This is a genomic window from Neotamlana sargassicola, assembly GCF_020523965.1.
GTDB lineage: Bacteria > Bacteroidota > Bacteroidia > Flavobacteriales > Flavobacteriaceae > Neotamlana > Neotamlana sargassicola.
The window spans coordinates 1,038,087-1,095,757 of record NZ_JAJAPX010000001.1 but is presented as its reverse complement, the minus strand read 5'-3'; the positions used below and the strand labels follow the sequence as shown (position 1 = coordinate 1,095,757).

40 protein-coding genes and 1 tRNA gene (1 of these 41 only partly in view) are annotated in these 57,671 nt (G+C 33.4%); 6 read left to right on the top strand and 35 right to left on the bottom strand.

Features of this window, described 5'->3' with window-relative positions:
• The 5 genes from LG651_RS04725 to LG651_RS04705 form a co-directional block, all read right to left on the bottom strand.
• On the bottom strand, positions 1 to 825 hold the 5' portion of the coding sequence (locus LG651_RS04725; RefSeq protein ID WP_226694992.1) for a lipocalin family protein. The gene continues 15 nt to the left of window position 1, outside the view; 825 of the gene's 840 nt are visible here — the first part of the coding sequence; it begins with the start codon at positions 823 to 825; the stop codon falls past the left edge of the window.
• Positions 826 to 848: 23 nt separating this feature from the next.
• Complete coding sequence (locus LG651_RS04720) at positions 849 to 1,199, bottom strand: DUF3127 domain-containing protein (protein WP_226694991.1); 351 nt, start codon at positions 1,197 to 1,199, stop codon at positions 849 to 851.
• Positions 1,199 to 1,507, bottom strand: coding sequence for a hypothetical protein (locus LG651_RS04715; RefSeq protein ID WP_226694990.1), 309 nt, complete (start codon positions 1,505 to 1,507; stop codon positions 1,199 to 1,201). Before LG651_RS04715 ends, LG651_RS04720 begins: the two co-directional genes overlap by 1 nt.
• 160 nt (positions 1,508 to 1,667) lie before the next feature.
• Positions 1,668 to 2,102 carry a JAB domain-containing protein gene (locus LG651_RS04710; RefSeq protein WP_226694989.1) on the bottom strand — a complete coding sequence of 145 codons (435 nt, stop codon included), beginning with the start codon at positions 2,100 to 2,102 and terminating at the stop codon, positions 1,668 to 1,670.
• A gap of 313 nt (positions 2,103 to 2,415) precedes the next feature.
• Positions 2,416 to 2,808 (bottom strand): hypothetical protein, encoded by a 393-nt coding sequence (locus tag LG651_RS04705; RefSeq protein ID WP_226694988.1) that lies wholly within the window; start codon positions 2,806 to 2,808, stop codon positions 2,416 to 2,418.
• 289 nt (positions 2,809 to 3,097) lie between these two features.
• Between LG651_RS04705 and LG651_RS04700 the strand changes: the two genes are divergently transcribed.
• Positions 3,098 to 3,724 carry a BglII/BstYI family type II restriction endonuclease gene (locus tag LG651_RS04700; protein WP_226694987.1) on the top strand — a complete coding sequence of 209 codons (627 nt, stop codon included), beginning with the start codon at positions 3,098 to 3,100 and terminating at the stop codon, positions 3,722 to 3,724.
• A 13-nt stretch (positions 3,725 to 3,737) separates the two neighbouring features.
• Positions 3,738 to 4,343 (top strand): hypothetical protein, encoded by a 606-nt coding sequence (locus tag LG651_RS04695; RefSeq protein ID WP_226694986.1) that lies wholly within the window; start codon positions 3,738 to 3,740, stop codon positions 4,341 to 4,343.
• On the opposite strand, the gene dcm is transcribed toward LG651_RS04695, so the two are convergent.
• The 22 genes from dcm to uvrC all read right to left on the bottom strand — a co-directional run bounded on the left by dcm (position 4,336) and on the right by uvrC (position 35,932).
• A complete protein-coding gene (dcm, locus tag LG651_RS04690) occupies positions 4,336 to 5,577 on the bottom strand; it encodes a DNA (cytosine-5-)-methyltransferase (protein WP_226694985.1) in 1,242 nt (413 codons plus the stop codon). The two genes, LG651_RS04695 and dcm, sit on opposite strands and share 8 nt — an antisense overlap.
• Positions 5,578 to 5,677: 100 nt before the next feature.
• Complete coding sequence (locus tag LG651_RS04685) at positions 5,678 to 6,712, bottom strand: DUF3871 family protein (RefSeq protein WP_226694984.1); 1,035 nt, start codon at positions 6,710 to 6,712, stop codon at positions 5,678 to 5,680.
• The gene (locus tag LG651_RS04680; RefSeq protein ID WP_226694983.1) at positions 6,684 to 7,547 is read right to left on the bottom strand and encodes an AAA family ATPase; all 864 of its coding nucleotides are present in this window, start codon (positions 7,545 to 7,547) and stop codon (positions 6,684 to 6,686) included. Before LG651_RS04680 ends, LG651_RS04685 begins: the two co-directional genes overlap by 29 nt.
• A 155-nt stretch (positions 7,548 to 7,702) precedes the next feature.
• On the bottom strand, positions 7,703 to 10,123 hold the full coding sequence (locus LG651_RS04675) for a DEAD/DEAH box helicase family protein (RefSeq protein ID WP_226694982.1): 2,421 nt from the start codon (positions 10,121 to 10,123) through the stop codon (positions 7,703 to 7,705).
• Between the two features lie 48 nt (positions 10,124 to 10,171).
• Positions 10,172 to 11,386, bottom strand: coding sequence for a site-specific integrase (locus LG651_RS04670; protein ID WP_226694981.1), 1,215 nt, complete (start codon positions 11,384 to 11,386; stop codon positions 10,172 to 10,174).
• 322 nt (positions 11,387 to 11,708) lie between these two features.
• A tRNA-Asp gene (locus tag LG651_RS04665) sits at positions 11,709 to 11,782 on the bottom strand.
• 77 nt (positions 11,783 to 11,859) lie between these two features.
• Positions 11,860 to 12,789, bottom strand: coding sequence for a DUF58 domain-containing protein (locus LG651_RS04660; RefSeq protein WP_226694980.1), 930 nt, complete (start codon positions 12,787 to 12,789; stop codon positions 11,860 to 11,862).
• 147 nt (positions 12,790 to 12,936) lie between these two features.
• Complete coding sequence (locus LG651_RS04655) at positions 12,937 to 13,479, bottom strand: ClpP family protease (protein WP_226694979.1); 543 nt, start codon at positions 13,477 to 13,479, stop codon at positions 12,937 to 12,939.
• 81 nt (positions 13,480 to 13,560) lie between these two features.
• The gene (gene trxA / locus LG651_RS04650; protein ID WP_044625275.1) at positions 13,561 to 13,878 is read right to left on the bottom strand and encodes a thioredoxin; all 318 of its coding nucleotides are present in this window, start codon (positions 13,876 to 13,878) and stop codon (positions 13,561 to 13,563) included.
• Between the two features lie 280 nt (positions 13,879 to 14,158).
• Positions 14,159 to 18,544, bottom strand: coding sequence for a DNA polymerase III subunit alpha (dnaE, locus tag LG651_RS04645; protein WP_226694978.1), 4,386 nt, complete (start codon positions 18,542 to 18,544; stop codon positions 14,159 to 14,161).
• Between the two features lie 184 nt (positions 18,545 to 18,728).
• Entirely contained in the window at positions 18,729 to 19,511 is a 783-nt protein-coding gene (locus LG651_RS04640) for an endonuclease I family protein (RefSeq protein WP_226694977.1), read from the bottom strand.
• Positions 19,512 to 19,584: 73 nt separating this feature from the next.
• Positions 19,585 to 21,258 carry a hypothetical protein gene (locus LG651_RS04635; RefSeq protein ID WP_226694976.1) on the bottom strand — a complete coding sequence of 558 codons (1,674 nt, stop codon included), beginning with the start codon at positions 21,256 to 21,258 and terminating at the stop codon, positions 19,585 to 19,587.
• A 12-nt stretch (positions 21,259 to 21,270) separates the two neighbouring features.
• Complete coding sequence (locus LG651_RS04630; protein WP_226694975.1) at positions 21,271 to 23,817, bottom strand: TonB-dependent receptor; 2,547 nt, start codon at positions 23,815 to 23,817, stop codon at positions 21,271 to 21,273.
• Between the two features lie 178 nt (positions 23,818 to 23,995).
• Positions 23,996 to 25,615 (bottom strand): glucose-6-phosphate isomerase, encoded by a 1,620-nt coding sequence (pgi, locus tag LG651_RS04625; RefSeq protein WP_226694974.1) that lies wholly within the window; start codon positions 25,613 to 25,615, stop codon positions 23,996 to 23,998.
• A gap of 6 nt (positions 25,616 to 25,621) precedes the next feature.
• Positions 25,622 to 26,914 (bottom strand): peptidoglycan DD-metalloendopeptidase family protein, encoded by a 1,293-nt coding sequence (locus LG651_RS04620; RefSeq protein ID WP_226694973.1) that lies wholly within the window; start codon positions 26,912 to 26,914, stop codon positions 25,622 to 25,624.
• Entirely contained in the window at positions 26,896 to 27,813 is a 918-nt protein-coding gene (locus LG651_RS04615; protein WP_226694972.1) for a tryptophan 2,3-dioxygenase family protein, read from the bottom strand. Before LG651_RS04615 ends, LG651_RS04620 begins: the two co-directional genes overlap by 19 nt.
• A gap of 9 nt (positions 27,814 to 27,822) precedes the next feature.
• Positions 27,823 to 28,599, bottom strand: a complete 777-nt coding sequence (locus LG651_RS04610) for a DUF3108 domain-containing protein (protein WP_226694971.1) — start codon at positions 28,597 to 28,599, stop codon at positions 27,823 to 27,825.
• A 210-nt stretch (positions 28,600 to 28,809) separates the two neighbouring features.
• Entirely contained in the window at positions 28,810 to 29,973 is a 1,164-nt protein-coding gene (gene hppD / locus LG651_RS04605; RefSeq protein WP_226694970.1) for a 4-hydroxyphenylpyruvate dioxygenase, read from the bottom strand.
• A 153-nt stretch (positions 29,974 to 30,126) separates the two neighbouring features.
• Positions 30,127 to 30,369 (bottom strand): four helix bundle protein, encoded by a 243-nt coding sequence (locus LG651_RS04600; RefSeq protein WP_317197708.1) that lies wholly within the window; start codon positions 30,367 to 30,369, stop codon positions 30,127 to 30,129.
• A 45-nt stretch (positions 30,370 to 30,414) separates the two neighbouring features.
• A complete protein-coding gene (locus LG651_RS04595; protein ID WP_226694969.1) occupies positions 30,415 to 31,572 on the bottom strand; it encodes a homogentisate 1,2-dioxygenase in 1,158 nt (385 codons plus the stop codon).
• A gap of 220 nt (positions 31,573 to 31,792) precedes the next feature.
• Positions 31,793 to 34,030 (bottom strand): patatin-like phospholipase family protein, encoded by a 2,238-nt coding sequence (locus tag LG651_RS04590; protein WP_262905084.1) that lies wholly within the window; start codon positions 34,028 to 34,030, stop codon positions 31,793 to 31,795.
• Positions 34,031 to 34,129: 99 nt separating this feature from the next.
• Entirely contained in the window at positions 34,130 to 35,932 is a 1,803-nt protein-coding gene (gene uvrC, locus LG651_RS04585; protein ID WP_226694968.1) for an excinuclease ABC subunit UvrC, read from the bottom strand.
• 120 nt (positions 35,933 to 36,052) lie between these two features.
• Between uvrC and LG651_RS04580 the strand changes: the two genes are divergently transcribed.
• Genes LG651_RS04580 through LG651_RS04565 form a run of 4 tightly spaced genes read left to right on the top strand, consistent with a single transcriptional unit; the run spans position 36,053 to position 38,886 of the window.
• Positions 36,053 to 36,496, top strand: coding sequence for an ATP-dependent zinc protease family protein (locus LG651_RS04580; RefSeq protein WP_226694967.1), 444 nt, complete (start codon positions 36,053 to 36,055; stop codon positions 36,494 to 36,496).
• A complete protein-coding gene (gene rimK, locus LG651_RS04575) occupies positions 36,474 to 37,349 on the top strand; it encodes a 30S ribosomal protein S6--L-glutamate ligase (protein WP_044630888.1) in 876 nt (291 codons plus the stop codon). Before LG651_RS04580 ends, rimK begins: the two co-directional genes overlap by 23 nt.
• Complete coding sequence (locus LG651_RS04570; RefSeq protein WP_226694966.1) at positions 37,350 to 38,321, top strand: succinylglutamate desuccinylase/aspartoacylase family protein; 972 nt, start codon at positions 37,350 to 37,352, stop codon at positions 38,319 to 38,321.
• Position 38,322: 1 nt separating this feature from the next.
• Positions 38,323 to 38,886 (top strand): 5-formyltetrahydrofolate cyclo-ligase, encoded by a 564-nt coding sequence (locus tag LG651_RS04565; protein ID WP_226694965.1) that lies wholly within the window; start codon positions 38,323 to 38,325, stop codon positions 38,884 to 38,886.
• On the opposite strand, the gene LG651_RS04560 is transcribed toward LG651_RS04565, so the two are convergent.
• From LG651_RS04560 to LG651_RS04525, 8 genes are all read right to left on the bottom strand, one after another.
• On the bottom strand, positions 38,883 to 40,766 hold the full coding sequence (locus LG651_RS04560) for a hypothetical protein (protein ID WP_226694964.1): 1,884 nt from the start codon (positions 40,764 to 40,766) through the stop codon (positions 38,883 to 38,885). The two genes, LG651_RS04565 and LG651_RS04560, sit on opposite strands and share 4 nt — an antisense overlap.
• A 64-nt stretch (positions 40,767 to 40,830) precedes the next feature.
• Positions 40,831 to 41,448 (bottom strand): lipoprotein signal peptidase, encoded by a 618-nt coding sequence (locus LG651_RS04555; RefSeq protein WP_226694963.1) that lies wholly within the window; start codon positions 41,446 to 41,448, stop codon positions 40,831 to 40,833.
• 93 nt (positions 41,449 to 41,541) lie between these two features.
• Positions 41,542 to 41,925 (bottom strand): TraR/DksA family transcriptional regulator, encoded by a 384-nt coding sequence (locus LG651_RS04550; RefSeq protein WP_226694962.1) that lies wholly within the window; start codon positions 41,923 to 41,925, stop codon positions 41,542 to 41,544.
• Between the two features lie 4 nt (positions 41,926 to 41,929).
• Entirely contained in the window at positions 41,930 to 45,334 is a 3,405-nt protein-coding gene (gene ileS / locus LG651_RS04545) for an isoleucine--tRNA ligase (RefSeq protein WP_226694961.1), read from the bottom strand.
• Between the two features lie 116 nt (positions 45,335 to 45,450).
• Positions 45,451 to 46,323: a hypothetical protein gene (locus LG651_RS04540; protein WP_226694960.1), complete on the bottom strand. Its 873-nt coding sequence runs from the start codon at positions 46,321 to 46,323 to the stop codon at positions 45,451 to 45,453.
• A 269-nt stretch (positions 46,324 to 46,592) separates the two neighbouring features.
• Positions 46,593 to 47,468 carry a hypothetical protein gene (locus LG651_RS04535; RefSeq protein WP_226694959.1) on the bottom strand — a complete coding sequence of 292 codons (876 nt, stop codon included), beginning with the start codon at positions 47,466 to 47,468 and terminating at the stop codon, positions 46,593 to 46,595.
• A gap of 301 nt (positions 47,469 to 47,769) precedes the next feature.
• Complete coding sequence (locus LG651_RS04530) at positions 47,770 to 52,656, bottom strand: LamG-like jellyroll fold domain-containing protein (protein WP_226694958.1); 4,887 nt, start codon at positions 52,654 to 52,656, stop codon at positions 47,770 to 47,772.
• A gap of 151 nt (positions 52,657 to 52,807) precedes the next feature.
• A complete protein-coding gene (locus tag LG651_RS04525) occupies positions 52,808 to 57,412 on the bottom strand; it encodes a LamG-like jellyroll fold domain-containing protein (protein WP_226694957.1) in 4,605 nt (1,534 codons plus the stop codon).
• Between the last annotated feature and the right edge of the window lie 259 nt (positions 57,413 to 57,671).

The window sequence follows — 57,671 nt, the reverse complement described above, 5'->3', positions numbered from 1 at the left end:
TTTATCTTCTATTGTAAAAGTATCATTTTTTACATTATAAATAAAAGTGACCTCATATCTTGAATCGTTACAATAATACAATTCACCTAAATTTTCAATTCTAATCACTTCCCCTTGGCTATTTTCTATAGTCACCATAATATCATAAATAATGATGCCTTTATCTAAAACTTCAGGATTAAAATCTACAAGTTCAAACTTAATCTTAATCTCATCACCATCCAACATAGCTGATTCATGCACCTGGTAATCTGGAGTAGAAGAATAATTATATGTATTCACTTCTTCGCCATCCAATAAAAAGGTAAGTTTTGTATTTATATTGTCGCTTTCTGATGAAAGTTCGTAACATGGTGATCCATATCCTGAAGTTAGCACATTTCCTGTGTCAAATAATAATTTTAAACTAGAATCTTCTTCCACTTCTTCAATCTCTCCATCTCTAAAATAGTCTCCTTCATAAGCTAACTCTCCTGAAACTCCTGTTTCTTGAAATTCAACAATATTATTATTTATGAATACTACTTTCTGAACAAAAGTTAAACTCACTCCATCTGGAAATGTCATTGTCATAATATCTCCATCAAAACTGTAAGTTCCATCCTCGTCTTCAAAAGCATCTACATAAGGATTCCAATTCGTATAGGTTACAACTCCATTTGTACTAAATGTAAATGAGTTATTCCCTTCTGGATAAATATTTGGATCATCAAAATACCACTTACCTATTAATTTGGCATGTGTTTCGTTTTCTATAGTATTATCTTCAGTAGAGCATGATACTAATGATAAAATAGCTATTAATACTAAATAAATTTTCTTCATAATTATATTTTTGTTTGATTTGGTTAAAATGGTAAATCAGTGTCATCATCCTCGATAAAACTGACAGGTTCAAAGTAACTAGACTCATCCTCTAAGGCATTTTGAAGCTCTATACTCCAACCCTGAAATGAATTAAAGTAAATTGCCTTACCTTGAGAATTAATCCACTCTCGACCTCTTAAATTGATTTTAATTTTTACAGCTTGACCTACTGCGTAAGCTTTTAATAATTCACATTTATCTTGTGTAAACTCTATTAAAATTTGCTGAGGATACTTTTCCTCTGTAGTAATAACAACTTCTCGTTTCTTAAACCCATTATTACCTATAATTTGTAATTGTTTTAAAACTTTAATTTTTCCAATTATTTCCATTAGTTAAAATTTATTGAACTAATTATTTTATCAAGGTTTATTAAAAGTTTGGGATTATTATTAAATCTATACATTTCTGCAACTTCACTGAGCTTATCATATAAATGGATAAACTTTACTTCATTTTTTAATGAAATATGTTCTGTTATAGGCATACCTGGAAATTCTGAAGTAAGAATATTTATCATTTTTAAATAATTCTGATACCTTTTTTCCTCTTTTAACAACCACCAATCAATTTTACCTCTTGTATATAAACCATTATTCGATAAAGCTTTAAATTCAATTAATATATTTTTAAATTCCACGTTAATTAAAAAATTAGGCTATTAATACTAATCTGTAGCTTTTCATTTAAAAGTTAATCACTAAATTTTAATGGACTACACATTAATACAAGTAAACACAACTAAAAAAAATCCTAATTTTTCCATACTCTTATATAATAGATTGGAAAAAATAGGATTTTTATAAGCATCCATCATCAGCAAAACTCACATAGTCGTTTTTTACCAAAACAATATGGTCTAACAAGTCTATATCTAAATACTTCCCTGCTGTTTTTAACTTTTGTGTTAAAACTTTATCTGCTTCACTAAGCTTTAAATTCCCACTAGGGTGATTATGTGCTATAATAATACTTGAAGCATTACACCTGAGTGCTACACTAAAAACCAATTTTGCATCAACTACAGTTGAAGACACGCCTCCTTTTGATAATGGATAGACCCCTAATATTTGATTAGACCGGTTTAGCATCAATATTTTGAACTCTTCTTGTAATTCTATAGTATCATCACTCCAACACGCTCTAAGCACGTTAAATGAGTCTTGACTATTCTTAATTTTAAGCTTCTCACTTTTAGAATTTGAGTAAGAAACATGTATTTCTGAAATATTCATACATTTTTTTATTTTCCTAGGAAAATTTTTAGTCCAACTATTGAATTTCTAAAAAATTTTTTATAACTTTGTCAAAGAAAGTTTCTTTCAGACGCTGTCTTAGAAATCTTTAACAAACTTATTATAATAGAGAGAGGGATAATGTAAAGTTTCTTTCTTTTGGTACTTTTCTTTCTTTAGCACAATTCAAACTGGTTTCCCGTTAATAATCTATTTAATTCATCCAGGTACCAGTAATATTATTCACTTACCTGGAAATAATAAAAAGCCTAACCTATAGACATTGATAGATTAGACTCCTTAATTATATAGTTTACATAGCAGGCTCTAGAATACCATTCTTAGAGAAGACATCCGAATTAGCTATAACATTTAATTCTTCTCCAGGTCTTTCTTTAACCTCTGGAATCTCTTCGGTTACATAAACCCAAGTATGCGATAAAACTATTTCTTCGCCTGTTTCCTTAATAACATAATTAAAAGGCTCACAGTCCTCTTTAATAATTTTACCAGGCATTTCTGTTCCTATTAAGGCTGAACATGTCTGTTCATCAAATGTTGAAGGAATAAAAGCTCTCTTTGCAGTTGCATAGAATTTTCCTGTGGTCTTGCTTATAACCATTTCTATGCCTCCTTGCAGCTCCAGAACAAAGAATGATGTACCATCCTCTTTCTGTCTTTCTTTGTAATTAATAATTCTAACCATTTATTTATTTTTGAGTTGAAATACACCACTGAACAATTTATCACGTACCTGGAAAGAAATAAAAATCAGCTATCACCTTGACTATTATATTCCTGTGCGTAAATTTTAAATTATATACATTGTGGAGGGGGAGTTTCTCTTCCCAAAAATGGGTGGGGGTCTCCGAGTAAGGAGGTTTACACTCTCATTTAGCTAATCCCGAAAAAAATTGAAAAAAAAATTAGTTAAAAAGATTTTCACAATTAATTTATTTACATTTATTTCTTAATAGTCAAAATACTACATGTAGATGAATTTTATTACACATTCTTTTAGACATGCTGAAATTATATTAAACGAACCAGAATTCATAAATCAATTTGAAGAGTTAAAAACAATTATAGACGCCATCTCAGATGATGACATTATAAACAGACATCAAAGTTATGGGGCCCGTAGTTTAGATAAAACACCCAAAAGTATATCTAGAGCAATAAATGAGCTTTTGAAGGAAAGTTTTAGAGCTCATGGTTGGTTTAATGAATCATATATATTTCAAGATAACGAATACAGAGGTGATACTTGGAGGTTAGATTTTGCCAAGCAAGATTTATCTATAGAGGTTGCTTTTAATCATTCATCTGTTATCGCATGGAATCTTCTAAAACCTGTTTTGGCAAGTGAATTAAACCATGTTAATAAAGCTATACAAACCAAGATAGGGATTGTAATAACCGCCACCCAAGAGATGAAAGTCAGAGGAGGGTTTGATGGCGCAATTGGCACCTTTGAAAAGTTTTTAGACTATTTACCCCCGTTACAAAACTTCTTAACTGTTCCTGTGTTGATTATTGGTTTAACGCCTCCTGAGACCTTTAAAATAGAGCACAACCAAATAGCCCTGAGAAAGAAAATAGGACAAGTTGTAATGTATTAATACAATAATTTTAATGAGCAATTTCCATAGTGATTTACTTAAAGAACAGTTATTAGCAAAATATCTTGATGGAATTTATAAAAAAATTAACCTAAACCTTTCAAGAGTAAGTGATTTAAAATCTCAACATCAAGGCATTGACCTAATTTATAAAGATAATTACCTAATAGATGAAAAAGCACAACTAAATTATATAAATTCTAATCTACCTACATTTGCATTTGAATTGTCATATCTAAAAGGAGGAATAGAAAAAAAAGGATGGTTATTTGATAAATCAAAAGTTACCACCCATTACTTTTTAATTACAGGCATAAAAGCTAGAAATGAGAAAGATTTGTCCAAAGGGTTTACGGGATGTAAAATCACAAGTGTTGATAGAAAAAAATTAATTGAGCATCTTGAAATAATAGGCTTAACTCAAAATAATATAGCTAATTATGTAACTAACATTCGTAATAACCCTAAATCAGGCAAAACAACTATAAGAGAACTGAACCCTAATAATGAAGGATATATTTATTATACCTCATCTTTAGCTGAAAAACCAATCAACTTAGTTTTTAAATTAGATTATTTGATAAAAAATAATATTGCTAAAAGAATATATCCTATTTGACTTCATCATACAAAACCTCTCCTATTCTATGTATAACCCCCACAACCAATGCATTGCCCATAAAAAACGCTCTCTTAGTATCAGATATTTTCTCCAACAGGGTATGATTATCTGGGAACATATTTAGCCTCTCTAATTCTATAGGTGTAAGCCTCCTGTAGCCTTTGTTAGTTTTAATTACATGTTTAAACCTTGATGGAGACTTACCTCCTTCACCTGTAATAATAGTGCGTGATGAATTATTGAGGTTATCAGGAAAAATCATTGCTCCTTCGCTATAATTATATTTAAATCCATCCTTAGTTTCTCTAATTTCCTTTTTCGCACCTTTTAAGTAACTCCATTTAGGCAAGTCTTCTTCCGAAATATAAAACTCCTTTGGCACATCAGTCTCCTCAATCAAAACATCTTTTAATGTTGTGAACGCCCCTCCATAAACAGCCTTTGTTTTCATTGATAGTATTGAGTCTCCATTGTAAACACCGTTTATTTCAAAAGGAGATGTTTTTCCTTTTTTATTAAAGTTTATAGAAATATTTTCAACAGAATCTAATAGAGAAAACTCTATTTTGTTTTTTTCATATGAAACAGGAAAACTTTTAGCTAAAACCCCATCTTTCAACACCCAATCTTCTAAATCCGATTTTAGTAATTTTTTTGCTAATTCTGATGTCTTATGATAAGCCAAAATAAACACTCTTCTTCTTCTTTGTGGCATTCCATAATCCGCTGCATTTATTACTTTCCATTCCACAACATATCCAAGGGTAGATAAACTTTTTAACATTATAGCAAAATCTCTTCCTCTTTGGCTTGAGGGAGATTTTAATAATCTATCTACGTTTTCAAGAAATAGATACTTTGGCTTATTCTTTTTTTCGTTAAGTATACGATAAATTTCCCACCATAAAACTCCTTTCTTACCTTTTAGTCCTTTACTATTTTTCAAAGTAGTCGCTACAGAATAATCTTGACACGGGAAACCACCTACGAGTAAATCATGATCTGGTATATCATTCACATTTACTTTTGAAATATCAATATTAGAATGATTTTCACTACCAAACCTTTTTTCATAAACTAATGATGCATGCTGAGTCTTTGTGGAAGGCTCCCATTGGTTACTCCAAATTATCTCAAATTTATTATTTTCATCGTTAATTTTTTCCAGACCTAATCTAAAACCACCCACTCCTGCAAAAAGCTCAATTACTTTGATTTTTTTTTCTTTCATATCTCAAATTTCGGTTACAAAAATAGATTATTTACTTTACAAAATAGAATTATTTAATAGGAAGACCTACATTCCAAATAATGTAGATCTTACCTAAATTTCAACTCAAAAACCAAGAATAGTTAGAATCACCATTCAGGGTATTTTTAAGTCCATTTGTAAATTCAAAGACGTTTACATTTCTTGATAGAAAAGAATCAATATAAGAGCTCTTATTAGCTCCTGTAAAGAGATTATAAACATTCCAAAGATTTATATTTCCATCATCATTTCTACAAAAGCTATCATCTAAATAATAATCCTTAGCTACAGTAGAAATTTGACCATCATTTAATAATAATTCTGGAATTAGAGATTTATCCTGTTTTGGTAAATAATTATATAACCTTGCTCTACCTATAAGTTGAGCAAACTGCTTTTCTGTTAAACTTTGTTCTGACAATTCCTGCATTTCTAACAAATGATTTTCAGCGTTGTAATTCTGAATCAAATCCAAAATTTTCGTGTTTAACTCTGAATAGTTTCCAACTCGCATTTCTTCTTGAAAACCATCAGTGGATATACATAAATTACAACACACCATGTTTTGAAACCCTATAAAAAACTTAAATTTCTCATACGTTTTTCTATTGTATAGATTCTCTTGATTATAGGCTCTTACTCCTCCAATAGTTAGAGCAACTTTATTTCCATTTATAGTTTCTGTTATTGAAGGCACTCTAATAATAAATGCCATTCTCTCAAAATACTGAGTTCTTTCATGGTCTAACAAATCTTTGGCTGATTTGTGTATTGCTGAAGGCACTCTACCCTTAATCTGATGACTCACTCTAATTTCAGGTGCTTCTATGGTATGATGTGAAAACACTTTACCAACACAATTTTGAGCTATTTCTATAAACTCTTGATGTGCTAGAGTCTTTTCGTTATCCTTGCTGAACACAGGTATAATACAGTCATTTTTTAAATTAGAAAGGCTAACCTCTTTAGTGTTAGCCTCTATAAATGCATTAACCTTATAATCCTTTATTCTTCCAGGTACGGGTAAACTTATAACATCTTGACTTGTACCTAGAAAGGAATTAATACTACCATTGTTTGATTTACTAAGCTCGGTTACTGATACTATTTCCATTTTGACTAAAATTTTGTGGGTTAATTAATTTTTCTAATTGATCTTTTTTAGCTTGATACAGAGACTTTAATGGCAACTGAAAACTAGGGTACTCCTTATACAATTCCATTAATTGACTAACAGACAAACACTCTTCTATTTTCCGTTTTACATCTTCCTCTTTTATTGGAGAAGAACACCATTCTAAGATGCGTTTTCCTGTAGAAGTATTTATCATAAATTCTGGTTTACCTGAAAACAAGTTAGTCCTGTCTTTACTTGCTATTGCAAAGTGTTTAATATCTATATCAAATACAATTGTAAACTCATAAGACACATCATCTCTCTGCACAGCCTTTAGCCCTACTTTTTCAGGCACGTATTTCCCATCCTTCTGTTGCAAAACATAATCTTGTTTAGTTCTCATTGTCGCTATAACATGAGCTTTACTTTGTAAGATCTTATCAATAAATGCCTTTTGCCGAGGAGTCACCTTATTCCAGTTGGTAAATGAATTACCTGGAAGTTTTGAATGATAATCTAGTAACTCATCCCACACATGTGAAATGGAATCTAAGATAATACACTCCATTCCTGCCTTTTCACAAACTTCTATTGCCTCAATGAACTTTTCTGGCGTATAAGGTGGTTTTAATGTCAACACATTATAGTTACCCAAATGAGCATAAAGGTCTGCTGAACCATTTTCCGTATCCACCACAGCAACTTTATCTAGTTGGTCATTAGTTAGTCCTTTGGCAAGCAAAAGAGAGCTTAAACTTTTCCCAGAGCCTGATGAACCCTGTAAAGCCATTTTAATTTTGGCTTGTTTTCTTTCTGATTTCCTTAATTGCATAATCTTATGATTTTGAAGGTTAATATTTAAATGAATTGATTTTAAGATGAAAATGAATAGTTTCATCTATAAATTAAAAAAGACCCACATTACATGTGAGTCTCTTATATTAAAAAGCCATAGACAAGCTTCTTTATTTTATTTAAAAATTCGAGTTATAACGTTTCTTCTGACAATGGTAGATATAATAGATTAGGAAGGTTATCCATATCAGATTTTATAATATTATAATAAGAAACCTTTTTACCCATTTGGGTTGTTTGATTTAGTTTTGAATCATACCATACAGATATTGTCAATTTATAAAATGTATTCATAAGTGTTTTATTTTGTATGGCCTTTGTAATAGTATTTTTAAATTGAAAAGTATCTTTACCTAGAATAAACTCCTTATTTATTAAGTATTCTAAATCTTTTTTAAAATCCAGGTCTTTAAAAAGTTGTTTAAACTCCTCACTGGGATCACTTGGAAGCTTCTTAGATTTCTCTTTATATAAAATAACATCATTTTCTAAAACGGTTTTAAATCTGTTCCATTTTTTAAACACTTCATAGCATCTTATGTTCCTAATTTTCAAACTATCTTCAACACGCTCTAATACATTGCTATGGTAAATGCATGATCTTAAATATAATTGAAACATCTCTTTTTTAGCACCAGCAAGATTAGTATTTTCAACACTGAGAAAAACTTCAACCAAAGTCATTAGAAAAACTTTATTCCTATCAACAAGTTTAGCTCTTCTATTATCGATATAGATGTCAAAATCATTTAAAAACAATTCAACAAATTGTAACTTTTCAAAACCCGAAAAACTATTAAAAAGTGCAAAGTTTTTATCCAGTTTATTTATAACTTGTATTTCATTTCTAACCCAATCCCTTACTTCCTGGAACAGATTAACTTTTTCAAAATTTATCGTTTTTACGGCATCTATATCTACTAATTTGCAATTTAAAAACTGATTAGTAATACTTGCCCATAAGACATAAACTGATAAACTTCCTCCAAAAAAATCATTATTTAAATAACTTTCTCCTTGATTTAATTTAAAAATTTCTTCGGTAGGGTATAACAACCTATTTAAACCTGTCCTATTACATTTAATAATATTTTCTCTAGCTATTTTAGTGTTTAATAACAGTTTTGCATAAACGTTGTCTAGAATTTTATTTTGAGCGTTTATATCGCTGTATGAAACTTCTTTTGGATATTTCTTTTGATATAACTTAAAACATTCTAATATTTTCTCTATTTCGATATCCTTATGAGGTAAACTTTTTTCCGAAATAGTATCTGGAGAAGATAAAAACACATGAATATTTCCCTTTTTACGTTGCCTTGCTAAGGCTTGAATAATAATATTTGAACCATTAGTAAACACACCCTTATTATTAAAATAATCCAGGTCTAAATCCATAGGAAGCAAAATAATAAAAGTATGCCCCTCCTCTTCAATATTTATTCCAGTACTAAAATTAGTTCCGATATTAATAGTGCTTTTACCATCTTTAAATTTTTTATTCGCCTTTTCATCAAAAACATTAGAATAACAACGATTAATCCTATGCTTATAGCCTTCCAAAATCTTTCCTAAAGTATCTACATTTGATGGTGCTTTATTAGCGCTAATTATACTCTCAGCCAATGACCTGGAATAAACCAAAATATCGAAAGGTTTATTATTTTTTAATAGTTGCCTAACTAAATAAACTAACTTTTTTTCTCTATCAATTTTTCTTGTAGAATAAAAGTTTAAATATAAATTACTTTGCTTTTTTGGTACTGCTAACCTCTCAGAATCAATTATATTAATATTTCTATCAGTAAACTCAGAAACATATTTTATAACTTCTTTTGAAGCTTCATTAAAAGTTGCACTGATTATATATGCTTTATGAATTAACCCATAATAATGCCATAAGTTAATTATAAAATTCTCTTTGAAATTATGAATACTATCATGAACTTCATCAAACAACCAAACTATTTTCTTACCTGATTTGGAAACATGGGTTTTTAACAAGTCAAAATATTCATTCCTTATTCTAGAAATAAAAATATTCCCATCACCTGGATTTCCAAGTAATGCATTAACTGTCATAACATGGACACTATATCGATTTATTTTTGAAGAAAGAGGCAACATCTCCTCGTCACTCGTATATCCCCAATTCCTGTTTTCATTAGAAGAATCAACTTCACTGTACTTGATTAAATTGAAAATTTCTTCTTTGTTTACATACTGACTACATTCTTCCACATATTGCTCAACTAAACTATTGTATGGCACAGCAATCATTACGATATAATCACTTTTAGCACAAAACTTTGATACCATTTTCAAAATAGCTCTTGTCTTTCCTTGCCCTACACCTGCATTAATTATAGTAGTATCCTTTTTTTCTAGGTCTTTTTCAAGAACTGGCAATAACCCCTCACTAATATAACCCTCCTCGTTTGGTTTTAATGTAACATTATGATTTGCTTCATAGTATTTACAATCAAAATCCTCTGGCTTTATTTTTTTATATTCAATAGGTATTCCTTCAATAGGTAAGTTTTTCTCTTTCATGGATAAAAATAACTGCGCTATAAATTTATTACAACACAGTTAATTTTTTCATTTTTTTACAAGTTTATTGTTAAGCTTCATAATTTCCTCACTTATTTGTTTTTGCACAATTTCACCATAGTGCTCCTGAGTAGTCTGCATTTTAGAATGACCTAACAATTTTGACACTACTTCCATTGGAACATTATTTAATAATAAAACCGTACTTGCAAAAGTTTTTCTTGCAACATGATGAGTTAAATTAATTTTTATACCAATTATATCTGCAATTTCTTTTAAATAAGCATTAAATTTTGGATTGGAAATCCTCGGAAAAACGTATTCCGTTTTACTTTGGGAGTACTTATCTACAATTATTTTTGCTTTCGGCAATAATGGCACACTATAACTCCTAGAGGTTTTAGACCTGTGTATTTTTATCCAAAGTTTAGCATCAAACCCAATTACAATATCCTTTTTTCTAAGAGTGCTCATCTCTTTAAAGGCTAAACCTGAGTAACAGCAAAAAACAAACATATCTTTTATTTGTTGAACTCTTTGAATTTTAAAAGTATGATTTTCTAATTTTATAAGTTCACTTTGAGACAGAAATACAACTTCCTTTTTCACTCTTTTTGCTCTATAAAGTAGAAATGGATCTTTACTTAAATATTCTTCAGCAATAGCAAATTTCACACATCGTCTAAATCGTTGTATTACCTTATTTAAGGTTATTTGCGCAAAGTTCTTTTCTGTTTTAAGATAGTACTCATATTGGTCTATAAAACTGGATTTAATAGACGTTATTTTAACATCCTTAGTTTTATACTTCCATTTAACAAAACTCTGGAGATGTTTTCCGTAGGCCACATATTTTTTGTAAGTATCCTGATTTAACTCCTTACCTATTAATTTTTCCAGGTACTTTAAAAACAAATCATAGACCTCACATAAGCCAACTTCAACTTTTATATTTTCCCCTCTGTACTGTCTATGTATCTCTTCTACCCCAAAATTAACTTGATTAACCTGGAGCAATAAAAAAGCCTGATTCACTTTTGTAATGATCAGGCTCAACTGCGTATTTATAAAATTATGTTGTTCTTCTTCTGGTTTTACTATTTGCTTTTTACTATCCCAATTTTCTGGGGTAATATGATATCCTGTTGTAAACTCCTTTCGACTTTTTTTATATGTAATTCTACAGTAAATAGGAGATGTTTTATCCTTCCTCTGCCTACTTTTATAGATAACAAATAAAATAGTCACCCTATTTATTTGCATAATTAGTAGTTTTAATAGTTAATAAAAATCGTAACTTATTTATTTACAGAAAGATAGAATACCCCCTTTTCAAAAAATGTATATCCCCGAATTTTACCCCTTTTTGTTGTTTTCAGCACTAATTTATTTAATAAATCACTCCCCAAAACAAAAAAGCATCCCAATTTTCAATAAAGAAAAAAGGAAAGCTTTCCATTGGTTTAGTGCCCAACTTGATTGGGTACCTCTACCTTCAGTAAACACAAGGCTTACTGAACAACACAACTTCTTTTTATTGCCAAAAAAAGCCTTAACAAGTATTAAGGCTTTTTAGCAATATTTGCGGTCTGGACGGGACTCGAACCCGCGACCTTCGCCGTGACAGGGCGACATTCTAACCAACTGAACTACCAGACCGTTGCGCTATTGCGGATGCAAATATACACGCCTTTTTTTATTTGTCAAATGTTTTTTAAACTTTTTTTAAAAAAATTTTATCCGAATTTTTGCCTTTCAATCATGTAGGCACTTAAAACAGCGTTAAAGCCCTTATTTATATTGGCTTCAACGTATTTTATTTTGTATTGTGCACACTTCAATTTTAATGCTGTAAAATAATTTTCTACTGCTGCATGATAACTTTCGCGAATATTATCGGCATATAAATTAACGTGATCTCCTGTTTCAACATCAATAAATTTTTTCGGTTTATTATCGAAATCGAATGTTAACTCTTTATCTCCGTCAAAAACATGAAATAATACCACTTCGTGCTTATTATATTTTAAATGCCTTAAAGCTTCAAACAATTTAGCTTCATCTTCACTTGTTTGAAACATATCTGTAAACAAGAAAATTAAAGAACGTCTGTGAATTTTTTCTGCAATTTCATGCAAATACTTATAAGTTTCGGTTGTTTTACTAACCGATTTATTAACTACAGCTCCACTTAAATGATTTAACAACATTTGATGATGCCGCTCACTACCCTTTTCAGGAGCGTAGTAATCATAATTATCACTATAAATACTTAAGCCAACAGCATCGCGTTGTTTTTTTAAAATTTGCATTAATGCCGCCGCTGATAATACCGAAAACCCTACTTTATTAAGCGTATCTAATTGCTGAACCTCAACATTTGGATAATGCATCGAGCTACTATTATCTAAAATAATATGGCAGCGCAAGTTAGTTTCATCGTCGTAACGCTTGGTATACAGCTTATCGGTTTTTGCGAATAACTTCCAATCAATATGGCGCGTACTTTCACCTTGATTATAGATTTTATGCTCAGCAAATTCCGCCGAAAAACCATGAAACGGACTTTTATGCATACCGGCAATAAAACCCTCGACTACTTGTTTGGCAAGTAGCTCCAAATTTTTAAAACCTTCTGCTTTATTAAGTTCGTTTTGTAAATTCATCTAGAAGCCCCTCCTAACCTCCCCAAACGGGGAGGAAATACTCATGGGGTAAAACATATAAGTTAAATTGTAATCAATTTAATTAAAACTAAACTTTCCTTTTTACACGGAAAGAATAAGATTTCCCCCGTCTGGGGGCTAGGGGGCTTATATCACCCCGTCAACAATACCGTAAGCCAACGATTCCTCTGCTCCCATCCAATGGTCGCGATTAAAATCTTTCATTACCTTATCGTAATCTTGCCCACAATTATTTGCTAAAATTTTTGCACTTAATTCCTTTGTTTTTATAATTTCTTGTGCTGTAATTTCAATATCACTCGCTTGCCCACGTGCACCACCACTAGGTTGGTGAATCATTACACGTGCGTGTTGTTGTATAAAACGTTTTCCTTTAGTTCCAACCGATAATAAAATCGACCCCATCGATGCTGCTAAACCTGTACAAACCGTAGAAACATCGCTGTTTAAAGATTTTATACAATCGTACATAGCAAAGCCTGAAGTTACATAACCACCAGGACTATTAATATATAAAGTAATGTCTTTTGTTTCTAGAGCATCTAAATACATTAATCTATCAATTACATGTTTTGCCGATTTATCATCTACTTGACCCCACAAAAACACTTTTCTGTCTTCTAACAATTTGCTATCTATAGCATCTTGTACTTTTATTGGTTTACTCATCTTATTTTTTTAATTTTTACTAAAATAAAAAAGGTTTACCATAACAGTAAACCTTTTTCAAATTTCTTTTTCGTCTATTTATTATAATAACGAATCAATAGCTTCGGTATATGCATTTTTTGGAGCTACACCAACTTGTCTACCAACAACCTCACCGTTTTGAAAAACTAAAACTGTAGGTATGTTACGCACACCGTATTTTGCAGCAAATTCTTGGTTAGCATCTACATCTACTTTACCAACAACGGCCTTACCTTCGTATTCTCCGCTAATTTCTTCAATAATTGGCCCAACCATTCTACATGGTCCACACCAAGCAGCCCAAAAGTCTACTAAAACAGGTTTATCACTTTTTAAAACTGTATCTTCAAACGTTGCATCTGTTATTTCTAATGCCATAATATATATTTTTAAATGTTTTTAATCTTTTTAACATCACAAAATTAGTCAATTTTTTCTCTAAAGCTTACAAACTAACTATTTGTTTTGTTTATAACTTAATTGTTTAGAGCTATTTTTATAAAAATTTTGGCGCATAAACCAGGCTTTTCGCTATATCTTTTTTACAGCCTTAGAATTATAACAATTTTAGGTAAATGCAAAATACACCTTTCTGCAAACTACTTTTAAGGTTTAAAATTGTAAAAAAGGATGCCGCTGCAATCCTTTGCGCAACTTATTAATTAAGTTTAAACTTTACATCCATAGTTTGTAACTCATCTAGCAATTCTTGGCTTACTTTTACTTTTTGCCTTCTACTAGGCATAGAAAGTTTTATTTTTTCTTTAGTATCGTAAACCAAAAATGTTAGCGACTGATTTCCTGGGTGTAAATGAAACAGTTCTTTTAAAGCTGTTATTTTTTGTTCTTTTAGGTCGTTAATGTCTAATTGTAACGATAGTTTTTTTGCATACTGCTCCATAACATCTTGTAGCAACTGAAAACTATTAAACTGTATGCGTGGATCGCTTTTTTTACCAGTATCCTTGTTTGTCCAACCTTCGCGAACAAAAGACTTTACAAACACAAAATTATTAATCATTAAAAAATGCCTAAATTTTAAATAATCTTCACCAAAAATTCTGAATTCAAAACTATCGGTATAATCTTCAATAGTAAACATACCCCAGCCTTTACCTTGTTTACTAACGCGGTGTTGCACATCGGTAACCACACCACCAAAAACGAGTTCGCGGTTTACGTATGGCTCTAGATTATTAAACATACCTACTGTGGCATTGCAAAAGGTTTTCATTTCGGTTTTAAAATCATCCAACGGATGACCAGAAATATAAATACCAACCACTTCGCGCTCTTTCGATAGCTTTTCCATAGTTCCCCAATCTTCGCATGGTGGAATGGTTGGTTCGGCAATTTGTACCTCACTAGCTTCTCCAAACAAGCTTACTTGGGCAGAGTTTTCGTTTTCCTTATGTTTTTGAGCGTACTTAATAACCATTTCTAAAAAGGTTAAATCGCCTTCTTTATGAAAATATTGAGCTCTATGCGTATCGGTAAAACAATCGAAACCGCCAGCATAGGCTAAATTTTCAAAAGCTTTTTTATTTGCAGCTCGTAAATCGATACGTTTTGCTAAATCAAATATAGATTTGTACGCTCCGTCTTCTTTTCGGTTATCAACAATTGTCATAACCGCACCATGGCCAACTCCTTTTATGGCCCCCATACCAAAACGAACCGCTCCATCGTTATTTACCGAGAATTTGTAATAACTTTCATTAACACTTGGCCCAAGTACTTCCAACTTCATACGCTTACATTCCTCCATAAAGAAGGTGATGGTTTTGATATCGTTCATGTTGTTAGATAGCACTGCGGCCATATATTCTGCTGGGTAATGTGCTTTTAAATACGCCGTTTGGTAGGCTATCCATGCATAACATGTGGAGTGCGATTTATTGAAGGCATAACTAGCAAAGGCTTCCCAGTCTTTCCAGACTTTTTCAAGAATTTTTGCGTCATGACCATTAGCTTTTGCTTGCTCAATAAACTTAGGTTTCATTTTATCGAGTACCACAATTTGTTTTTTACCCATGGCTTTACGCAAAATATCTGCTTCACCTTTGGTAAAATCGGCTAATTTTTGCGAGAGTAACATTACCTGCTCTTGGTAAACTGTAATACCATAAGTCTCCTTTAAGTATTCTTCCATGGCTGGTAAATCGTACTCAATTTCTTCATCGCCATGCTTACGCCTAACAAAACTTGGAATATATTCCATTGGACCTGGACGATACAAGGCGTTCATAGCAATTAAATCTTCAAACACCGTAGGTTTTAAATCTCTAAGGTGTTTTTGCATGCCAGGAGATTCGTACTGGAACACCCCAACGGTTTCTCCTCGCTGGAACAACTCGTATGTTTTTTCATCATCTAAAGGAAAACTTTCTGGATCGAGTTGTACGTTATGTCGTGCTTTTACAATCTTTACAGTATCCTTAATCAAGGTTAATGTTTTTAACCCTAAAAAGTCCATTTTAAGTAAACCTGCAGATTCTACTACGGAGTTATCAAACTGAGTAACATATAAATCAGAATCTTTTGCCACCGAAACTGGAACGAATTTAGTAATATCGTCGGGTGTAATAATTACACCACAGGCATGAATACCTGTATTTCGCACAGAACCTTCAAGCATTCTGGCCGTATTTACCGTTTTAGCTTCGAGATCTGCACCTTCAGATATGTTTAAAAGTTCGTTTACTTTTTCAAGTTCTTCAGCTCTAAATTTGCCAGCCAAAGCTTTTTCATCTAAACCAAAAATCTTATTTAGTTTAGACATATTAGGTATTAACTTAGCAATCCTATCGGCATCAAACAATGGTAAATCGAGCACGCGAGCAGTGTCTCGAATACTAGACTTTGCTGCCATAGTACCATAAGTAATAATTTGCGCTACTTGGTTGGCACCGTATTTTTCGATTACATAGTCCATAACACGACTTCGGCCTTCATCATCAAAATCAATATCGATATCGGGCATACTAATACGATCTGGATTTAAGAAACGCTCAAAAAGCAAATCGTACTTCATAGGGTCTATGTTGGTAATCCATAAACAATAGGCTGCTACCGAACCTGCTGCCGAACCACGCCCCGGACCTACAGACACATCCATTTTTCGAGCTTCACGAATAAAATCTTCAACAATTAAGAAATATCCTGGATAACCCGTATTTTCAATTACACTTAACTCGAAATCTAGTCGTTCGGTTACCTCTTCTGTAAGTGGTTCTCCATAGCGTTTTTTAGCTCCTTCGTAAACTAAATGTTTTAAATAAGCATTTTCACCACGTTTACCGCCATCAATTAAATCTTCTTCATGTTTAAACTGATCGGGAATATCGAAAGCAGGTAAAAGTACATCACGAGCTAACTGAAAGGCTTCAATTTTATTTAAAATTTCTTCGGTATTTGCAATGGCATCTGGTAAATCTTTAAAAAGCGCCTTCATCTCATCGGAAGACTTGAAATAATATTCCTGATTTGGCAAACCGTAACGATACCCACGACCACGACCAATTGGTGTGGCTTGTTTTTCGCCATCTTTTACACACAACAAAATATCATGCGCATTGGCATCGGTTTGTTTTTGGTAATAGGTATTATTTGTTGCAACTAGCTTTACATTGTGTTTTCTAGCCAGATTAACCAAAGTTGTGTTTACTCGATTTTCGTCTTCTTGATTATGGCGCATCAATTCAACATACAAATCATCGCCAAATTCTTCTTTCCACCACAATAAAGCTTCTTCTGCTTGATTCTCACCAATGTTCAATACTTTACTTGGCACTTCTCCGTAAAGATTACCTGTTAGAACAATAATGTCTTCTTTATATTGCTGTATTAATTTTTTATCGATACGTGGCACATAATAGAACCCATTTACAAAGGCATGCGATGATAACTTTGCTAAATTGTGGTACCCATTTTTATTTTTTGCAATTAATACAATTTGGTAACCGTTGTCTTTACGCGACTTATCTAAATGGTTTTCGCATACAAAAAACTCGCAACCAATAATGGGCTTGATAAGTTTTTTATCTGTGGTTTCTCCATTTTCTTCTGCTGCTTCAATTGCGGCTTTTATACCTTTATTTTGATTATTTACAGCATTTATAAAATGAAAAGCACCCATCATGTTTCCATGATCTGTTAATGCTACTGCCGGCATATTATGTGATGCTGCGGCCGAAACCAAATCTGGAATGCTCATGGTTGATTGTAACACCGAGAATTGCGAATGGTTGTGTAGATGTACAAAATCGACTTCCTTTAATTCGGAAATATTTTGTTTTATTTCTTCAGAGGAAATTTGAGATCCTTCAGTTTTTTGAAGCTTAGCTCTTATTTTAGCACTTTCACTTTTAAGATTAATGTGCTTTAAACCGATAAGTTGAATTTCTTGCGGATTGGCTTCCTTGAAATTTTTAAAATAATCGGGTTCTACGTCCAGTTGTTCTTTGGTGTATTCTTCAAGACGAATAAGCTCTAAAAAACAACGTGTTGTTGCCTCAACATCGGCAGTTGCGTTATGTGCTTCTGCAAAAGGCTCATTAAATAAAAACTCGTGTAACTCGGTTAATGTTGGTAATTTAAATTTACCGCCACGGCCACCTGGTATTTTACAAAGTTGAGCAGTGTGCTCTGTACAAGTATCTAAAACCGGTAGTTCTTGTAATGGGTTTGTAACGTCTTCTCGCACAAATTCTGCTCCCATTATATTTAAATCGAACTTTACATTTTGCCCTACTACAAATTTTGTTTTGCTTAAGGCTATATTAAATTTTTCTAAAACCTCAGCAAGTGGCACACCTTGTTCTTCTGCTAATTCGGTAGAAATACCGTGAATTTTTTCGGCGTCGTAGGGTATATTAAACCCATCTGGTTGCACCAAATAATCATGACTTTCAATACAATTACCCATAGCATCGTGCAATTGCCATGCGATTTGTATACACCTAGGCCAGTTATCGACATCTGTTATTGGTGCATCCCAACGCTTTGGTAATCCGGTAGTTTCGGTATCGAAAATTAAGTACATTCCTTAAAATTTATAAATTGATTTGTAAAGCTGATGTTTGAAAAAACGAGTTTATAAAAATACGTAGAATTTCGGCTTTTTTTACAGCAAGTTGTTATGAGTTTTAAACAATAAAAAAACGCAACTCAATAAAATTGAGTTGCGTTTTAGCCTGCCTAAAGCAGTTGTATTTTGTTTTAATATTTTACTCCCAACTATTTTCGGCAGCATCGCCACCCCAAATTAAGGTTGCTAAATACGGGTTATCGATAAACGGATTACGGTTTCCTTGAGCGGCTTCAATTCTGTTATTTCGTTGAATTTCGAAACTAGAAACTGGATCTTCTTCATTCCAATCTAAAAACAAATCTTCATAGCCCACTTTATTAAACGACTCACCATAACGCACATTCAAATAAAGTATCATTCGAGCAACATCGCCTTTCCATTCGTCTCCAGGATACCAGGAAGACGCTGTAAGAAGCATGGCATTACCAACTCCATCTTGATAAGGGTAATTACTACGTTGCGAATTAACGTCGGCATCGCAAACTCTTAAATGGTGCAAGTCGGTTACGGCATCTTCTGAAGTTAATAAAGATTGCGGATAAATATGTTCTGTATTGAATGTTTGAGGACTATAAGGGTTATTCCCTGAGGTATACTCTTCCCAATACCTAGATTCTCCTGTGTACATTAAAATAACATTGTCGGTATTTGCAGCATCTTCATCAATACTATATAAATAATTGTGTCTTGCACCGTAAGACAAAACAGTGTGGTTTGATTCTGAAACTTCATGAAGCTCATTTAACAATGTTGTTCCAGTAGCAGAAAAATCGACTTCGGAATAATATGCTGCCAATTCACTTGGAATTTGAAATTCGATAACAGGATCATCGTCTGTACCAACATTATTGTCACTACCACTACATGCATTTAAAGACAACATTAAACCTAGCACAATGGTGTAAAAATATTTACTCATAACATAAAATTTTAATTAAGACAAAAAACCTCTTACAAAAGTAAGAGGTTTTTATTAATTTATAAAAAAGTGATTATTGGTTATTAACGACCCAAGCACCGCCTTCTTTTATCAAGAAGAAAGTTTCTACACCAGAAGCACCGTTATAAACAGCAAAACTTAGTGCGTATTTTTGACCTTCTTCTGCCGAAGGATTTAGTTCGTCTAATAATAAATTAAACGCTTTTAATAAAGCTTCGTCTGTCCAAGTTGTACCACCACCTTGTCTGTTGAAGTTTCCATATGAATCTAAATTACCAACAGCGTCTGGATATTCTGCAGCTAAAGCATCGCTAGCAGCTATAAAGCTATAGTCGGCCGTTGTTAAGGTATATGCGATGGTGTTATCTGGCTCCCACTCTGTATCTGAATTTACACCATATTGAGCTGTTACAGCAATTTCAGTTTCATAAGGTGCCCAAGAACCATTTGCATAAGTAAAAGCATCAGATCTAAATTGTACAGCACCAGCACTAGAAGAATAATACAAATACCCTACAAACATAGTTGCATCTTCTTCGGTAACGTAAGGGAATTTTAACCCTAAATAAGTTGGTATATAATCGTCTGACGATATACTTGAACTAAAGTTATTATAACTACCTGGTTGCCCACTAGCTTCACCCATAGCATCATAATCTTCGGCATCTACAATGTAAGTTGCATTTGTCGCAGACTCCCAAGCAGTACCGTTATAGGTTAAAAACATTCCTGATTCCTCATAAATAGTTTCTGTATCGATACCGAACGGTTTAATTAAAACTTCAGTAATTTCCCAAGTTGGTGTATCGCCAGCTTCGTAATCGTATTTAAACGCTAAGTGAATAGTTTCACCTGCATATGCAGATAAATCATACTCATTGTTTGCAACAGCATCCCAAGAGCTTCCTGTTGGAAGCGGAGCTAATGTTAAAGCTTCCCAAGTAGCAGCCGTATGATCGCCACCTGTGGTGTAATCTTTAGATACTAAAACTTCAGATAAAATATCTCCATCTAAATAATTTAAAATTTGAGTTACTGTTAATCCTGGATCTGTAACATCTGTTAAATCAATTTCAGCAGAGATTAACCAATCTTCGTTAGCATAATCTGTACCACCACTATATCCATTCATTGTAGCACCATAAGTTTGGTAATACCACTCTTGGTCTCCAGAAACATTTATTGCTTCATAAGTATTATAATCGGCTTCTACTCTTAAATCTGCCTCGTAATAACTGTCGGCATCAGCGACAGTATAAAAATTATAGGTTGCAAAAACTACATCACCTTCACTAGGACTTGTAAAAGAAGCTCCAACGGCAGCAGTAACAGTACTTAAAACAACTGCATCATCTTCGCCTTCTGGAAAACCAGTATAATCTGGATTACTGTAATCATCTCCATCTAACTCATAAGAGTTTGAAGGATATCCTCTATACCAATTGTAGGTTACATATGCTTGCGAACCCGCATCTAAATAAGGGTATTTGCTTGATAATAAAACTGGAATTAATGAGTTAGCTTGATCTGCAGAGTTAAAGCTAGAATAGTCTAGTTCTAATTCTTCATAATCTTCATCGGTCAAGGTATACTCAATACCTGTATCAACAATTTTGTTTTCAAGATTATCTTGATCTGCAAGTTCTTGATGAACGTCTTCTAAAGGATTACAACCTACAAAAACTGTGGCTGCAACTAAGCTGAATAAATAAACTATTTTTTTCATTTTCTTTTTTTATTAAAATTTGATTTTTGCACCTAAGGAAAATGTTCTACCAAAACCATAGTAACCTACAATTTCGTCTACATCTCCATCAAAAGCATCAGTAAAATACTCTGTATCAAGAATATTATTCATTCTTGCAGTTAAGGTAGCATCAAAATATCCAAAATCAAAACTATGAGTAATAACAGCATCAAATAAACCGTAATCTGGTAATTTATAAGCATCGGTAGTTACAGTAGGGTCATTTCTGTCACTTGGGTCAAATTCTGCATATAAGTTTCCAAAGTAAGTATAATCTACAAATACTTTAGTTTCTGGTGTAATACTATAATTTACTCCTAATGCTGCTGTAGTTTGGGCAGCATCACCAACGTGTAAATCTTCAATAAATAAATTTACAGTTTCTACAACGTTTTGATCTTCATCTAAAATATCGACATCGGTTACGTTATTATCCCATCTCCAATCTCCTAAAGAAGCCATACCAGTAATATTTAATTTATCGGTAGCTTTATATTTAAAATCTACCTCGATACCTTGGTGCACAGCGTTTACTCCTAAAATATTTGCAAATGCATTACTACCATCTGGTTGTTGGAAACTTGCTGTTTCGGTTCTATCACTCCACGTTGTTCTGTATAAGTTAACATTAGCTGCTAATTTTTCGCTACGGAAACCATAACCTAACTCGAAACTTGTAATTTTTTGGTTTTCGGCATCGGCATTAATATGCTCGTTATCGAAATTTTGAAATACAGCATCGAAATCTGGAGCTTTTTCAAAATAACCAATATTAGCAAATACATTATGGTTACTATCCAATCTGTAGTTAGCACCACCTTTAATACTATAACCTAAAAAGTTATAACGATCTGTTTCTTGTAATGGGTCGCTATCTAAATAATTAAAGTAATCTACTCTTTTATAACCAGTGTTAGATACAGCAAGAGATAAGTATGTATTTAAATTTTCGTTAACATCGTATTCTAATTGTCCAAAAGCACCTAACCAACCAACTAAGCCATCGTTATAGTAACTTCTTTTATCTCCTACTCTGGTAGCTTTATTAGGATTGTTTACATCACTATCGTCTATATGAAATTGACCTCCCAATAAATCGGTTACTTCCTGGAAGTGAATACCTTTATAGTTTCTAAAATCTAAACCTCCTAATAATACTAAATCGTCGGTTAAATTTGTTTTTAAAGTAGATAAAACACCATACCAATTATGGTCGTTACGCGAAGCTCTTAAAATAGTTTCAGAACCATTGGCACCTGCTGCAATGTTTTCTTCTACAATTTTATCGAAATTAATTGGTCCGTATAATCCAACACGGTAATCGCTATATCCAAATTCGTTGAAGGTAAACTTACTAGCGTCGCCAGCGGTACCACCGCCACCACCAGAACCAAAAGAAGCATATGCCACTGTTGATAAACTTGTATTGTCGTTAAAATCCCAATAGTGATTTAAAGACATTTGAGGTTTGTTATAAAAGTTATCTTCTTGGTGCGTAACCTGACCGTTTTTGTATCCCCAATCGGCATTAAATTTTCTACCGCTTTCGCTATTGGCATAAGTTTTTAACAATTGTCTATTTTGACGTTGTCCGTGACGTTGCTTAGCACCAAAAATGGTAAACGCCAATTTATGGGCATCGTTAAATTCTTGAGATAAGTTTAAAAAGTAAGAAACGCCATTAAATTCAGTTCCATCAACATAACCATCTCCTTGGGTTCTTGCAGCCGAAATAGTTGCAGCAAAACCATTGTCTAACAACCCGGTTGAGTATGTTAAACCATATTTTTGATAACCATCGTTACCAATTGAAGTCATTACATTACCACCTTGTTCAACATCCGAAGTTTTAGTAATAACGTTAATAGTTCCACCAATTGAAGGTACAGCAACCTTTGAAGCTCCTAACCCTCTTTGCACTTGCATTGTAGAAGTAACATCGGCTAAACCAGCCCAGTTAGACCAGTAAACAGCACCATTTTCCATATCGTTAACAGGAATACCATTAATCATCACAGCGACATTTTCAGATTGAAAACCTCTAATACGCACACTAGCATCACCATAACCACCACCAGTTTTTGTGGTATAAACACCAGGTGTCGAATTTAAAATTTCAGGAAACTCTTGAGACCCTAACTTTAATTCGATATCCTGAGATTTTACAGTAGACACCGCCACCGGTGTTTTTCTATCTACCGCTACAGAAGCAATAATTTGAATCTCATCAAGACCTACTTGGCTAGATTCTAAATAAATGTTTCCTAAACTAGCACTAGAATAAGCTACTGTTTTGGAAGTGTAGCCAACATAAGAGATAACAAGTTCTCCTGAAGACTCATTTGTTTTTATTGTAAAGTTACCATCAAAGTCTGTTACAACTCCATTTGTGGTTCCTTTTTCAATAACGTTTGCACCTGGTAATGGAATATCTGTTCCAGCTTCCAACACCGTACCTGTTATAGTACTTTGTGCCATAACAACCGCACCAAACAATAAAGCTACAGCCATTAATAAATTTTGAGTGAATTTTCTCATAATTTTAAAAAAGAATTAATTATTTACTTTTGAAATTAGTCGCTGCAAAAATACGCATTATATACCATCCAATATTAACAAACCGTTAAGAAAATGACTATTCGAGCAAAAAAAAGCTCACTATTTCCTTAAAAAATAGTGAGCTTTGTAAGTTTTTTAGTAAATAAAACGCAGCGTTTTATTTAAAACACTTATAATATTTCAATAAATTTTGAGTTGATGAATCGTGAGACTTCACTTCTGAAGTGTTAAATTCTTGTAAAATTTTATTAGCTAACTGCTTTCCTAACTCCACTCCAAACTGATCGTAGCTAAATATATTCCAGACAATTCCTTGTACAAATATTTTATGCTCGTACATAGCAATAAGTTTTCCTAAACTTTCTGGAGTAAGCTTTTTTACAAAAATGGTATTTGTTGGCTTATTTCCTTGAAATACTTTAAATGGAATTATAGCTTCTTGAGTGCCTTCTGCAACTACCTCAGCTTCCGTTTTACCATTAAGTAGCGCTTCGGTTTGAGCTAAAAAATTGGACGTTAGTTTATCATGATGGTCGGTATTACCATGTAACGACTCAACAAAACCAATAAAATCGGCAGGAATTAATTTTGTTCCTTGATGTATTAATTGGAAGAATGCGTGCTGCGAATTTGTTCCTGGTTCTCCCCAAATAATCGTTCCGGTTTGGTAATCTATAGCATTTCCATTTCTATCTACACTTTTACCATTACTTTCCATAATACCTTGCTGCAAATATGTTGCAAACTGGCTTAGGTATTGCGAATATGGAATAATAGCTTCGGTTTCGGCTCCAAAAAAGTTGTTATACCAAACACTAATTAAGGCTAAAATTACTGGGATATTACTATCGAAATCGGCAGTTTTAAAATGTTCATCCATTTTATAAGCGCCTAACAATAAACTACTATAATTTTTATAACCAACAGCTAAACTAATAGATAAACCTACAGCACTCCATAAGGAGAAACGACCACCAACCCAATCCCACATTGGGAAAATATTATTTGCGTCGATACCGAAATCTTTTACTTTTTCAAGATTTGTTGATACTGCCACGAAATGCTTTGCAATGTCTGCCTCGGTAGCCGATTGTAAAAACCACGACTTTAAAGTATTTGCGTTAGATAGCGTTTCTTGCGTAGTAAAGGTTTTAGACACTACAACAAACAACGTTGTTTCTGGATCTAACTTTTTTATAACTTCGTTTACATGATCGCCATCAACATTACTAACAAAATATGTAGTTAATTGGTTTTTGTAATATTGAAGCGCATCAACAACCATGGCCGGCCCCAAATCAGATCCGCCGATACCAATATTTACAACATGTGTAAACGACTTACCAGTAAACCCCTTTAATTCTCCGTTCACAACTTTATTTGTGAAACTCTCTATTTTTTCTTGAACCTCATAAACTTCCGGCATTACATTTTCGCCATCAACAAAAAACTGAGCGTCTTTAGGTGCACGTAATGCGGTATGCAATACAGCTCTTCCTTCAGTTTTATTAATTTTTTCACCAGAAAACTGACTCGCTATTGCTTCTTTAAGTTTTACCTCATCAGCCAGCTCTAATAAAAGACCTAAGGTTTCGTCGGTAATTCTATTTTTTGAAAAGTCCACGTAAAAATCATCCCATTTAATAGAATTTTTATTTGCTCGGTCTGCATCTTGAGCAAATAACTCTTTCATATGCATGCTTTTTACATCTTCGAAATGTGCTTGAAGTTTTTTCCAAGCGTTTGTAGTAGTTGGATTGACTGTTGGTAATGCCATTGTTTGTTATGAATTTGCTTGCGTTATTACAGTTTGTTCAGGCTGTTCATCAATTTCGGGCTCAAAAAAGATATTATCTAGTTTATACTTTATTGGTTTAATAAAATCTAGATATTTTGCTTTTAAAGAATCTGATATTGGTTTGGCCTCTGGTAATTTTTGCTTAAACGGATCGACCTGTCTCCCATTTACCCAAAAACGATAACACACATGCGGACCTCCTGTATTTCCTGTCATACCAACTAAACCTATAACATCACCTTGTTTTACAAATTGCCCTGCTTTTACTAAGCGTTTGCTCATGTGCAAATATTGGGTTTCGAAGGTTGCATTATGCCTAATTTTAACAAACTTACCATTTCCACCACGTCTTGTAGACTCGGTTACAGTTCCATTTGCGGTAGCCCGAATTGGTGTACCTACAGGTGCAGCAAAATCAGTTCCTTTATGTGGGCGTAATTTATAACCGTAATACGCAATACGACGGTTTAAATTATATCTAGAAGAAATTCTTCCAAACTCTATTGGCGACTTTAAAAAAGCACGACGTAAATTTTTGGCATCTTCGTTAAAATAATCAATAATACCTTTTACAGAATCTGTTTCAAACTGAAAGGCATAAAATGGTTCGTGATTATGCTCGAAATAAGCTGCTTTAACATCGTGAACACCGGTGTAAATACTATCATCAATATACTTATCGGTATAAATAACTTTAAATCTATCACCTTTTTGTAATCTACGGAAATCGATGGTCCAAGCATAAATATTATCGGCTAACATATTGGTTAAAACCGCACTTACACCTTGAGCATCTAAAGTTTCGGAAATACTACTATTAATAACTCCCGTTACAACCTTTTCAACATACGTTATTGGCTTACTGCTTTTAAAGGCATGAATAGAATCTTTAAAATTAATAACTACATAATCTTCTTTATTAGGCTGATAAATGAAGGCTTGTGGTGTTTCTATAGAATCTTTGGCACACAATAAAGTATAGGGTTTGCCAAGTTGCAATTTTCTAATATCGAAAGTATCTTTAGCTTTTTCGGCAATTTGAAATATTTTAGGATACTCAACGTGGTTTCTATCCAAAATTATCCCGAAGGTATCACCTTTACGCACAGTATCGCGTTTTACAATGTAATCGTTTAATTTAAAGCCAAATTCTTCTGGCTCTACTGGTTTTTCAACAACTGCTAATTCGTTGTTTTCGGTTTCAGGTTTTTCAACTTCATTTTTACAACCTACAAAACAAATTATTGCAATTAATACTATTACAAATTTGTTCCCCATGTTGCTATTTCGTTTTCTGTCCATAAATCTGGAAAAAATATTCGTTTTTGATATTTAGGATGCATGTATTTTACCCACTCACTACCTCCGGTAGCTTCGGCTGTTTTTCCTCCAATGTTTAAATAATGATTTGCTGTTGTATAATGAGCCATAACCCACTTTATATTAACAGTATAGTCGTAATGCCTCATGGCATCAATTAGTGGTTTGTATTCTCTGGCTTCTGGCGGAAGCGATTTAAATTTAGAATACAAATTATTAAATTGATAAAACTTAGTAAATCTAATAAATTCCTCTTTATAACGCGCTTCAAAAGCTGTTAAAGTGTATGTTTTTTTACCTGTTTTAAAATCTTTTCCTGCGGCTTGCCAATACAAATGCTCGAAAGCATGCTCATACGATGAGTTTTTATTTATTGTTTTTCTAAAACGGTTATCAATTAAATTAATTAACTCGGTTGAAGCAAACTCTATTTTACGATATTGCGCGCTTTGAAACCCGCTAGCAGGCGTTAATGTGGTTCTAAACTTATTGTATTGCTCAATATCCATACCGTCTTTCATAATGCTGAATGACGAGGTAAGCACATCGAAATAACGACTTACGCGCATTATCTTATCGGTAAAAACATCAACTGAAATATGCTCGGTTTTAGCCAACTGTTCTATTTCGCTAAGTATCATTTTGAACAAAAGTTCGGAAATTTGATGATACATTATAAACACATTCTCGTCTGGAAAAACAGTACGTTGCACTTGAAGACTTAGCAGCGCGTCGGTTTGAATATAATCCCAATAGTTTATAGGTTTACTGTGTAACAAACCTTCAAGATGTGTATCGACGTCTTGGTTTATACTATCGTATTTTTCTTTAAGTTGATTGTTTATTTTGGAGTTCAAGGCCTGTAATTAATTAACAACTATTTTAAACGGGTGTTTTAAGCCTTTAAAAGCTTCTAAATCGGCTCGTAACGAACCTACGGCTAAATCGGCTTTGATACGCAAAGGTAACTTATTTTTATCTTTAGACACCCACAGTGTTAAACTTTCTTCTTCTTTAAAAACACGACCGGCCATTACATACGGACGAAATTTTAAAGACTCAATATCGCCGAACTCGGTTTCTATAATTTCTTCACCTAAATATTTAAGCTTAAAACCATAATTTTCCTCGTCGAAAAACATATCAATTCGCACTTCATCTCCCGGTTTCATTACACTGGTATCTAACTTATTTCGGAGGTAATAAAAAGTTGACACCATATCTTGAATATTAGGCTCGGTATCAAACACTTTTTTTGTTTTATGCTTTATATTATTAACATGTGCCTTGTTTTTTTCTTGATCGAAATTTATTACAATATCTTTAGTGTGACCGCCTTCGTCTATTTTTCTAACAAACTTGTAGGGCACTAAACTTTGTTTATCGAAATAGCTTTCGTACCTATCTTCAACTTTAAACACCCACTTAATCATTCCTGTAGTCCAACCTTTACCAACCACATGAAATACCTCTTTGTTATTTAACTTCGTTTGGTTTACTTTTAAAGTTGCATTTCCGGCTTTCATCCAGCCGCTGTAACTCATTTTAAACTTAAACCACTCACCAGTATCAAACGCGGGTTCTTGCGCATTTAATTTTGGTAAAGCAACAATTGTAATTATTAATAGCAATAATTTTTTCATGATATAAAGGGCTGTTTTCTTTGTAACTTCTTTTAAAAAATTTTATTGTATTTGAGAAATTACAATTACCATTCCAAAAATATAAAATTTCTCCACACTACTTTTTTATTAACTAAAGTCTTAACGTTTAATTTAAACGATTTAACAAAAAAACACTTTCAATTATTCGTGCTAACTTCAATTTTTAAAACTGACGTCTAAGATTATACTTTACAACGTGCCTCGTTTTGCTTGTTCGCGTTCAATAGACTCAAACAAAGCTTTAAAGTTTCCTGCGCCAAATCCGCGTGCCCCCATTCGTTGAATAATTTCAAAAAACAATGTTGGTCTGTCTTCTACAGGTTTAGTGAAAATTTGTAATAAATAGCCTTCTTCGTCGGCGTCAATCATAATCCCTAAGCCTTTTAGTTTTTCGATGTCTTCCCTTAACTCGTGACTGAATTCTTCTAATCTCCCTGGAACCGCTTTGTAATATTCTTCGGGTGGCGTAGATAAAAATTCAACACCGTTATTTCTTAATTGGGTTACGGTGTTTATAATATCATCTGTTGCAACAGCGATGTGTTGTACGCCTGCACCTTCGTAAAAATCTAAATATTCTTCTATTTGAGAACGTTTTTTACCTTCGGCAGGTTCGTTAATTGGGAATTTAATTCGCCCATTTCCGTTAGACATTACTTTACTCATTAAGGCGGAATATTCGGTGTGAATTTGCGTATCATCAAAAGATAAAAAGTTTTCAAACCCCATAACATCTTCGTACCATTTTACCCATGTATTCATTTGATTCCAACCTACATTTCCTACCATGTGATCGATGTATTTTAATCCTGCTGATGGTGGATTGTAATCGGAATTCCACGCCTCAAAACCAGGCATAAATACTCCGTTGTAGTTTTTACGCTCAACAAAAATATGCACTGTATCTCCGTAAGTATAAATTCCAGAACGTACTATTTCTCCGTGTTCGTCTTTTTCAACAATGGGTTCTAAGTACGATTTTGCACCTCGTGATGTAGTTTCTTCATAGGCTTTTCTGGCATCTTCAACCCAAAGTGCGACTACTTTTACGCCGTCTCCGTGTTTTACAATATGGTCGTTTATGGGCGATTTGCTATTTAAGGGCGTAGTTAATACCAATCGGATTTTGTCTTGCTTTAACACATAACTTACTGAATCGGTTGCGCCAGTTTCTAATCCGCGGTAAGCGTAAGATTGAAAGCCAAATGCCGTTTTGTAGAAATGAGCAGCTTGTTTGGCATTACCCACATAAAATTCTACATAATCCGTTCCTAACAGTGGTAGGAAATCTTGTGCTCCTTCAAATATTTTTTCTAAACCGTAGTTTACTGATTTTATTTCCTTTTTACTCATTTGTATGAATATTAGAATAAAGAAAAGAGAGAAGAGAAATGAGACTTTAGAGCTTGTTTTGAAAACTCATAGTCATTTTTTGAAATTCTGCTATTTTTTCTTCAAATATTGTTAATTGTTCTTTCGTTATATAATTTCTTTTGAATGCGGTTATTAGTTGTGTTTCCAGTTCAAATATGAACCTAGAGAAATATCGATGAAATGAGAAAAAGATTTATCCGTTCTAGACGAACCTTCTGCAATATTACTTGGTACAGAAACAGAACACCTATTTATTTGCGATACTAACCCAAACTTTTCTTCCTTTGGAAAGTCAATTGTAATTTTGAAAACTTCATCAACAATTTCAATTCCTAAACTCCAAATTTTAAGATTTTTATAATTGTGCCTTTTCATCCTCTCTTCTCTCTTTTCTTTTATCTCTTTTCTAATCAACTTCTTCTACTCGAGCCAAGATTTAAAGTAATCGTTATCGGCAATTTTAATGGCTTCTTCGGTTACTTTTAGCGGTTTAAAAGTATCGACCATTACTGCCAATTCTTCGGTTTTGGTTTTACCTATACTACGCTCGGTGGCTCCCGGATGTGGCCCGTGCGGAATCCCTGCCGGATGCAAGGAAATATGGCCGGCTTCGATGTCGTTTCGGCTCATAAAATCGCCATCTACGTAATACAAAACCTCGTCGGAATCGATATTGCTATGGTTGTAAGGCGCAGGAATGGCTTGCGGATGATAATCGTACAAACGCGGTACAAAACTGCAAATTACAAAGGCATCGGTTTCAAAAGTTTGATGTACTGGTGGCGGCTGGTGCACGCGTCCTGTAATGGGTTCGAAATCGTGAATGGAAAAGGCATACGGATAATTGTATCCGTCGTAACCCACCACATCAAAAGGATGTGATGCATAGACCATTTCTATAATTTCGTCTTGTTTTTTTACTTTTATGGTAAAATCGCCCAACTCGTTGTGGGTTTCTAATTCTTGAGGCCTGCGTATATCTCGCTCACAAAATGGTGAATGTTCTAATAACTGTCCAAACCAGTTCCGGTAGCGTTTCGGTGTATATACCGGTCGATAAGATTCGACAATAAACAAACGGTTGTTTTGGTCGTTAAAATCGAGTTTATAAATAATTCCGCGTGGAATTACTAAATAATCTCCGTACGAAAAATCGAGATTACCGTACATAGTGCGTAATTTCCCGGTTCCTTTATGGATAAAAATTACTTCGTCTGCATCGGTATTTTTATAGAAATAGTCTTTGGTTGATTCTTGTGGCGCTGCTAAAATAATATTACAATCTGTATTGGTAAGCACTACTTTTCGACTGTTTAAATAATCGTTTTCGGGTGCTACTTGAAAGCCCCTAAATCGATAGGATTGTATGTTATTTTCTTTGGCAATTTTTGGCGCAATACTGTATTGTTTTACTATTTCCTTGACCATTGTTGGTCTATGCTCGTGATAGGAATTGGTGGACATACCGTCGAAACCAATGGTACCAAACAACTGCTCGTAATACAGACTTCCGTCTTTTTTTCGGAATTGTGTGTGGCGTTTACGCGGAATGCTTCCTAATTGGTGGTAAAAAGGCATAGCTTCTAATAATTTTAATAAATTAGATATTGAAAGTAATCCTGAAATTAGTATTGGATAACTTATTTAATTGTTGGTGTTATAAAGATACGGAAAAGTGTACAAATTACTTAGGATTTCTCTTGATAAGAAAGTGAAGAAACACGAGTAAATTTTTGAATTGTAGCATCATACTGTAACAACTATCGCGATTTTATTAAAAGTATAAATCAGACTTCAACTAAAACCAAAACCCAATACTAAAATACCACATACTTTCTCCCAACTCTGGAGTGTAACTATATTTGGCCTGTAATGGCCCCAAAAAACTATCAATAGCATAACCAATAGCATAGCCACTATAATCTGGTGCTGTAAACCACTCGCCGGTTTCAAAAATATTGTCTTCAACATTTGCCCAGTTACCTTCTAAAGTAATGTGGTGTTTTTTAAACACCTCGAAATCGGCAGTAACCGCAGATTTTACAAAACTATTTCCTGGAAGCGAAATAAAATCGTAACCTAAAAATGGTGTAAAGTTATTTATTAAGTTATTGCCATAACCACCAAGTGCAAAATCGAGCGTTTTAATGGCGTCGCTTCCAATTTTAAATCCGCCTTGTGCTTTAAAATTAAATGCTAAATATTTTGTTGGGCTAAAGGCATAACCTATATCGGCTTTAGCAATCGAAAAATTTTCGAATTCCTGAATAAAACTAGACCCAAACAGGTACACGTGCAAATCACCATTAAAATAAACACCTTTCTTTGGAAAATATTTATTATCGTAAGAATCGAGTTTTAAATGCCCAAAAAGACTAAAATAATCGGAGTTTTCGAAATGAAAATCCTCTTCCGATGCTTCGTCGGTAATTGTTTCCGAGGTTATTTCTAATCGTTTATGTTCGGCTCCTACGCCAAATGTTAAATCGCGATAAACTAAAGTTTGTAAGTAAAACTGACTTGTAAAGTCTTTTAATTTCACATTTAAATTATTTAATCCTGAGCTCGAAATTTCATCGTCGTCAAGCAACAATTGGGCACCTATTGCTTTTTTAAATTGATTGTAACGCGATTTTAAACCAACACTCCAATAAAAACCTTTATCGATTAAATAATCGAAATTATAACGCACGTTATCTCCCACAATAAAATCGAAAGAAACCACATCGTTATTAAATAGCAAACGTTTTTTTGTTAAGTTAATAAGGGCGGCACTTTTATATAAATTATCGAAATGCACTCCTAACTTTAAAAAGGTATTTACCTGCGATTCTTTTAACTTGGTACTTAAATTATAACCTATATTATCATCGGCTTTTTTTAAATTATATTCAAAACCATCAAAGTTATTGGTTGCTTCAAGGTTGTTCAATCCATTTTCGAACTGATTATAACTAATTTTCTCCTTACTTTTTAGCTTCAACTTTCCAGTAACATAAGAGCGCGTATAATTTGTTAAACCTTCAATTTTCACGCTATTTATTACTAAACTGTCAATACATTTTAAAGGTTTACTTATTAAGGCTTGTGGCTTTTTAGGCAAATCTTTTAATGCCTCAAGTTGTTGTAAAGCAGCTTCGTTTCCAGCGGTAATAATATTATTTCCTTCATCAAAAGAAACTACGGTAAAATCTTTTATGTTTGGTTTAATATAAACATCAGTTTTTCCAACTTTAGATTTCATGTCGTTTATGGTTCTAAAATTGTTAATTTGCAACAGCACATCGAGACCCGAGGTTAGCTCCTTTCTATCCATTAACCCATCTTGCACATCAACACCTATAATAATGTCCATACCTTTTGCCCTAAGCTCATCAACAGGATAATTATTTGTTACGCCACCATCAATAAGCATTTCATCGTTTATAAAAACAGGTTTAAATACCGATGGCAATGCTGCGCTTGCTAAAACCGACAACGGTAAATTCCCTTTTTCTAAATACACCTCGTCACCAGTTTCTACATTGGTTGCTACACAAAAAAACGGAATTGGTAATTTGCTAAAATCTTCGGTTTCGCACAAAGGCAGCATGAGTTTAGACAAAAGATTATAAGTATTATGACCACGCGATAAAGCCGAAGGCAAGTTAATTTTAAACTTATTAAAAGGAAGTTTCACCGCATAACGCTCGGCATTTTCACGCTCATGAAACGACTTTACCTTTCTAGGTAAATTATCGTTTAAAATATTATCAAAATCGACTTCATGAAACACAGAATCGAGTTGTTTACCAGTATAACCTACAGCATACAACGAGCCAATTATAGCGCCCATACTAGTTCCGGCAACATAATCTACCTTTACACCTAAACTGTCTATTACTTTTAAAACGCCAATATGAGCCAGCCCTTTTGCCCCACCTCCACTTAACACCAACCCTACTTTTGGTGCTGTTTTTGGGGTGTTTTCTATTTGCGCTTTCGCGGAAATGCAAGCGAGCAAAATTAAAGTTAGTATTATTGGTTTTATATTCAAATGTTACGTTTTATGTTTTTTTATTCTGCAATACTTCTGATTCTTTTTCGATGCTGGAATGCCACAGAACCAAAATGATGTGTTTTAAACCAACACTCACTATTTTAACGATTTACTATGGTAATAATTATAAATTTTTTCTGCTCGCGATGCTCCAACAACATCTTCTAACTCATCAAGTTTTGCATTAGCTACACGTTTAGCCGATTTAAAATGTTTGAGCAACTCTACAACTGTTTTTTCGCCTACACCATTTATAGTTTCTAACTCGGTATTTAATGCACTTTTACTTCTACGATTACGATGGTGCTCTATACCAAAACGGTGTGCTTCGTTTCGTAATTGTTGAATTATTTTTAGTGTTTCGCTTTTTTTATCTAAATATAACGGAATTGGATCGTTTGGATAAAATAATTCTTCTAAACGCTTTGCAATTCCGATTATGGCAATTTTTCCTCTTAAATTTAAGGCATCTAAACTTTTTAATGCTGACGATAGTTGCCCTTTTCCTCCATCAATAATTATAAGTTGTGGTAACGGCTGCTCTTCATCTAACAAACGTTTGTACCGGCGATATACAACTTCTTCCATAGAAGCAAAATCGTCTGGACCCTCAACCGTTTTTATATTAAAATGACGATAATCTTTTTTACTTGGCTTACCATTTTTAAACACTACGCAAGCTGCCACAGGGTTGGTTCCTTGAATATTTGAGTTATCAAAACACTCAATATGCCGAGGCTCTTCGTGTAAACGTAAATCTGCTTTCATTTGCGCCATAACCCGATTAGCATGTCTATCTGGATCTACAATTTTAATTTGTTTAAAACGCTCCATTCTAAAATACTTAGCATTTCTAACCGATAAATCTAAAATATGCTTTTTATCGCCCAATTGCGGCACGGTAACTTTAATATCCTCACCTATATCAACTGGAAAAGGCACGTAAATTTCTTTAGATTTGGAGTGGAAACGTTGCCTAATTTCGGTAATAGCTAACTCCAATAATTCCTTATCGGTTTCATCGAGTTTTTTCTTAATTTCGAGTGTATGCGAACGAATAATAGAGCCGTAAGAGAGTTGTAAAAAATTAATATAACCATAACTCTCGTCGCTTATTACACTAAAAACATCTACATTACTAATTTTAGGGTTTACAATGGTAGATTTGGCTTGGTAATTTTCTAAAACCTCAACTTTTTCTTTAATTTTCTGAGCTTCTTCAAACTGCATATTTTCCGCAAGTTCCATCATTTGCTCTTTAAATTTAGATAACGAATCTTTAAAATTTCCTTTTAAAATTTGCTTTATGGCCTTTATATTTTCGTTATAATGCTTTTCACTCTCTAAACCTTCGCAAGCACCTTTACAATTTCCTAAATGATACTCTAAACATACCTTGTACTTTCCTGACTGTATTTTTTCTTCATGCAAATCGTAATTGCAAGTTCGCAACGAAAATAAACCACGAATTAAATCGAGTAAAGTGTGCACTGTTTTAACGCTTGTATATGGTCCAAAATAATCGCCTCCATTTTTAAACACGCGACGCGTAGAAAAAACTCTAGGAAAACGTTCGTTTTTAACACAAATCCAAGGGTAAGACTTATCATCTTTTAAAAGTACGTTATACCTAGGTTTGTGCTTTTTAATTAAGTTGTTTTCAAGCAATAAAGCGTCCGTTTCTGTTTCAACAACAATATGCTTTATGTTAGCAATTTTTTTTACTAAAACTCGGGTTTTTCCACTATCGTGCGTTTTTGTAAAATAGGAGCTTACTCGCTTTTTTAAATTTTTAGCTTTACCTACATAAATAATAGTACCTTCTTTATCAAAATATTGATAAACTCCGGGCGCATTTGGCAAGGTTTTTAGTTGTATTTCTAAAGCAGGAATATCCATTACTGTAAAGGTAAATATTTAAAATATTATCACTAATTTTCTTTCTTAAATATCTATTAAAAAAATAGATATTTAAAAGTTGCAATTTGTTACCTTGCGCCACTTTTTTAACAACAAAAAATGAGTAAAAAAATTATAGGAAGAGTTGACAAAGTTGACTTTCCGAAATTAGAGCTTTTCGGCATAAACGTAAAAATAGATACCGGTGCATATACATCGGCCATTCACTGCTCGCGCATAATTGAAGAAAATAATAGCCTGCGTTGCATTTTTAATAGCGACGTACACCAAAACTTTGGTAAAAGCGAAATAGTTTTCGATACCTTTACTAATACCAATGTAAAAAGTAGCAATGGCTACAAAGAAAATCGTTATAAAGTAAAATCTGAAGTTATATTTTTTGGCAAAACATATAAGATTAACTTAACTTTAAGCACGCGCGAGGATATGCGCTTTCCTGTTTTAATTGGCAGAGAATTTTTAAAACATAAATTTTTAGTGGATGTTGATTTAGAAAACATTTCGTTTAAAACCACACAGAATGAACATAGTAATACTATCTAGAAACACAAACTTGTACTCTACAAACCGTTTGGTTGAAGAAGGCGAAAAACGCGGTCATCTTATTGAAGTAATAGATCCATTAAAATGCGACATCATTATTGAAAAAGAAAAACCAACCATTTACTATAAAGATAGATACCTAGATTACGTTGATGCTATTATTCCAAGAATTGGAACTTCGGTTACCTTTTTTGGTTGCGCTGTGGTTAGACAATTTGAAATGATGGGTGTTTTCACCTCGGTTACTAGTGATGCTATAATACGTTCGCGCGATAAACTGCGTAGTTTTCAACGCTTATCTAAAGCAGGAATTGGCATGCCTAAAACTGTTTTTACTAATTACTCTCGTGACGTAGAAAAAGTACTATCGCATGTTGGTGGTGCTCCTGTAATTATAAAACTTTTAGAAGGTACTCAAGGTTTGGGTGTGGTTTTAGCTGAAACTAAAAATGCAGCAGAATCTGTTCTAGAAGCCTTTAACGGCCTACAAGCTCGTGCTTTAGTTCAAGAGTATATTTCTGAAGCTAAAGGTGCCGATTTACGCGCTTTAGTTGTAGATGGACAAGTGGTTGGCGCCATGAAACGCCAGGGTAAAGAAGGCGAGTTTCGCTCTAACTTACATCGTGGTGGTTCGGCACAAATAGTAAAACTAAGCCACGAAGAATTAAAAGTAGCCATGAATGCTGCTCGTGCCTTAAAACTGCCTATTTGCGGTGTAGATATGTTACAATCGGAACGTGGACCTTTACTTCTTGAAGTTAACTCAACACCCGGTTTAGAAGGTATTGAAGGCGCTACAGGAAAAAATATAGCCAAAGCCATTATTACTTTTATAGAACGAAACAGAAAATAAATGCGGTTAAAAAAAGACAATGTTTTATCTATTTTAGGCGAAAATATTTATCCCGGAGAAAGTAAAGAAGTTAATTTTGATGTTGCTAATTTACATACCTCGGGTGCCGTAAATGTGCCTGTAATAATAGAGCGTGCAAAAAAACTAGGACCAACGGTTTTATTTACAGCTGGCATACATGGAGATGAGGTTAATGGCACCGAAATTATTCGTCAACTTATTGCAAAAGGAATAAATAAACCCAAAATTGGCACCATAATTTGCATGCCTGTTATTAATATTTTTGGTTTTATTAACTTAAAACGAGAATTTCCAGATGGGCGCGATTTAAACCGCGTATTCCCAGGAAGTAAATCGGGTTCGTTAGCAAGTCGTGTAGCTTACAAATTAGTAAAAGACATTATTCCTCATGCCGATTTAATAATCGATTTCCATACAGGCGGATCTGGAAGATTCAATGCGCCACAGTTACGCTACTCGAAACATAAAACCAACCTAGACGAACTTGCCAAAATTTTCGGAGCTCCTTTTGTTTTATATTCAAGCAACTTATCAAAATCCTTTAGAAGCACTTGTAATAAATTAGGCAAACCTTTATTGCTTTTCGAAGGTGGCAAATCGTTTCATTTTGATGATATTGTAACAAATTCTGGTGTAAATGGCTCTAAACGTATTTTAAAACATTTAGGCATGCTACAAACTACTTTTAAGGCTACAAAACCAAAAACTGAGTGTATTTTTATAATAGATAGTAAATGGCAACGCGCCAAATTCTCTGGCATGTTTAAAGCCTCAATTCCTGTTGGTTCTTTAGTACAAAAAGATGACATTATTGGCAACATTACAGACCCATACGGAAAGCTTAACTACTTTGTAAGAGCATCAAATACTGGTTATATTATTAATGTAAACGAATCGCCTATTGTATATCAAGGCGATGCTTTGTTTCATATTTCAACCATGCTTAAGTAACATGAAAAAAGCCGAACTGCGAAATATATACAAAACTAAAAGACAACAATTATCTGAAATAGATGTAGATAATTTAAGTATTGCAATAGCAAATCAACTTTTAAAACTTACTGTTTGGCAAGCATCTTTTTATCATGTTTTTTTAACTATTGAAGAGCAGAAAGAGGTAAACACCGATTATATTTTGAACATTCTTTCTGGTAAAGACAAAAATATTGTGATTTCTAAAAGTGATTTTAAGACTTACGAAATGACGCATTTTTTACTCACCGATAATACTAAAATTAAAAAGAATAAATACAACATTCCTGAACCCATTGATGGCATTGAAATAAAAAACGAAAATATTGAAGTTGTTTTTATTCCGCTTTTAGCATTCGACAAGCAAGGAAATCGTGTGGGTTATGGCAAAGGCTTTTACGACCGTTTTTTAAGTAAATGCCGCCCAGAAACTATTAAAATAGGTTTATCTTTTTTTGAAGCCGAAACAGAAATTACCGATGTTTTTGAAAGCGATATTACATTGGATTTTTGTGTTACACCTAACAAAACCTACAAATTTTAGTTTTCACAATTCTCGCAATAAGTTGTTCTTAAATAGTCATCTTCCAACATCTGGAACGTTACACCACCTTTTTCTATAGCATTAAATAATTTACAATAGCGTTGCTTATTCATGTTTATAGCATTTAGCATAATGGTTCTGTATTCTGATGTTTTAGTTAACTCCTTATTTATTAAAGTGAGGTTTAAATAGTAAAACAGTAAATCTTCGTCTATCTCGATGCTTTTGGCCTTTTCTTCTAGCAAATTAACCGCTAAACTGGTATTGGCATAATAACTAAAAAACTGTGCTAAACTTAAATAATCGTAATCTGATAAAGGGAAATATTTATAGTTTGCATTTATAAACTCAACCGACTTATCCTTTTCATCATACTGGCGTTGCCTCATAAAGTTTTCGGCTAAAATAATGTTGTAATTCACCAACATTCTTGTAATTAAACTCGCATCGATGCCATAATTTTTAAGGTTATTAATTTGAGTTTTTAATTTACTTTCTTCAATTTTTATAGCATTATAGCGCCATAATTTTATGGTAAGCGCCGTTAAATTATATTTTACTTCTCCATTTTTAGGCACTAATTTTTCTAATTCTTGAAGTTCGTTGTAAACAATTAAACCTTGCCTAACATTATCTAAAAATCGAATTGCAGAGTTTTTGTTAAATATTTTAGCAAATTTGGCTTGTTTTGGAATTTCCATTTTTCGTAAAAAATCTGGCGAAATTTCTTTACTATTTAATTTTTTAAATATTGAATTTTGAATTTCTAAAGCCTTTTCTAACTCATCGGACTGCACTGCAGAATTAAATTTAGTTAACAGCTCGTTTGCCGACATGTTTTTGTATTTATCTTTCCTTTCCAATTCAAGCTCTAAAACGGCCTTTCTATGGTTTTGTAAAATGGGCTCCAAAGTATTTGATAAGCTTCCAACAAGTTTTGCTTTCACTTCATTTTTACTCAAGTCACCTAACCCTTCATGTGATGTACCTTTTATATCATTTAAAAATTCTACCCAATTTTCCGAAGAAGATACTTTGGTTTGTATGGTTGGTTTTTGAAATGTTTGTAGCGCACTTACAATACTATTAGCACGTTGTTGTTGTAATTCAATATTTCGCTCCAAACTACCTTCAACCGATGCGTAAGCCTTAATATTGATGCTTTTTATATTAAAATCGGTTAACCTAAGCGAATCGTAGATAGGTTTTATATCTGCCTGAGAGTATTCCGATTTATTTTTTTCAAAAGGAATTTTAAACTTTAAAGTTTTGTTTTTTATAACAAATCCAGATTCACTGGTAGGCTTAATTTTTTTTGTATCGTAGGTTAAAGAGTCCAAATACATGCCCATATCGAGCAAATCCCAAGGATAACTTTCTAGATTATAAATAACGTAATAATTACATAAATTTTTGTTGCTTAAAAACAAAATATTGTATTCTAAATCATCGTTTATTAATCCCTCCGGAACTCTTCCTACATGCACACGATAGTCGTTGTCGCCGTATGGCTTTAATTCGGAACGAAGTTTATTAGCATATTTGGGGCGCTGTAAAACACCTTTAATTTGAGAGCTCTCAATATTAAAATTTTCGCAATTATAGCGATCTTTAGAAACGACATCGATAGCAATGCCATCGCCTGAATTTTTAAACAATGTATTAAACCAGTTTTTATCGTTAATATGAAAATATAAACTGTTTTTATCACGTTTTATAGAAAATTGTACTTCTTTAGGTTTTTGCCTAAATATTTGAAAACATTGCTGGCATATGTTATCGCGATTTTGCTGCGGAAAAACAATATCGAACGTGTTTTGAGAAAAAGTTAAAGATGAAAAAAGTACTAATACGAGGGAAAAAGGTAGTTTTATTTTCATTTAGGTTATTTTGAAAACTAAATATAGACATTAAAATTTATTAAGGAAAATTCTTATTTTATTTTTATTTACCGAACGCCTTTTTATTAAATACGATAAGCATAACGAAACCTGTGCTAATTGCAACATCGGCAATATTAAAAACAGGCTCAAAAAAATTAAAACGCTTACCTCCATAAATGGGTAACCATTGAGGTAAATCTACCTCAAATAAAGGAAAGTAAAGCATATCAACAACCTTACCATGCAATAGTGTATCGTAGCCACCAGCTTCTGGTAAAAAGGCGGCTACTTGGTTTATACTATCATCAAACAAAACACCGTAAAACACAGAATCTATAATATTACCTAAAGCACCAGCAAATATTAACACAATGGCAATAATAAGTATTTTAGGACTTCGTTTTTTTATAGCCGAAATAAGCCAATAACCTATACCAAAAATAGCCACAATACGAAATACAGTTAAAATAACTTTGGCTGTTCTGTCGGTAATTAAGGAAGTGAAATCGCTAATTTTTGTACCCCAAGCCATTCCGTCGTTTTCAATAAAATATATTTTAAACCAACTAAATACTTCAACATTTTCGTAAAGTGCAAAGTTTGTTTTTATATATATTTTACTTACTTGATCTACAAGTAAAATTATTAAAATGTATACAACAGATTTTTTTATGGACATATTATGGGTTTAACGTTTTTAAAACCTAAAACAAAAAACGTCTCTACCTAAAATTAGATACGAGACGTTTTAATTTTATAAAGTCATGCAAATTTATTTCTGCATATTTTTAGCTTCAATACTTAAGGTAGCGTGAGGCACCAACTCTAAACGTTTTTTGTTTATTAATTTACCTGTAACACGACACACACCATAGGTTTTATTTTCTATACGAATTAAAGCGTTTTTTAAATCGCGAATAAACTTTTCTTGGCGAATAGCTAATTGCGAATTCGATTCTTTACTCATTACTTCACTACCTTCGTCGAACGCCTTAAAAGTTGGCGATGTATCGTCTGTACCATTATTGTGGTCGTTCATGTAAGCACTTTTTATTAGATCTAAATCGTGTTGTGCTTTATTTATTTTTTCCTGAATTAACTCTTTAAATTCAGCTAAATCTTTATCGGAATATCTAACGTTTGCATCTGCGCTCATAATGTTAATGTTTTTGAATAAACAATTTGGTATTTACATCATCAAAAGCAATTTCTATACCATTCTTAATGTCGTCTTTAATTTCTAATTGTTCGGTTAATGTTTCGGTTTTTATGTAATCGATATTAGAATTAATGGCATTTACAATGTTATCGTCTTTTTGAAGCTCTACATTTATTTTATCTGTTACCTCAAACCCTGAGTCTTTACGTAAATTTTGAATTCTGTTAACTAATTCTCTTGCTATACCTTCTTTACGTAATTCGTCTGTAATTGTAACATCTAGAGCAACAGTTAAAGCACCTTCATTTGCAACCAACCAACCTTCTATATCTTGCGATGTAATTTCTACGTCACCGCGTTCCAAAATAATGTTTTTTCCATTAATATCAACTTCTATTTCGCCATTTTGCTCAATTTTGTTAATATCTTCTGCCGAAAAGTTAATTACTTTAGCCGCTACTGCCTTCATATCTTTACCAAAACGTGGCCCAAGTACTTTAAAGTTTGGTTTTATCTGTTTTACTAAAATATCTGAAGCGTCATCTAAAAGCTCTATTTCCTTTACGTTTACTTCGTGTTTAATTAAATCTGACACTGCTAATATTTCTTCCTTTTGTTGTTCGTTATCAATAGGAATCATAATTTTTTGCAGTGGTTGGCGTACTTTTATTTTTTCTTTTGCTCGTAACGACAATACTAACGATGATATTATTTGAGCATTTTCCATTTTACGCTCTAAACTTTTATCTACAAAAGCTTCGTTGTAAACTGGGAAATTAGCTAAGTGTACACTCTCGAAACTTTCTTTTTTGGTTACTGCATTTAAATCTAAATACAATTTGTCCATAAAGAAAGGTGCAATTGGAGCCCCAAGTTTCGCAATGGTTTCCATACACATATAAAGTGTTTGGTAGGCCGAAATTTTATCTTGCTGGTAATCACCTTTCCAGAAACGTCTTCTACTTAAACGTACAAACCAGTTACTTAAATTATCTTGCGTAAAGTCTGAAATTGCTCTAGCCGCTTTAGTTGGTTCGTAGTCGGCATAATATTCGTCTACTTTTTGAATTAAGGTATGTAGTTCTGATAAAATCCAACGATCTAACTCCGGACGATCTTCCAGAGCTATATCGGCTTCAGCGTAACTAAAACCATCTAAATTTGTATATAACGAGAAGAACGAATAGGTATTATAAAGCGTTCCGAAGAATTTACGTTTTACTTCCTCTACACCATCAATATCAAATTTTAAATTATCCCAAGGATTGGCGTTACTAATCATGTACCAACGTGTAGCATCGGCACCGTAATTACCTAAAGTTTCAAACGGATCAACAGCGTTACCTAAACGCTTGGACATTTTTTGTCCGTTTTTATCTAAAACTAATCCGTTAGACACTACATTTTTGTAGGCTACAGAATCGAAAACCATTGTTCCAATAGCGTGAAGTGTGTAAAACCATCCACGAGTTTGATCGACACCTTCGGCTATAAAATCGGCTGGGTACGATACGCCTCCATCGACTAATTCCTTATTTTCAAATGGGTAATGCCATTGTGCGTAAGGCATTGAACCAGAATCGAACCATACATCGATTAAATCGCTTTCGCGGAACATTTTTTGGCCCGTTGGTGACACTAAAATAATGCCATCAACTATATTTTTATGTAAATCTAGTTTTGCATAATTTTCTTCGGAGTTGTTTCCAACTTCAAAATCTTCAAAAATATCTTTTTCAAGAACACCTGCTGAAACCGCTTTTGCCATTTCACTTTTTAGTTCTTCAACCGAACCAATACAGATTTCTTCCTTACCATCTTCGGTTCTCCAAATTGGTAACGGAATTCCCCAGTAACGCGAGCGCGACAAGTTCCAATCGTTAGCATTGGCTAGCCAATTACCAAAACGACCCGTTCCTGTTGCTTTTGGTTTCCAGTTTATAGTTTCGTTAAGCTCGTACATTCTATCCTTTATGTCGGTAACTTTTATAAACCAAGAATCTAAAGGATAATAAAGAATGGGTTTATCGGTACGCCAACAATTTGGGTAGCTGTGTTTATATTTTTCAACCTTAAAGGCTTTGTTTTCTTCTTTTAATGTAATGGCAATCTCGACATCAACCGAACGCTCTGGAGCTTCGCCATCGTTATAATATTCGTTTTTAACGTATTTATCAGCTAAATCGCCTAACTCTGGACGGAATTTACCTTGTAAATTTACAAGCGGTACTAAGTTTCCGTTTTCGTCTTTAACTAACATTGGCGGTACTTCTGGTGTTGCTTGTTTTGCAACCAAAGCATCATCGGCACCAAAGGTTGGTGCGGTGTGTACAATACCTGTACCATCTTCGGTAGTTACAAAATCTCCAGCTATAACTCTAAATGCATTTTCTGGATTATCGTTTGGTAAAACATACGGCATAAGTTGCTCATATTTTATACCAACTAAATCTTTACCTACAAATTCCTTTACTACGTAATACGGAATTTTTTTATCACCAGATTTATAGGCTAGTAATTCTGATTTATCTTCAACACGGTTAAACTTCCCTGAAAACTGATAGTTCACCAATTTTTTAGCCAATACTACATTTATTGGCTCAAAAGTGTATTGATTGTAAGTTTCGACTAAAACATAATCTATTTTTGGCCCAACAGTTAATGCGGTGTTACTTGGCAAGGTCCAAGGTGTGGTGGTCCAAGCTAAGAAATGTATATCACCTTCATTTTGTAAAAAGTCTGGCAATGTTTCAGCTAAAGCTTTAAACTGCGCTACAATTGTAGTATCGGTTACATCTTGATAGGTTCCTGGTTGGTTTAACTCATGAGAACTTAAACCGGTTCCCGCTTTTGGCGAATATGGTTGTATAGTATAACCTTTGTATAATAAACTTTTATTGTAAATCTGTTTTAATAACCACCAAACAGACTCCATGTATTTAGGTTCGTAGGTAATGTACGGATCGTCCATATCTACCCAATACCCCATTTTTTGAGTAAGATCGTTCCAAACATCGGTGTAGCGCATTACAGCTTTACGGCATGCTGCATTATAATCTTCGACAGAAATAGTTTTTCCAATATCTTCTTTAGTAATACCTAACTCTTTTTCTACACCAAGCTCAATAGGTAAACCATGCGTGTCCCAACCTGCTTTACGCTTTACTTGGTAACCTTTCATGGTTTTATATCTTGGAAAAATATCTTTTATAGCACGCGCCAATACATGGTGCACACCTGGTAACCCGTTTGCCGATGGTGGCCCTTCAAAAAACACAAATGTTTCATTGCCTTCTCTGGTGGTTACGCTTTTTTCAAATATGTTATTTTCTTGCCAATAGTTAAGAATTTCTTCAGTTACTTTTGGCAGGTCAAGTCCTTTATATTCAGCAAATTTCATGCTCACTTATACATTTTTCGTTTCGATGCGCGAATTTAAGCATTTAAACTGAAATTATAAGCATTAAAAAAAGCCAAAACTTAAGTAATGGCTTTTTACATATTTTAAAAATTGATTTTGCACTAATTTATTACAAACTTCTTGGTTAAAATCTCTTGATTATCTGTTTGAAGAATCATTGCATATGTATTAGGCGACATATTGTTTAATGAAATTCCAGCTTCTAAAGTATCTTGAGATACATTTTTTAGCTCTAATACTTTTTGACCTTGTAAGTTTACCAAAACTAATTTTTTAACTATAGTTTTTAATTGTTTAGCATAAAACGTATTAGTTGGGTTTTGAAAATACATGTTTTTAGCATTGTAAGCTACATCATTGGTGCTTAAAGTAGATGTTTCTTCTTGAAAAGTCATTTCAAAACGCTCTTTAAAAGTACCTTTAGATGAGATAAACTCGTATGCTTCTCCTTTTGACAAATCGAAAAGTGCTCCTGTTTGCCCATCTTTAATAAATATTTCTTGTTCTTCTCCTATATTTTCTAATTCAATTATTTTAATTGAAAATTTATTATCACCTGAAGAATAATGGTTAAACTTTACTAATTTATCGCTAGATAGTTCACAATATGCTTGTATGCTCATATTCGTTCCATTTAAATCTAAATTTAAATCGTCTTGATAAGTTGTAACAACTGGAGCATCATATCCATAATCGTAATCATCTGAAGTTGCTTCACTAAATCCTAAAAGCAATTCTCTTCTTATTAAAGCACCTTCTAACCCTCTAAATTCAATTCTAATTTTTTTAAACCCTGAATTTGTAGTTTTTCTAACAATATTGGTAACAGGTAGCTCCGTGTTTTCCTGATTAGCTGCATCTACAATACCTAATGCACTTTTTGATTGTGCATTTAAATTTTTGCTAACTAAAAATAATTGAATTAAAAAAACAGGAATAATTATTTTATAATTTTTGTAGAAGAAACTTTTCATAATATGTAGGTTTTTTGGGGTAAAAAAAAGATGATTTTGTGTAATTACAACTTCTATCTTTTGCTCTTACAAAGTTAAAAAACATTACATAAGAAATTAACGAAAATAGAAACAAAATGTCGTTTTAGCTGTTTTTAATGCATTTTATCTTTAAAAATATGCGTTTCATCATATTTTTGAAAGATTTTTCTTTAATAATAAAATATAAAAATATTACATAAATTTTGTTTCCTGATTATACTAGCACAATAATTATAGAAAAACTCTGCTTATTTCACAACTACTTTTTTGGTAAGAATGCCGTGGCTTTTAGTTTGTAATAATACCACGTAAGTATTGCTTAAAAAATTATTAAAAGATATGCCCGATTCTAAATCTTGCTGAGTAACATTAAATAGCTCCAATATTTTTTGACCTTGTAAATTTACGACAGTTAATTTGCTTGCTCCGTTAATTAATTGCTTTGCAAAAAAGGTATTTATATTTCTTTGTAAATACATGTTTTTTGTAGTAAAGCTAACGTTATTAGCATGTAATGTTTGTGAATCCTCTTGAAAAACAATTTCAAAACGATCAGAAAAAATTCCTTTAATAGAATAAAATTCATATCCATCTCCTTTTGATAGATCAAAATACACATTGTTCATTTTATCTATTAAAAAAATATCCTGATCTTCCTCTATATTCTCCAATTCAGTAATATTAATTACAAATCGATGATTTCCAGACGCTTGATGGTTTAATTTTACAACTTTTTTTGAAGTTAATTGGGAGTAAGCTTGTATACCATAATTCTTTCCGTTTAAATTTAAACCTAAGTCATCGGCATGTAAAGTGCTTTCTGAGTCATATCCATAATCAAAACCATCGGAAGTTTTTTCACTGAAACCTAATAACAACTCACGACTTGCAAACGAACCTTCAACTCCATTAAATTCTATCCTAATTTTTTTAAACCCTGAATTGGTTGTTTTTATAATAACAGGACTTGATGCGCTTGAAGTTGTTTTATTAGAACGCTCATTTAATATACGATAGGCTTCAACACTACCTATATCATTATTTAATTGAGCATTAGCAGCAATTGATAAGATTAATAATATTATCCCAATACATTTCTTAATGTTATTATAGTCCTTTTTCAAATCCAACAATTTTGGTTGAATAGGTTAATTTTAACTTGGGACATTAAAAACTTGAGATAAAAATAACATTTAAATTAAATAACCCATCCTTTATTCTATAATAGTTACAGTTTTCTGGCTATAAAACTTATAATCGCTTGACATTTTATTTTATCTATTTATCTGTTTGCACCAATTAAACATCGAATTTGGTTATTTTAAAATCCATAACGTAAAGCTTTCCAATCCCAATAAATTATATAAAAAAAGATCAAAATAAATTATTTTGATCTTTTTATAAAAGCTATTTTTATTGCATTTCTTATTTCACAATAATTTTTTTAGTGAGTACTTCATTAGCATCGGTGCGTAAACAAACGACGTAGGCTCCTGTTGATATATTACTTAACACTATACCATTTTCTAACCGTGATTGCTCAACATTTTCTTGCTCTATAACGCGTTGTCCCCGCATATTGATTACTGCTAAATTCTTTACTTGAGCGTTTAACTTCTTTACATAAAACGTGTTTGTGCTATTTTGGTAATACATAAAATTAGCTTCTGCCTGAGATTCATTTACTGATAAGGTCTCTGCTTTACTCTGGAATACTATCGCAAAACGTTCGTTAAATTTCCCTTGTTCACTAGTAAAACTATATGCTTCGCCTTGGCTTAAATCAAAATACACATCGGTGGTACTATCGCGTAAATATATTGCCTGATCTGATGGTATATTAATTTGTTCGCTTAACTGAATCTTAAAACTATTGTTGCCCGACGAATTAAACTGCAACGGAATCTCCTTCTCTGCACTTATTACTCCATAGGCTTGCATGGTCATACCCTGACCATTTAATGCTAGCAATAAATCGTTCTTGTTGGTCGCTGTGCACTTCGCATCGTATCCATAATCATAATCGTCGCTGGTATAATCGCTAAATCCTAACAACAACTCTCTATTGGTTTTGGGTCCAGATACTGATGTTAAACTTAAGCGTAACTTTTGCATTCCACCTGCTGATGCCTGTGCCGTTTTACTATCACTACTTTTTGAAAACACCGAACCGTTATATTCGCTGCCATCGGCATCAGACTCTTTTATAAACACGCGTTGACCATTATTAAACTCAACCTCTCCATCGGCTATTACTTCTACCATAAATCCTTGACCAACGGGCATGTACCTAGTTGGTACTATCGTGCCGTCTTGCGAACCATTGTTCGCGCCTGATATACCTACAAATTGATACGCTCGTATACTTCCTAATTTGTTTATTTGAGCATATCCGCCTTCATATTCACTTAAATAATGGGAGTTTCCTGCCCATTGTTGCCAAACACTTACTGTGCCATCGATTACACCTTGATTATCCTCTATAAATTGGTGAATATCTATGGCTGATGCATAAGGGTTACCTACTAAATATTCGGTCTTTGAAACATCTGGCACGGATCCTGAACCGCCTCTATCGTTTACTGCTATTTTTATTGTACCGTTATTAGGCTTACCTTCAAATATATATTGCTGGGTCGCTCCTGATACTCCTGTTCCTTTTTGTGTATAGCCTACTCCTGTCCCTATATTAGACGACGGACCTATTTGCGCCCAATCCCAATACTTTAATCCATTTTTGTAGGTATACAACCAATACGTGCTTATACTATTATTTCCTGTATATCCTGATACAAACGTCCAATTATTACCGCTTGCATCTTTTAACATGTTTAAGTTAAAAGCACTATTATTAGCATTATTACTTGTTGTATTATTATCGCTTAATGGCGTGGTGCCTAAAGCCCCTACTGGAGAACTCCAATAATTATACCTAAAGGCATTGGATGTCCCTTCTTGACGACGTAACACCTTGCCCGTTGAAGAGGTTACCAAGTCGCTACGAATGCCTTGTACTAATTGTGAATCATCTTCTAAATCTAACGTACCATTTAACTCAAAATACCAACTGTTATTTATCTCATGGTCTCCATGTACCGTTAAGGTCTTACCTGAATCGATTAATAATCCTAAACTGTTATGTGAGCCGGTTATTTCGGTATCATCTTTTATATGAACGATACTCCAGTCTTTTAAATCTGCTACTTCTGTAATATCCCATACAGTGCCATGTAACCATGTTGATGTACTAGTCCAATCTCCTGCTGCTGCTGTTTCGTAAGGCATAGGCGCGGTTTGTTCTTGTACCGTGGTTATATTATGTAGGGTTAAATTATTACCTGTACTTGAATAATCGCTAGTTGTGCCACTAATGATATTGGTCATTGGGTAGTAACCTTGTAAATTTAACCATGATACTTTACTTCCTAAGCTATGGTCTTCTACGTCTTTTGGAATTATACTACCTTGAATTACTCCCCCATTATTTTCAATCTCTTGGTAAACCATTTGTTGAATTTGCTCTGCCGTTAAGGCGGTGTCGAACACGCGTACCTCGTCTATATTACCTCTAAAATGTCCAAATCCTGAGGCACTTGTATTGGTTGGGTAACGACCTATTGTAAACTCACGGGTGGAGTAAATGTGTGGTGTACCATCATAATTTTGTGTGATTAATTCGGAGTTTAAATACCCACTTGAGGTGGTTCCGACTAATTCGCCGTTTAAATATATTTTTACCGTTTCTTCCGAAGAATTAAAAACGCCTGCAACATGATACCACATATCATTCTTTAAGCTGATGCCTAATAATGGATCGGGTTGTACACTTATATTTGATGAGGGATAGTTACTCGATGAGGTTACTTGGTCTTGGGTTATTACATAAAACGCTGGTGTGCGACCGTTAGTAATGTACAATCGCATACTTTCTTGCCCTGCTATACTGTACATATTTGGTAGGTTACCATCATTATCGTGCTCTATTTTTATCCAACTCATTATGGTACCATTGTCCCAATTGGTTATAAATGGTGTGCCATCTAAATAATCGTCTACACCATCAAAATCGATAGTCGCTACCTCAGAAAGTACCGTTAATTCGTCGCGGTAATCTACATCGCCGGTGGTAAGTACATCGCCATCGGCATCGGGTAATATGCTTAAATCGGTAGGATCTTCGATGTCTTCGTTTACATCTAAACTCACATCGTTTACCCCATTGGTCTCGAAAGCATCGTCTAAACCATCACCATCGGTATCGGTTCCGCTTACGGCGTTAGCCATACCGTTTTCTTCTATATCGGGCGTACCATCGTTATCACTGTCTAAATCTATGTAATCGGGCGTGCCATCGTTGTCAGTGTCTTCTAATCCTAAACCGCCGGTGTAATTGTTATCTACTCCATCTAAATCGTAACCATAGGTGGGTAATACATATCCTACCGTAGGTTGAGCTTCTATATTATCTGGAATACCGTCGTTGTCGCTGTCGAGGTCTAAATGATTGGGATAACTATCTAAATCTGTTTGGATTTCAGTAGAATAAGATAACTCATAAATCTGTAAAGTCACATTGTTTGCATTTCCATTGTTTTTTGCCGTTCGAATAACTAGTTTATCCATCGGACCATTTATTGCAACTTCAACACTGTTTGCTGGGGCATTACCGGCAGTTGTAGAAGAACCTATAACCGTTTGATTAGACAATGTACCATTTGTTCCTAAATTAATATCTGTAATATTAACCGGAGAATTTATTCCATTTAGGGTAGCTTCAAAATCTGCTCTATCTTCAAAATCGAAACCTCCCATTTTAAAGTTTAAATTGTAAACTGGCTCATCAAACTCAAAAACATAAACTCCATAATCTCCATTTACAAAATCAGAATTTCTAATTTGTAAATTCATATAATATCCCGTTATTCCAGCTGTAGTAGCCGAACTAACTCCAGAACCCCATATAGCGCTTCCTTCTAAGCTATAATTAAAATTTGCAAAATTTGATGCAAAAGGGTAAACGTTATTTATTACTCCAGATGTTGAAGTATTATCGCTAAAAGTTTGCCCTAAATCAATGTATCCGGTTGGCGTATTCATTTCTAGAACATCTAGAATACCGTCATTATCATCGTCTAAATCGCAAGAATTAATTATACCATCTCCATCAGAATCGTTTTCTGTTGGTGTACCTATTATTGTTCCACTAGAACAAGCATCGATATTAGCATCGGGGTCTGCACACGTTCCTCCAACGGTATCCATGGATGCCGAACAATTTCCATAAACCTCACAAGCTTTTGATACATTTGCTAATTCTGTACCATTAAAAGTTGAATAAACATTTGCTTTTTGAGCACCGGTTGAACCACCAATATATTCTATGTCTAAATTAGGCCCTATTTCGGCACCAGATCCAACATTTGGTTTAGTTCCCCATTTTATATAACCTAGTTTTGTGTTATCTGAAGGCCCTTGAATTTTACCAATGGTTCCTTGTATACTCCCATCAATTGTAAGCAAACCTTCGTTATACAAAATATTACTCGTACCTGCCATGTTAATTTTTCCGCCAATATACATGGTTGAATAATTGTACATAGATGAGTTTGAACTACCAAAATCTATATCCCCACCAACTACGTTAAATGTATTGGTGTTAATTACAGATCCCCCATTTAAGTTAAACCCAGATTGTGCAGTAATTGTTCCGCAATTAGTTAATACAGAATTGGCGCTAAAACTAAAATTAGATGCAATATTTAAAGTTTCTTGATTTATGAAATTTGTGGCTCCTTGCACATTCATATTAGTTACATTAAATGTTCCGTAATTATAAATACTATTAGTAGCCGCAGCATTATTAAACTGTAAAACTCCAAACTCTGATATTCCAGAATTTTTATAAATATTTACTCCAGAACCATTAAATGTAAAAGTACCATTGCCCGAATTTCCGGATTTTATATACCCAGAAGATTGAACGTTTAATGAAAAATTAGCATTAAAGGTTGGGCTTTGGTTAAAATGCAATGAACCTTGTACTTCAATTGAAATATCATGGCCATTTGTTGTGTTTAAATTATTTTGAATAGTTACAGTTACTCCAGGAGCTATACAAACCTTACTATTATTTTGAAATATAACATCGCCCAAAGTTGCATTAGATGTAAAGCAAGTTGTTGTATTACTGTAAAATGTAACATTGCCACTATTTGGACCAATAACATCGCAGCTATCGCATTGCGCTCCCAAAGAAAATGGCAAATTTAAAAGCAATAGCAAACTTGAGAATAATGTTAACTTTTTAATCATGGTTTCTAGTTTATTTTGTTTTAGCTAAGCACAAATAAAACTGTTAATTAATTATGTAAGCCGACTTATTGAGCCTGTAATGTTTGATGTTTACATAATTTAATAAATCAACTAAACCCCAAAAACTGAGGTTTAGTTAATCTCATTTATATTATTTTTTTATTATTTTTTTGGTAAGCACCTCATTCGCACTTGTTTGTAAGCAAACTACATAGGCTCCTGTTGCTATGTTACTTAAATCTATTCCATTTTCTAACGTATAATTATCTACATTTTCCAGTTCCATAATACGTTGACCTTTCATGTTTATTACGGCTAAGTTTTTAGCAGAGCCACTAAACTTTTTAACATAAAACATATTAGTTGTATTTTGGAAATACATATAATTAGCATCAAACTGAGCTTGCTCTGAACTTAAGGTTTGACTCTTACTCTGGAATACTATTTCGAAACGGTCGTTAAAAATACCTTGCTCTGAGGTAAAACTATAAGCTTCGTTTCCGGTTAAATCGAAATAAGTATTGGTTAAATTATCGCGTAAATACACTTCCTGATCATCGTTAAAACTTTCGAAGTCGGTTGCCGTTATTTCAAAACTATTATTGCCCGAAGACCTAAAGTTTAAACCTACAACTTTGTCGCTTGTTATTTCTCCGTAAGCCTGAATGGTCATATCGGCACCTTCTAAGTCTAACAATAAATCGTTATTGGTAACCTCTACGCACTCTGCCTCGTACCCATAATCGAATGCATCTGTAGTAGTATTACTAAATCCTAAAAGTAATTCTCTATTAGTTTCAGGGCCAGCAATAGAAGTAATTTCAATTCTCATTTTCATAAAATCATCATCACTTTCGTTTTTACTTGTACTGTCTTTATCGTCGCCTTTTGAATTAGACTTAAGAAATATAGATCCAGAATTATATGATCCATTACTATCCGATTCTTTTATAAAAACACGCTGACTATTTTTAAACTTTATTTCTCCATCTGAAACAACCTCTACCATAAACCCTTGACCAACTGGCACATATCTTGTTGGAGTTAATGTACCACGAACAGCGCCAAAAATTGCACCTAAAATGCCTTGGAATTGATAAGCTTTAATAGAACCTAATTTAGTTACTGTAGCATACCCTCCATCGTACTCGTTAAGGTTATGTGAGGCTCCATCCCATTGTTGCCACAACTGCACGTAACCAGCAATTACACCATAGTTATCATCGATAAATTCATGTATATCGATAGCAGAAGGGTAAGGGTTCGCTACTAAATATTCGGTTTTTGTTGATCCAGAAGTAGAACCAAAACCACCTTTATCTGTTACGTTTAAAACTACGGTACCGTTGTTTGGTTTACCTTCAAAAATATATTCTTGAAAATCTTCGGAAATTCCTGTTCCTTTTTGGGTATAACCAACACCTGCCGAAACATTTGACGATGTCCCAATTTTCTTCCAATCCCAATAAGTTAACCCATTTTTATAAGTGTATAACCAATAGGTACTAATATTACCGTTTGCTGTATAACTTGAGGTAAAAGTCATTGGGTTACCGTCACCATCTTTTAACATATTTAAGTTAAATGGGGTATTGTTATCGTTGTTTGTTGAAGCATTATTATCGGTTAAACTAGTAGCACTTAATGTACCAACAGGCGAACCCCAATAGTTATACCAGAATGCACTTGAAGTTCCTTCTTGGCGACGACGAATTTTACCTAATGCCGAAGTTACCAAATCGCTAGTTGAAGTTTGTATTAGCTGGCAATCATCTTCTAAATCTAAAGTACCTTTTAGTTCTAAGTACCAACTATTATTAATTTCGTTTTCGTCGCTTACTGTAAGTGAAACGTCATCTTCAATAATTAAACCTAAGTTATTGTGTGAATTTGTTGTTGTTACATTACTAGCTATTTTAACAATGCTCCAATCTTTATTACTAGCGACATCTTCAATGTCCCATACAGTGCCATGTAACCAAGTGCTTTCGATTTCCCAAGCACCATCGCTAGCAGACTCGTAAGGCATCGGTGCTGTTTGTTCTACAATGGTTGAAATATTATATAAATTTAAATCATTTCCACTTTCTGAAAAATCATTCACAACATCTGAAGCAATATCAATATCAGTCATTGGATAATAAGCGATAAGGTTAGACCATGATATGGTTTCTGAAACATCACTAGTTGTAATAGGCTTTGGTATAGCTTTACCATAAACATTACCCGAAACATCTTCAATTTCTTGATACACCATTTTTTGAATTTGAGAATCGGCTAATGCCACATTAAAAACTCTTACTTCGTCTATATCGCCTTTAAAATATTCTTTATCTGAAGCATTACTGGATAAACGACCAATTTCAAAGCTACCGTTAGCATTTGAGCTAGATTCAATCTCGGTTAATGACAATAGTTTTAAGGTTGATTTTTCTAATTCTCCATCAACATAAAGTTTAATTAAGCCTGTATATCTCGAATAGGTTGCCGCAATATGATGCCACTCATCGTAATTTAAAGAGCAACTACAACTAACAGATGTTTCGCTTAAGGCATATTTTGTATTAATAGTAATAGATGGTTTTCTTCCATTTTTTAACCATAATTTTACGCCTTCATCTTCCCCAGCAACAACCATATTAGAGTTATTTCCAGAATCGGTTTTTACCCAAGCCATAATTGTAATTTGATCTAACCCTTCTAAAAAACCTGGTCTTGATAAATAATCGTCTACACCATCAAAATCTATTGAAGCTTCACTAATATAATTGTAAATTGTTATATCTGCCGATGGACTATCTGTTGTTACGTTAGCATCTGTTTCTGTTTGATTATTGTAGGCTGTATTTGTTAAAGTTACACTATGCGTATTTATTTGATCTGCTTGAACTTCTAATTCTATAGTCTCTTTTACACCGCTGTTTAGAGTTCCAATAGTCCAAGTACTTCCACTCCAAGAACCAACCGAAGGATTTGAACTGATTAAAGTTAATCCCGAAGGTATATTATCAACCACAGTTAAATTAGTTACTGGATTGGCACCTAAATTTTGAACTTCGATAGTGAAAATAGCGGTTTCTCCTTCTACAACCTTATTTTTATCTACTGTTTTATTTATTAACACATCTGGATCACAATAATATGCGGAAAGTGATTGAGAATCATAGGTACATCCTCCTTTTACCACTCTAACATAATAATCGGCAGAAGTTGTTGGTGAATAAGTAGCGCTTGTAGCTCCTGGAATTAAAACGCCATCTTCAAACCATTGGTATGAGTCAAAACTTTCACCAACAACTTCAACATCTGCACCAGGTAAACAACCACCTCCAGAGACCTGAAGAGTTACTTCTGGTACTGTATCGAATCCAGAAAAATATCCTGCAATACCACGAGCTCCATTAAACCCTAAAAAACCAACAGCGATAGGTCCTGAAGATTCTACAGAAACATCTCCAGACAACCCTGATATATAGAATGTTTTCCAGTCTGTTGTACCAGCTACTGTCGATGATGCTGGTAAGGCAATTGGTCCTGTACCATCTTTCACAGTTATATTGGCATCGGGAGTATACGTTGAAGCTATAATAAATACTCCACCGGAAGCTGTTATTCCCGAAATATCTGTGATATTGTGTATATGATTCATTGCATCCGGCAATAAACAATTTACTGGTGCAACAAAATTTAAACTTACGGTGTGTATACCTGAATCCCCAGAAACAACTTGGTAGGCATAAGTATCTTTAGATGTTGTAACTAACATATTATGCCCAACTGTAGTGCCGGAAAAGTATGTACTCGGAATTTCGGCATATTCACCTTCATCTATATTTGCAAATGGTGTTGTATTACCATTAACATATACATTTGTATTGTCTTGAGTTCCAATAATAATTATATATTCGTTAGAACTACCTCCATACCCCCTTACAAAAACATAATCTTTACCTAATTTATCTTCTGGTACTGGCTGATCTGCACCTGCATCTCTACTTGCGCTTGAAGGGTTTACACCAAAGTTCAACATACCATTACTAATAGCTATATCTTTATCTGCTTCTATTGAAGCGCCAATCCAACCATCTATATTGGCTGTAGTTCCATCTTTAGCCGCCTCTAACACATAAGACTCTCCTTGTTGTAAAGTAATTGTTATTGTATTATCTGTAATACCATCAACATCTGTACCTAATCTAAATTCACAATTAGGATTGTATCCAGAAATGGTTACTTCAGTATCATCTTCTGTTGCCATAATACCCAAGGTAGCACTCATACTACTATGGTCTGCTTCAATTGGTGCTCCTCCCCATTTAAAACTCTGCCCCAAAGCAGCCCTTCCTTTTGAAGTTATTGATGCCGCCTGAGAACCTGATCTGCCTCTATAATTTACATAAAACTTTTCTCCTGAAGGAGCTTCAAACCTTAAACCTGAATTATTTAAAACAACACCTGTATTAGCATTTGTTACCAAAGTAATATTATTATCTCCATTAGCTAAGTTATAGGTTACCGGAGTACCTTTAGACAGAGAAAAACTTGTTATAGCAGTTGTACTTGTTCCTCTATAAACGTTAACAGTAAATGCTGTAGTTACTGGTGTAGAGAGGTAAATAGTTTGTTGCTGTATAGCTACATTATTAGAATCCTGTTTTAAAGGCGGTAAATAATGCAAATCACTTAACTGTGCATTTACAGCATTAAAACAAATGAAAGCTAGAAATAGGATAAAATTAAATTTGTTGGGGCGCATTTTAATGTTTTTTAGGGTTATTTAGAGTCCTCTTGTTCTGTTTATTAAAATAGAAGGCTAACTATTTAATGTAGGTAAATAAACAGTTAGACTAATCTTTTGATTTATATTTTGGGATGAAAGACAGCCTTTAAATAAAGAAAACTTACTATAACTGTTTTGAGGAAAAAACGATAGTCTTGTACAATAATTAAGTTACAAAAACGATCATTTAATGCATTGTTGCTTATTATTTTTTTAATAAAAAACATTAAAGTTG

Excerpts from the sequence above, each read along its gene's own strand:
- LG651_RS04660 (WP_226694980.1), bottom strand. The coding sequence starts at position 12,789 with ATGAATTTACAAAACGAACTTAATAAAGCAGAAGGTTTTAAAAATTTG.
- LG651_RS04635 (WP_226694976.1), bottom strand. The coding sequence starts at position 21,258 with ATGAAAAAAATAGTTTATTTATTCAGCTTAGTTGCAGCCACAGTTTTT.
- dcm (WP_226694985.1), bottom strand. The coding sequence starts at position 5,577 with ATGAAAGAAAAAAAAATCAAAGTAATTGAGCTTTTTGCAGGAGTGGGT.
- LG651_RS04695 (WP_226694986.1), top strand. The coding sequence starts at position 3,738 with ATGAGCAATTTCCATAGTGATTTACTTAAAGAACAGTTATTAGCAAAA.
- LG651_RS04600 (WP_317197708.1), bottom strand. The coding sequence starts at position 30,369 with ATGAAAAGGCACAATTATAAAAATCTTAAAATTTGGAGTTTAGGAATT.
- LG651_RS04670 (WP_226694981.1), bottom strand. The coding sequence starts at position 11,386 with ATGCAAATAAATAGGGTGACTATTTTATTTGTTATCTATAAAAGTAGG.
- LG651_RS04530 (WP_226694958.1), bottom strand. The coding sequence starts at position 52,656 with ATGATTAAAAAGTTAACATTATTCTCAAGTTTGCTATTGCTTTTAAAT.
- LG651_RS04620 (WP_226694973.1), bottom strand. The coding sequence starts at position 26,914 with ATGGGGAACAAATTTGTAATAGTATTAATTGCAATAATTTGTTTTGTA.
- LG651_RS04655 (WP_226694979.1), bottom strand. The coding sequence starts at position 13,479 with ATGAGTAAACCAATAAAAGTACAAGATGCTATAGATAGCAAATTGTTA.
- uvrC (WP_226694968.1), bottom strand. The coding sequence starts at position 35,932 with ATGGATATTCCTGCTTTAGAAATACAACTAAAAACCTTGCCAAATGCG.
- LG651_RS04610 (WP_226694971.1), bottom strand. The coding sequence starts at position 28,599 with ATGAAAAAATTATTGCTATTAATAATTACAATTGTTGCTTTACCAAAA.
- LG651_RS04685 (WP_226694984.1), bottom strand. The coding sequence starts at position 6,712 with ATGGAAATAGTATCAGTAACCGAGCTTAGTAAATCAAACAATGGTAGT.
- LG651_RS04525 (WP_226694957.1), bottom strand. The coding sequence starts at position 57,412 with ATGCGCCCCAACAAATTTAATTTTATCCTATTTCTAGCTTTCATTTGT.
- LG651_RS04680 (WP_226694983.1), bottom strand. The coding sequence starts at position 7,547 with ATGCAATTAAGGAAATCAGAAAGAAAACAAGCCAAAATTAAAATGGCT.
- dnaE (WP_226694978.1), bottom strand. The coding sequence starts at position 18,544 with ATGTACTTAATTTTCGATACCGAAACTACCGGATTACCAAAGCGTTGG.
- LG651_RS04565 (WP_226694965.1), top strand. The coding sequence starts at position 38,323 with ATGAAAAAAGCCGAACTGCGAAATATATACAAAACTAAAAGACAACAA.
- LG651_RS04560 (WP_226694964.1), bottom strand. The coding sequence starts at position 40,766 with ATGAAAATAAAACTACCTTTTTCCCTCGTATTAGTACTTTTTTCATCT.
- LG651_RS04580 (WP_226694967.1), top strand. The coding sequence starts at position 36,053 with ATGAGTAAAAAAATTATAGGAAGAGTTGACAAAGTTGACTTTCCGAAA.
- LG651_RS04705 (WP_226694988.1), bottom strand. The coding sequence starts at position 2,808 with ATGGTTAGAATTATTAATTACAAAGAAAGACAGAAAGAGGATGGTACA.
- LG651_RS04595 (WP_226694969.1), bottom strand. The coding sequence starts at position 31,572 with ATGCCTTTTTACCACCAATTAGGAAGCATTCCGCGTAAACGCCACACA.
- rimK (WP_044630888.1), top strand. The coding sequence starts at position 36,474 with ATGAACATAGTAATACTATCTAGAAACACAAACTTGTACTCTACAAAC.
- LG651_RS04700 (WP_226694987.1), top strand. The coding sequence starts at position 3,098 with ATGAATTTTATTACACATTCTTTTAGACATGCTGAAATTATATTAAAC.
- LG651_RS04675 (WP_226694982.1), bottom strand. The coding sequence starts at position 10,123 with ATGAAAGAGAAAAACTTACCTATTGAAGGAATACCTATTGAATATAAA.
- trxA (WP_044625275.1), bottom strand. The coding sequence starts at position 13,878 with ATGGCATTAGAAATAACAGATGCAACGTTTGAAGATACAGTTTTAAAA.
- LG651_RS04630 (WP_226694975.1), bottom strand. The coding sequence starts at position 23,817 with ATGAGAAAATTCACTCAAAATTTATTAATGGCTGTAGCTTTATTGTTT.
- LG651_RS04550 (WP_226694962.1), bottom strand. The coding sequence starts at position 41,925 with ATGAGCGCAGATGCAAACGTTAGATATTCCGATAAAGATTTAGCTGAA.
- LG651_RS04640 (WP_226694977.1), bottom strand. The coding sequence starts at position 19,511 with ATGAGTAAATATTTTTACACCATTGTGCTAGGTTTAATGTTGTCTTTA.
- LG651_RS04720 (WP_226694991.1), bottom strand. The coding sequence starts at position 1,199 with ATGGAAATAATTGGAAAAATTAAAGTTTTAAAACAATTACAAATTATA.
- hppD (WP_226694970.1), bottom strand. The coding sequence starts at position 29,973 with ATGAGTAAAAAGGAAATAAAATCAGTAAACTACGGTTTAGAAAAAATA.
- pgi (WP_226694974.1), bottom strand. The coding sequence starts at position 25,615 with ATGGCATTACCAACAGTCAATCCAACTACTACAAACGCTTGGAAAAAA.
- LG651_RS04570 (WP_226694966.1), top strand. The coding sequence starts at position 37,350 with ATGCGGTTAAAAAAAGACAATGTTTTATCTATTTTAGGCGAAAATATT.
- LG651_RS04710 (WP_226694989.1), bottom strand. The coding sequence starts at position 2,102 with ATGAATATTTCAGAAATACATGTTTCTTACTCAAATTCTAAAAGTGAG.
- LG651_RS04555 (WP_226694963.1), bottom strand. The coding sequence starts at position 41,448 with ATGTCCATAAAAAAATCTGTTGTATACATTTTAATAATTTTACTTGTA.
- LG651_RS04540 (WP_226694960.1), bottom strand. The coding sequence starts at position 46,323 with ATGAAAAGTTTCTTCTACAAAAATTATAAAATAATTATTCCTGTTTTT.